Origin of the sequence: Bergeyella cardium (assembly GCF_003614945.1) — a bacterium.
Classification (GTDB): domain Bacteria; phylum Bacteroidota; class Bacteroidia; order Flavobacteriales; family Weeksellaceae; genus Bergeyella_A; species Bergeyella_A cardium.
This window is the reverse complement of the sequence record NZ_QYCZ01000001.1, coordinates 195087-252757: the sequence shown is the minus strand read 5'-3', so window position 1 is coordinate 252757 and position 57671 is coordinate 195087. Positions and strand designations below refer to the sequence as shown.

60 protein-coding genes, 1 tRNA gene and 1 pseudogene (2 of these 62 cut by a window edge) are annotated in these 57671 nt (G+C 40.0%); 24 read left to right on the top strand and 38 right to left on the bottom strand.

Features of this window, described 5'->3' with window-relative positions; genetic code table 11:
* The 3 genes in view from D8991_RS01240 to D8991_RS01230 are tightly spaced (at most 1 nt apart) and all read right to left on the bottom strand, a layout consistent with a single transcriptional unit that may run on beyond the window.
* A protein-coding gene (locus D8991_RS01240; protein WP_120488384.1) for an RES domain-containing protein crosses the window boundary here: on the bottom strand, positions 1–136 show its 5' portion. Its footprint begins 935 nt before the window's first position; only the first 136 of its 1071 coding nucleotides appear in the window; it begins with the start codon at positions 134–136; its stop codon lies beyond the left edge, outside the window.
* Between the two features lies 1 nt (position 137).
* Positions 138–1082: a sce7725 family protein gene (locus tag D8991_RS01235; protein ID WP_120488383.1), complete on the bottom strand. Its 945-nt coding sequence runs from the start codon at positions 1080–1082 to the stop codon at positions 138–140.
* Positions 1064–1867, bottom strand: a complete 804-nt coding sequence (locus tag D8991_RS01230) for a sce7726 family protein (RefSeq protein ID WP_160223987.1) — start codon at positions 1865–1867, stop codon at positions 1064–1066. The genes D8991_RS01235 and D8991_RS01230 overlap by 19 nt, the downstream gene beginning before the upstream one ends.
* A gap of 274 nt (positions 1868–2141) precedes the next feature.
* Here D8991_RS01230 and D8991_RS01225 point away from each other — a divergent pair, with 274 nt between their 5' ends.
* Genes D8991_RS01225 through D8991_RS01215 form a run of 3 tightly spaced genes read left to right on the top strand, consistent with a single transcriptional unit; the run spans position 2142 to position 5041 of the window.
* On the top strand, positions 2142–3386 hold the full coding sequence (locus D8991_RS01225) for an MFS transporter (RefSeq protein ID WP_120488381.1): 1245 nt from the start codon (positions 2142–2144) through the stop codon (positions 3384–3386).
* An 18-nt stretch (positions 3387–3404) separates the two neighbouring features.
* Positions 3405–3857, top strand: a complete 453-nt coding sequence (locus D8991_RS01220; protein ID WP_345798949.1) for a GyrI-like domain-containing protein — start codon at positions 3405–3407, stop codon at positions 3855–3857.
* An 11-nt stretch (positions 3858–3868) separates the two neighbouring features.
* Positions 3869–5041, top strand: coding sequence for an alpha-hydroxy acid oxidase (locus D8991_RS01215; protein WP_120488379.1), 1173 nt, complete (start codon positions 3869–3871; stop codon positions 5039–5041).
* A gap of 361 nt (positions 5042–5402) precedes the next feature.
* Here D8991_RS01215 and eno read toward each other — a convergent pair whose 3' ends face one another.
* The 6 genes from eno to D8991_RS01190 form a co-directional block, all read right to left on the bottom strand.
* Positions 5403–6695, bottom strand: a complete 1293-nt coding sequence (gene eno / locus D8991_RS01210) for a phosphopyruvate hydratase (protein ID WP_120488378.1) — start codon at positions 6693–6695, stop codon at positions 5403–5405.
* 197 nt (positions 6696–6892) lie between these two features.
* On the bottom strand, positions 6893–8662 hold the full coding sequence (locus D8991_RS01205; RefSeq protein ID WP_245957161.1) for an outer membrane beta-barrel protein: 1770 nt from the start codon (positions 8660–8662) through the stop codon (positions 6893–6895).
* Positions 8663–8732: 70 nt separating this feature from the next.
* A complete protein-coding gene (locus tag D8991_RS08980) occupies positions 8733–8972 on the bottom strand; it encodes a hypothetical protein (protein WP_245957160.1) in 240 nt (79 codons plus the stop codon).
* A gap of 214 nt (positions 8973–9186) precedes the next feature.
* Positions 9187–10170 carry a pyruvate dehydrogenase complex E1 component subunit beta gene (locus D8991_RS01200; protein ID WP_120488377.1) on the bottom strand — a complete coding sequence of 328 codons (984 nt, stop codon included), beginning with the start codon at positions 10168–10170 and terminating at the stop codon, positions 9187–9189.
* A gap of 73 nt (positions 10171–10243) precedes the next feature.
* Positions 10244–10660, bottom strand: a complete 417-nt coding sequence (locus tag D8991_RS01195) for a type II 3-dehydroquinate dehydratase (RefSeq protein ID WP_120488376.1) — start codon at positions 10658–10660, stop codon at positions 10244–10246.
* The gene (locus D8991_RS01190; protein WP_120488375.1) at positions 10660–11055 is read right to left on the bottom strand and encodes a hypothetical protein; all 396 of its coding nucleotides are present in this window, start codon (positions 11053–11055) and stop codon (positions 10660–10662) included. The genes D8991_RS01195 and D8991_RS01190 overlap by 1 nt, the downstream gene beginning before the upstream one ends.
* Positions 11056–11213: 158 nt before the next feature.
* On the opposite strand from D8991_RS01190, the gene D8991_RS01185 reads away from it, so the two are divergent.
* Entirely contained in the window at positions 11214–11642 is a 429-nt protein-coding gene (locus D8991_RS01185) for a DUF6646 family protein (protein ID WP_120488374.1), read from the top strand.
* A 24-nt stretch (positions 11643–11666) separates the two neighbouring features.
* The gene (locus D8991_RS01180; protein WP_120488373.1) at positions 11667–12140 is read left to right on the top strand and encodes a hypothetical protein; all 474 of its coding nucleotides are present in this window, start codon (positions 11667–11669) and stop codon (positions 12138–12140) included.
* Positions 12141–12200: 60 nt separating this feature from the next.
* Here the strand turns inward: D8991_RS01180 and yajC are convergent, their stop codons facing one another.
* The 3 genes from yajC to nusB are packed head-to-tail and all read right to left on the bottom strand — an operon-like array spanning position 12201 to position 13932.
* Positions 12201–12536 carry a preprotein translocase subunit YajC gene (gene yajC / locus D8991_RS01175; protein ID WP_374210832.1) on the bottom strand — a complete coding sequence of 112 codons (336 nt, stop codon included), beginning with the start codon at positions 12534–12536 and terminating at the stop codon, positions 12201–12203.
* Between the two features lie 7 nt (positions 12537–12543).
* Positions 12544–13011: a DUF1573 domain-containing protein gene (locus D8991_RS01170; RefSeq protein WP_120488371.1), complete on the bottom strand. Its 468-nt coding sequence runs from the start codon at positions 13009–13011 to the stop codon at positions 12544–12546.
* A gap of 12 nt (positions 13012–13023) precedes the next feature.
* Positions 13024–13932, bottom strand: a complete 909-nt coding sequence (gene nusB / locus D8991_RS01165) for a transcription antitermination factor NusB (protein ID WP_120488370.1) — start codon at positions 13930–13932, stop codon at positions 13024–13026.
* A gap of 332 nt (positions 13933–14264) precedes the next feature.
* Between nusB and D8991_RS01155 the strand changes: the two genes are divergently transcribed.
* The 3 genes from D8991_RS01155 to D8991_RS01145 all read left to right on the top strand — a co-directional run bounded on the left by D8991_RS01155 (position 14265) and on the right by D8991_RS01145 (position 16828).
* Positions 14265–15926 carry a tetratricopeptide repeat protein gene (locus D8991_RS01155; protein ID WP_120488368.1) on the top strand — a complete coding sequence of 554 codons (1662 nt, stop codon included), beginning with the start codon at positions 14265–14267 and terminating at the stop codon, positions 15924–15926.
* Between the two features lie 69 nt (positions 15927–15995).
* Positions 15996–16718, top strand: a complete 723-nt coding sequence (bshB1, locus tag D8991_RS01150; RefSeq protein WP_120488367.1) for a bacillithiol biosynthesis deacetylase BshB1 — start codon at positions 15996–15998, stop codon at positions 16716–16718.
* A gap of 36 nt (positions 16719–16754) precedes the next feature.
* A tRNA-His gene (locus tag D8991_RS01145) sits at positions 16755–16828 on the top strand.
* 115 nt (positions 16829–16943) lie between these two features.
* On the opposite strand, the gene D8991_RS01140 is transcribed toward D8991_RS01145, so the two are convergent.
* The 4 genes from D8991_RS01140 to D8991_RS01125 all read right to left on the bottom strand — a co-directional run bounded on the left by D8991_RS01140 (position 16944) and on the right by D8991_RS01125 (position 19995).
* Complete coding sequence (locus D8991_RS01140) at positions 16944–17270, bottom strand: DNA-directed RNA polymerase subunit omega (protein ID WP_120488366.1); 327 nt, start codon at positions 17268–17270, stop codon at positions 16944–16946.
* 51 nt (positions 17271–17321) lie between these two features.
* Complete coding sequence (locus tag D8991_RS01135) at positions 17322–18284, bottom strand: outer membrane protein assembly factor BamD (RefSeq protein WP_120488365.1); 963 nt, start codon at positions 18282–18284, stop codon at positions 17322–17324.
* A gap of 213 nt (positions 18285–18497) precedes the next feature.
* Complete coding sequence (locus D8991_RS01130) at positions 18498–19118, bottom strand: TetR/AcrR family transcriptional regulator (RefSeq protein ID WP_245957159.1); 621 nt, start codon at positions 19116–19118, stop codon at positions 18498–18500.
* Positions 19119–19146: 28 nt separating this feature from the next.
* On the bottom strand, positions 19147–19995 hold the full coding sequence (locus D8991_RS01125; RefSeq protein ID WP_120488363.1) for a hydroxymethylglutaryl-CoA lyase: 849 nt from the start codon (positions 19993–19995) through the stop codon (positions 19147–19149).
* Between the two features lie 124 nt (positions 19996–20119).
* On the opposite strand from D8991_RS01125, the gene pepT reads away from it, so the two are divergent.
* From pepT to D8991_RS01110, 3 genes are all read left to right on the top strand, one after another.
* Positions 20120–21379 carry a peptidase T gene (gene pepT, locus D8991_RS01120; protein ID WP_120488362.1) on the top strand — a complete coding sequence of 420 codons (1260 nt, stop codon included), beginning with the start codon at positions 20120–20122 and terminating at the stop codon, positions 21377–21379.
* A 66-nt stretch (positions 21380–21445) separates the two neighbouring features.
* Positions 21446–22201 (top strand): Rossmann-like and DUF2520 domain-containing protein, encoded by a 756-nt coding sequence (locus D8991_RS01115; protein WP_120488361.1) that lies wholly within the window; start codon positions 21446–21448, stop codon positions 22199–22201.
* A gap of 104 nt (positions 22202–22305) precedes the next feature.
* Positions 22306–23100 (top strand): DUF2797 domain-containing protein, encoded by a 795-nt coding sequence (locus D8991_RS01110; protein ID WP_120488360.1) that lies wholly within the window; start codon positions 22306–22308, stop codon positions 23098–23100.
* 34 nt (positions 23101–23134) lie between these two features.
* On the opposite strand, the gene D8991_RS01105 is transcribed toward D8991_RS01110, so the two are convergent.
* Together D8991_RS01105 and ctlX are read right to left on the bottom strand one after the other, a co-directional pair.
* Positions 23135–23854, bottom strand: coding sequence for a hypothetical protein (locus D8991_RS01105; RefSeq protein WP_120488359.1), 720 nt, complete (start codon positions 23852–23854; stop codon positions 23135–23137).
* Between the two features lie 2 nt (positions 23855–23856).
* A complete protein-coding gene (gene ctlX, locus D8991_RS01100) occupies positions 23857–24783 on the bottom strand; it encodes a citrulline utilization hydrolase CtlX (protein ID WP_120488358.1) in 927 nt (308 codons plus the stop codon).
* 201 nt (positions 24784–24984) lie between these two features.
* On the opposite strand from ctlX, the gene rplK reads away from it, so the two are divergent.
* The 5 genes from rplK (at position 24985) to D8991_RS01075 (ending at position 28460) form a co-directional block, all read left to right on the top strand.
* Positions 24985–25431 carry a 50S ribosomal protein L11 gene (rplK, locus tag D8991_RS01095; protein WP_120488357.1) on the top strand — a complete coding sequence of 149 codons (447 nt, stop codon included), beginning with the start codon at positions 24985–24987 and terminating at the stop codon, positions 25429–25431.
* 13 nt (positions 25432–25444) lie between these two features.
* Positions 25445–26137, top strand: a complete 693-nt coding sequence (rplA, locus tag D8991_RS01090; RefSeq protein WP_120488356.1) for a 50S ribosomal protein L1 — start codon at positions 25445–25447, stop codon at positions 26135–26137.
* Positions 26138–26150: 13 nt separating this feature from the next.
* On the top strand, positions 26151–26720 hold the full coding sequence (rplJ, locus tag D8991_RS01085) for a 50S ribosomal protein L10 (protein ID WP_120488355.1): 570 nt from the start codon (positions 26151–26153) through the stop codon (positions 26718–26720).
* A gap of 51 nt (positions 26721–26771) precedes the next feature.
* Positions 26772–27143, top strand: coding sequence for a 50S ribosomal protein L7/L12 (gene rplL / locus D8991_RS01080; protein ID WP_120488354.1), 372 nt, complete (start codon positions 26772–26774; stop codon positions 27141–27143).
* Between the two features lie 87 nt (positions 27144–27230).
* On the top strand, positions 27231–28460 hold the full coding sequence (locus tag D8991_RS01075) for an aspartate aminotransferase family protein (protein ID WP_120488353.1): 1230 nt from the start codon (positions 27231–27233) through the stop codon (positions 28458–28460).
* 127 nt (positions 28461–28587) lie between these two features.
* On the opposite strand, the gene D8991_RS01070 is transcribed toward D8991_RS01075, so the two are convergent.
* Positions 28588–29007 (bottom strand): RagB/SusD family nutrient uptake outer membrane protein, encoded by a 420-nt coding sequence (locus tag D8991_RS01070; RefSeq protein ID WP_245957211.1) that lies wholly within the window; start codon positions 29005–29007, stop codon positions 28588–28590.
* A gap of 40 nt (positions 29008–29047) precedes the next feature.
* Positions 29048–30934: pseudogene (locus D8991_RS01065) on the bottom strand (zinc-dependent metalloprotease); the annotation flags it as partial.
* A 114-nt stretch (positions 30935–31048) separates the two neighbouring features.
* Between D8991_RS01065 and D8991_RS01060 the strand changes: the two are divergent.
* Complete coding sequence (locus D8991_RS01060) at positions 31049–31528, top strand: DUF6452 family protein (RefSeq protein WP_120488350.1); 480 nt, start codon at positions 31049–31051, stop codon at positions 31526–31528.
* Positions 31521–32132 (top strand): DUF6048 family protein, encoded by a 612-nt coding sequence (locus D8991_RS01055; RefSeq protein WP_120488349.1) that lies wholly within the window; start codon positions 31521–31523, stop codon positions 32130–32132. Before D8991_RS01060 ends, D8991_RS01055 begins: the two co-directional genes overlap by 8 nt.
* 61 nt (positions 32133–32193) lie before the next feature.
* Here the strand turns inward: D8991_RS01055 and D8991_RS01050 are convergent, their stop codons facing one another.
* A complete protein-coding gene (locus D8991_RS01050; RefSeq protein WP_120488348.1) occupies positions 32194–32799 on the bottom strand; it encodes an aminotransferase class IV in 606 nt (201 codons plus the stop codon).
* On the bottom strand, positions 32783–33757 hold the full coding sequence (locus D8991_RS01045; RefSeq protein ID WP_120488347.1) for an aminodeoxychorismate synthase component I: 975 nt from the start codon (positions 33755–33757) through the stop codon (positions 32783–32785). The genes D8991_RS01050 and D8991_RS01045 overlap by 17 nt, the downstream gene beginning before the upstream one ends.
* A 77-nt stretch (positions 33758–33834) precedes the next feature.
* Between D8991_RS01045 and topA the strand changes: the two genes are divergently transcribed.
* Positions 33835–36351: a type I DNA topoisomerase gene (topA, locus tag D8991_RS01040; RefSeq protein ID WP_120488346.1), complete on the top strand. Its 2517-nt coding sequence runs from the start codon at positions 33835–33837 to the stop codon at positions 36349–36351.
* A 492-nt stretch (positions 36352–36843) separates the two neighbouring features.
* On the opposite strand, the gene D8991_RS01035 is transcribed toward topA, so the two are convergent.
* The gene (locus D8991_RS01035; protein ID WP_120489659.1) at positions 36844–37860 is read right to left on the bottom strand and encodes a quinone-dependent dihydroorotate dehydrogenase; all 1017 of its coding nucleotides are present in this window, start codon (positions 37858–37860) and stop codon (positions 36844–36846) included.
* Between the two features lie 79 nt (positions 37861–37939).
* On the opposite strand from D8991_RS01035, the gene D8991_RS01030 reads away from it, so the two are divergent.
* Complete coding sequence (locus D8991_RS01030) at positions 37940–39445, top strand: TlpA family protein disulfide reductase (RefSeq protein WP_120488345.1); 1506 nt, start codon at positions 37940–37942, stop codon at positions 39443–39445.
* 99 nt (positions 39446–39544) lie between these two features.
* On the opposite strand, the gene D8991_RS01025 is transcribed toward D8991_RS01030, so the two are convergent.
* From D8991_RS01025 to D8991_RS01015, 3 genes are read right to left on the bottom strand one after another with little or no spacing between them, the layout of a single operon-like run.
* Positions 39545–40246, bottom strand: a complete 702-nt coding sequence (locus tag D8991_RS01025) for a C40 family peptidase (protein ID WP_120488344.1) — start codon at positions 40244–40246, stop codon at positions 39545–39547.
* Positions 40247–40261: 15 nt separating this feature from the next.
* Positions 40262–40909 carry an O-methyltransferase gene (locus tag D8991_RS01020; protein WP_120488343.1) on the bottom strand — a complete coding sequence of 216 codons (648 nt, stop codon included), beginning with the start codon at positions 40907–40909 and terminating at the stop codon, positions 40262–40264.
* Between the two features lie 33 nt (positions 40910–40942).
* Positions 40943–41704 carry an alpha/beta fold hydrolase gene (locus D8991_RS01015; RefSeq protein WP_120488342.1) on the bottom strand — a complete coding sequence of 254 codons (762 nt, stop codon included), beginning with the start codon at positions 41702–41704 and terminating at the stop codon, positions 40943–40945.
* Between the two features lie 117 nt (positions 41705–41821).
* On the opposite strand from D8991_RS01015, the gene D8991_RS01010 reads away from it, so the two are divergent.
* Both D8991_RS01010 and D8991_RS01005 read left to right on the top strand, forming a co-directional pair.
* On the top strand, positions 41822–43189 hold the full coding sequence (locus tag D8991_RS01010) for an exopolysaccharide biosynthesis polyprenyl glycosylphosphotransferase (RefSeq protein WP_120488341.1): 1368 nt from the start codon (positions 41822–41824) through the stop codon (positions 43187–43189).
* A 54-nt stretch (positions 43190–43243) separates the two neighbouring features.
* Positions 43244–44317: a CapA family protein gene (locus tag D8991_RS01005; RefSeq protein ID WP_394364122.1), complete on the top strand. Its 1074-nt coding sequence runs from the start codon at positions 43244–43246 to the stop codon at positions 44315–44317.
* A gap of 23 nt (positions 44318–44340) precedes the next feature.
* Here D8991_RS01005 and D8991_RS01000 read toward each other — a convergent pair whose 3' ends face one another.
* Positions 44341–44928, bottom strand: a complete 588-nt coding sequence (locus D8991_RS01000) for a thymidine kinase (protein WP_120488339.1) — start codon at positions 44926–44928, stop codon at positions 44341–44343.
* 60 nt (positions 44929–44988) lie between these two features.
* Between D8991_RS01000 and D8991_RS00995 the strand changes: the two genes are divergently transcribed.
* Together D8991_RS00995 and D8991_RS00990 are read left to right on the top strand one after the other, a co-directional pair.
* Positions 44989–45918 (top strand): hypothetical protein, encoded by a 930-nt coding sequence (locus D8991_RS00995; protein ID WP_162926717.1) that lies wholly within the window; start codon positions 44989–44991, stop codon positions 45916–45918.
* Between the two features lie 21 nt (positions 45919–45939).
* Positions 45940–47337, top strand: a complete 1398-nt coding sequence (locus tag D8991_RS00990; RefSeq protein ID WP_120488337.1) for a UDP-N-acetylmuramate--L-alanine ligase — start codon at positions 45940–45942, stop codon at positions 47335–47337.
* A gap of 362 nt (positions 47338–47699) precedes the next feature.
* Here D8991_RS00990 and D8991_RS00985 read toward each other — a convergent pair whose 3' ends face one another.
* From D8991_RS00985 to D8991_RS00935, 11 genes are all read right to left on the bottom strand, one after another.
* Positions 47700–48974 (bottom strand): acetyl-CoA hydrolase/transferase family protein, encoded by a 1275-nt coding sequence (locus D8991_RS00985; protein WP_120488336.1) that lies wholly within the window; start codon positions 48972–48974, stop codon positions 47700–47702.
* Between the two features lie 68 nt (positions 48975–49042).
* Positions 49043–49591 (bottom strand): hypothetical protein, encoded by a 549-nt coding sequence (locus tag D8991_RS00980; RefSeq protein ID WP_120488335.1) that lies wholly within the window; start codon positions 49589–49591, stop codon positions 49043–49045.
* Between the two features lie 5 nt (positions 49592–49596).
* Positions 49597–50403, bottom strand: a complete 807-nt coding sequence (locus D8991_RS00975) for a lysophospholipid acyltransferase family protein (protein ID WP_120488334.1) — start codon at positions 50401–50403, stop codon at positions 49597–49599.
* A gap of 22 nt (positions 50404–50425) precedes the next feature.
* Entirely contained in the window at positions 50426–51043 is a 618-nt protein-coding gene (locus D8991_RS00970) for an NUDIX hydrolase (protein ID WP_120488333.1), read from the bottom strand.
* Between the two features lie 30 nt (positions 51044–51073).
* Positions 51074–51943, bottom strand: coding sequence for a PstS family phosphate ABC transporter substrate-binding protein (locus D8991_RS00965; RefSeq protein ID WP_120488332.1), 870 nt, complete (start codon positions 51941–51943; stop codon positions 51074–51076).
* On the bottom strand, positions 51918–52130 hold the full coding sequence (locus tag D8991_RS00960) for a DUF308 domain-containing protein (protein WP_309568998.1): 213 nt from the start codon (positions 52128–52130) through the stop codon (positions 51918–51920). Before D8991_RS00960 ends, D8991_RS00965 begins: the two co-directional genes overlap by 26 nt.
* A 64-nt stretch (positions 52131–52194) precedes the next feature.
* Positions 52195–53052, bottom strand: a complete 858-nt coding sequence (locus D8991_RS00955; RefSeq protein WP_120488330.1) for an energy transducer TonB — start codon at positions 53050–53052, stop codon at positions 52195–52197.
* Between the two features lie 18 nt (positions 53053–53070).
* Entirely contained in the window at positions 53071–53628 is a 558-nt protein-coding gene (locus D8991_RS00950) for a biopolymer transporter ExbD (RefSeq protein WP_120488329.1), read from the bottom strand.
* Positions 53629–53643: 15 nt separating this feature from the next.
* The gene (locus D8991_RS00945; RefSeq protein WP_120488328.1) at positions 53644–54240 is read right to left on the bottom strand and encodes an ExbD/TolR family protein; all 597 of its coding nucleotides are present in this window, start codon (positions 54238–54240) and stop codon (positions 53644–53646) included.
* 49 nt (positions 54241–54289) lie between these two features.
* Positions 54290–55153: a MotA/TolQ/ExbB proton channel family protein gene (locus tag D8991_RS00940; RefSeq protein ID WP_120488327.1), complete on the bottom strand. Its 864-nt coding sequence runs from the start codon at positions 55151–55153 to the stop codon at positions 54290–54292.
* Between the two features lie 257 nt (positions 55154–55410).
* On the bottom strand, positions 55411–57671 hold the 3' portion of the coding sequence (locus D8991_RS00935) for a leucine--tRNA ligase (protein ID WP_120488326.1). 790 nt of this gene lie beyond the right edge of the window; 2261 of the gene's 3051 nt are visible here — the last part of the coding sequence; its start codon lies off the right edge, out of view; its stop codon occupies positions 55411–55413.

Below are 57671 nucleotides of genomic sequence, written 5' to 3'. Positions count from 1 at the left end.
AATAAAAATCTAACTTGGAAGCCTTATAAATATTAATATTCTGTGCTCCACAAAAATCACAATTTCCTATATTATTTTTACCTCTAATAATAGTTTTTATATATTGGTTTTCAAAACAATTTATACAGCAATTCATATTAAATTAATTTTAAAACCAAATCAATATGATTCATTAGGGAGAGTTTCTTTAATGTTCCTAATCCAGGAAAATGCTTTGTTTCATAATATTCTTTAAATATTGGGATAGCAATAGATTCATATTTTGTTTTCTTACACCAATCAATTAACTTTTTTAATGCTTCAGCAAATTTACCAGCAATATCAGAGGGGTCATCATTAGAATCAGAAACAAAATGTTTTATTTTTATTTTCTTTTTATTTTTATCTTCATAAGATAAATGGATTGCTACAGCATAGGGGAGAAAACCTGCTTCAGAGTATTCTTCACCAATAGAAAGATAATCAGAGAAACCAATAAATCCATCTTCCTTATAATAGCGATACTCTTCAGAAAAGTCACTTTCATCTATCTGTAAATAATCAGAATTTCTAGGCTGAGCATTAAAATAATCATTAAGTTCTACCCTAGTATTTTCTTTAAAATTTTGGTGATATCTTTTACTTGTTGCTGATAAATTTATAACATTATATCTAACTTTAAAATGTTCTTCATACAGAGCAAGAATATCTGAAATCCCATCAAGAATTGCATTATGTATAATAGTTAATTCAGGAATATAATCTTTGTATTTTTGTAAAAGAGCTATCAGTTCATGATGCCCTTGTTTGTTTTTATTATTAAAAATTATTCCTATTTGATAATTTTTACCTCCACTCATAAACTCTTTAATAGTATTAAAAATAGTATCCGTATCTGTAAATTGTCCAACTTGTGGATTTACAACAACTGTAAAATTAATATTATTTTCAATCAGTTCTCTTAGAGTAACTCCTAATGTTGATGAATTTTTTACAGGTTCTATTATAGGTGATACTTTATTTGAATTAAGCACTTTTCCTGTTATCAAATTTCTAATCCCAATTAGTTCAAACTTTTTGCCTCTTATATATGGTAAGTACATACACTTTTATTTTTTAAAAAATCATACAATTTATAATATTCTTGTTCATTAAAATCCAAAGAGTTACAGATATACTTCAATTCTCTTGGTGTTTTTGAAGATCTAAGTAAGCTAGGTTTTGATAACTTTCTTTCTTTAAGTTTATTTAAAACTTGCTTTTGAAAATCTACTATGTTTATATCCGCTAATAAATTATAACAAGTTCTAAAAATCTGAGTATTTGGAACATCAGGTACAAATCCAAAGTTCTCAGTAACTAAATCAATATATTCTTGCTTTCTTAAAATTTTAAAAATAGTATCAAAATTAAAGTAGGAAGTATTACTCTCTGCTTCTTTAATTATTTGTATCTTATGTTTTGCATCAAGTATAATGATACCAATACTTGAATCTGCATATTCAATTTCTAATTTCTTAGCACTATTTTCATCAGTTACAACACTGACTTCATCTGCAAATTTTTGGTAATCATTTATTTGTTTTGATAGTTTAGAAAAATCATCTAGTTCCGTTTTGATTTCATAAACTCGTACTGACCCATTTAACAGAACTAAATCAGCCTTTGAAGAGCCAATTTTTAATTCATTAAGTACCGATGTTACTCTTAGGCCATACTCACTAATTAATTTTAAAAATAAGTTATTTTTATAGATATATTCACATCTATACCTCTCCTGAAGATTTTTATATAATGATTTAATTACATCTAAATTAGTATCATAATTTCCTGTATTAAGATATTTTTTTATTTGCTTTTGGAATAATATAAAATCATCCTGTCTCACTATTTTTTGAAATATAGGAGGCGAGAATATTTGAGATAAGATTCTTAGGCTTGACACTTTATACTAATTTTCACTTTACAAAATTACTAATTTATATAAAACTCTATCTCCACTAAATAGCAAAAGAAATAAAACTTCTCCAAATAACTGTTTTCTGCATACAAAAGTATATTTTATGATTAATTTCATAAATAGAATATATTTAGAATTTTTCATCTTTTGTATAGTGAATAATACCTACTTTTACCGCCCAAAAAAATAAAATAGAATTTTTATGACCGAGAATATAAAAGAACCTACAAGAGCACAGGGCGTAATAATGTTTATCATATTGCTATTGGCATACATCTCATTTGCCTCTAACTGGCTCATCGGTTCCAGCCTCTCTGGGCAGATTACCCACCACTTCTTCGCTGGTAAAGCCGTATCTTCCGTAGTAACCGAAGTGGTAAATTACTCAATAACCATTGCAAGAATCTTTGCTAATTTCTTTGCGGCATATATTCTCATCAAACTGAGTCCCAAAAAAGCATCTATACTGGCGCTTTTCTTTTTGAGCTTTTCTTTCCTTGCGATTTTCTCGCCAAACTACTGGATATACATCGCTGCAAGAATGATAATGGCGCTCGGAGGTTCTATGATAATGGTATATATGAATACGGTGATCGCAAAGTTTATCCCTGCTGATAAGAAAATCATCACCAGTGCTCTTACAACGGGCTCGTATAATATGGGGGCGGTAATTGTGGGTGGCTCACTCTACTTCCTTACCGATTACCTCACTCATAATGACCACTGGCAGTATATAATGCTCGGTTTTAGCCTTCTAAGCTTAATCAGTTTTGCCCTCTGGCTGGCATTCAGTAAGGACTTTGAGCCTAATGCCAGCAACAGCTCTTCCGAAGCGATTGCAAAAGAATATACCTACTCCGATGCGCTGAAAGATAAATTTGTTTATCTTTTCTCTCTCGGTTTTGGAGGATTCCTCTTCCTCTATGTCATCTCCCTTGCGTCTCTCCCTTCAAAATTAGAGGCATTGAATTTTAACCCTGACTTCTCCAAGTCCATAATGCTGTTTATCATCCCTTCATCTGGGATTATGGGTACGCTCTTCAGTATGTATATGGGTAAAAAGAACTTCCCGAGAAAGCCTTACCTCATCATCCACGGCATACTGATGATTAGCGCTATACTCTCTGGGATACTCGTTCTCCCAAGCTCTGTTTTGCTGTCTTATATCCTCTTTGGTTTTGCGGGTTTTGTAATGGCTTCCCAATATTCTGTATATCTCAATCTGCCGTATGAGCTCCCAGATATGAACCCACAAAAGATTACGATTATGTTCGGAGCTTTCTGGGCATTGGGCTATCTGGTATATACCCTCCTTAATTTTGTTTGGAGCTTAGTACTGGATCATTTCGGTTGGGATGCCTCTCTGGCATTCTACATTCTCTTTAGTTGCCTCTATATTATTTGTATATTAACATTCCCAGAGACAAAACCGAATAAGAAAAAATAGTACATTTGTTCTCTCAAAATATCACTCCAAATGAAAAAGAGCCTTAAAATTATAGGAATATCCATTACCACCACAAATGAAAATGGAAAATCTGCACAGGATTTGAGTGCTCTTTGGAACAAATTCTACACAGAAAAGATAGCCGAAAAAATACCCGGTACTCTAAATCATAAGATTTATGCTATCTACACCGATTACGAAAATGATTTCAGAGGAAAATATACCGCAATAATAGGAATGGAAGTAAGCTCTTTACATCATATCCCTGAGGGGCTTGTGGGAAGAGCTTTTCCAGAAGAATATTTCACTGAATTTATAGCCAAAGGAGAAATGCCTGCGGCTATTATTAATACCTGGGAGGAGATTTGGCAGAGAGACAAAGACCTCCACCGTGCTTATACTTACGATTTTGAGGTTTATACAGACAAGCCTTCGGAAGTGAGTATATTTATATCCGTAAAAGAAAATTAAATTATAATCAAATGAGAGATTTATCTAAAATGACAAACATTGAAGACTTGCGAGTAAAATGCTATAGCAATGTCCCAAAAATGTTCTATGAATATGTAGATACAGGTTCCTGGTCTCAATCTACTTATCGAGAAAATGTTACTGACTTTGATCCAATAAAATTCCGCCAAAAGATTTTAGTGGATATGGACAACCGTACCTTAGAGACAAAACTCCTCGGGCAAACGGTAAAATTCCCCGCAATGACTGCTCCCGTAGGTTTTATGGGAATGATGTGGGCTGATGGAGAAATCCATATGGCAAGAGCCGCTCAGAAATTCGGCATCCCTTTTACCCTCTCCACAATGTCTATATGCTCCATAGAAGACCTTGCAGAGGCAGGTATAGAGCCATTCTGGTTTCAGCTGTATGTAATGAGAGACCGAAAGTTTATGAAAGACCTCATCCGCCGAGCAAAAGAAGCAAAATGCTCCGCACTGATGGTTACCGTAGATTTGCAAGTACTGGGCAACAGACACAGAGATATTAAAAACGGACTCTCTGCACCTCCTAAATTTACCATCCCGAACCTCATCAACCTTTCTACAAAAATCCCTTGGGGACTTCGCTATCTTAAAAACAGAAGATGGACATTTAGAAACATCGCTGGGCACGCAGAGAATGTAAGCGACCTCTCCTCTCTCTCTTCTTGGACTAAGGAGCAGTTTGACCCATCCCTCAGCTGGGAAGACATCGCAGAGATAAAAGAGCTCTGGGGAGGACCACTTATCTTAAAAGGAATTATGCTCCCAGAAGATGCCGAACAAGCCGTGAAATACGGAGCAGACGCCATCATCGTGTCTAACCACGGTGGTCGCCAAATGGACGATACCGTTTCCACAATAAAAGCCCTCCCAGATATCGTGAGCGCTGTGGGTAGCCAAACAGAAGTATGGATAGACTCTGGCTTCTACTCTGGGCAAGATATGCTAAAAGCCTGGGCAATGGGTGCAAGAGGTATAATGCTCGGTAGAGCACCTGTATACGGCTTAGGTGCGTATGGCGAAGAGGGAGTAACTCGTGCCCTGCAAATCCTCTACGATGAAATGGATACCACTATGGCATTCGCAGGGCATAGAAACATCCAAGATGTAGATAGTAGCATATTAGTGCCTGGTACTTATCCTACCCCTATTTATAGATAGGCAGTAGGCTTTGTGCAGCAGGCAATAAGTTTTAGGCGTTAAGCAAAAAAGTTTCCATTATTGATTTAATGGAAACTTTTTTATTGCTTACTGAATAAATTTAATCTTGTATGGGGAGGAACTTAGGATATGAGACATTTAACAAAACAAGTTTCCAACATTTAAAATTCCCTAAAAAAACATTTCAAAAAAACATTCACAAACCACTGCTTATTAACTACAAAACAGAAAACGAACTATAAAAGCATTTGATAGAACATTTAACAAATCACAATTATTTTCCCTTATAAAACCCAACTAAAAAAGCCTCGCTCATACGCGAGGCTTTCTAATAATAATTTAAAAATTTAAAAAAATGAAACTATCTTTTCACTTTAAAGGCATCAAGACCTGGGAATACAGCGGTATCTCCGAGTGCTTCTTCTATTCTTAGGAGTTGGTTGTATTTCGCCATTCGGTCTGAACGAGAAGCCGAACCTGTTTTGATTTGTCCACAATTGCACGCCACAGCGAGGTCTGCTATGGTAGCATCTTCGGTTTCACCAGAGCGGTGAGACATTACTGAAGTATATCTATTGTTCTGCGCCATCTGAACCGCATCTAAGGTCTCGGTAAGCGAACCGATTTGGTTTACTTTTACAAGGATTGAATTGGCTACACCTTCTTTTATCCCTCTAGAAAGTCGCTCTACATTGGTTACAAAGAGGTCATCTCCTACGAGCTGTACTCTGCTACCGATTTTATCGGTGAGGAGCTTCCAGCCCTGCCAGTCATCCTCGTGCATACCGTCTTCTATTGAGATGATAGGGTATTTATTGGTAAGCTCAGCGAGGTAATCCACTTGCTCTTCACGGCTTCTATGGGCACCTTTATCGCCTTCAAACTTTCTATAATCGTAGATTCCGTCTTTGTAGAACTCGGAGGAAGCGCAATCAAGGGCAAACATAAAATCGTCCCCAGGTTTGTAGCCTGCCTTTTCCACTGCTTTTAGCAGGGTATCGAGGGCATCTTCTGTACCGTCAAAAGTTGGAGCAAAGCCTCCTTCATCTCCCACCGCAGTGGAGAGACCTCTAGATTTCAGGATAGATTTCAGGCTATGGAACACCTCAGTACCTTTTCTCAATGCGTGAGAGAAAGAATCTGCCTTCACTGGCATAATCATAAACTCCTGGAAAGCGATAGGTGCATCGGAGTGTGAGCCTCCATTAATCACATTCATCATCGGTACAGGGAGGGTTTTAGCATTTACCCCACCGATGTATTTATAGAGCGGGAGTTTTAGCTCTGCTGCTGCTGCTTTTGCTACTGCGAGAGAGACTCCGAGAATAGCATTTGCTCCGAGGTTTCCCTTGTTTGGAGTAGCATCTAATTCAATCATAATACTGTCGATAAGGTTCTGCTCAAAAACAGAAATCCCCACAATTTCTGGGGCTATTACCTCTCGTACATTTTCTACGGCTTTCAGTACGCCTTTGCCGAGGTACTCGTTACCGCCATCTCTTAGTTCTACAGCTTCGTGCTCGCCAGTAGACGCCCCTGATGGTACGGCAGCTCTACCCATTGCACCACTTTCGGTAAACACATCTACTTCCACAGTAGGGTTACCTCTGGAATCTAAAATCTGTCTTGCTTCAATAAATGAAATATAACTCATAGTATTTGATTTTTACTGCTCACAAATTTAAACATTTTAGAGGGCTTAGCCTTCTTTTTTGCTTAAAATTTTGAGACATTGTCTCTTTTATTAATTAAGATTACGCTCTTAAATTATCTACAAAAAAGCAATGCCTTAAATAAAGCACTGCTATTAGGGTCAGAGACCCCAGTAAAGGAAGAGGCAATGCCTCCCTCTTAGAAGTTTGCAGATTCTGGGGTTTCATTTTCCACTTTTTTATCAATATCTGTCTTTTTCCCTCGTGAGAAGTTATAGCTTATACCAAAGCTCAGCATATTTTTATTATTGAAAATACGGGTATGTCCCATATAATCTACAAGGCTACCTTCTTGGCTTTTGGTTTTATATTCAGAAGGGGTGCCGATGAAGAGAAGGGCAGCTTTGAACATCCAGTTTCTATGAGAATAGCCAAGAATAAGGTGGTTCTGGTTCTCATTGGTATTGAGAAATGCCCCTCCGATGGAGTAGACAGGGATATTAAACTCGTAATTTAAAAAGAAGTTCTTGTACTGAGAAGAAAGGGTGAAGGTGTTTCCTATAAACTCATTGGTCTTTTTATTACCATTTGCCAGCAGTATGCTCTCGGAGGTAGGCTTAAGAGCAGTTTTGATGGTAAGGAGCTTTGAGCCCAAAGGCTTGATAGCACCCGAAATCTCTCCACTCAAGATTTGATGATAATCAGCATTCTGATAGGTAAGCGCATAGCTATTAAAGCGAGCATCGTATATATACATCTGCTCAATTGCATTATTGATGAAAATATGAGAGAGTGAGGCATTCACATCAAGATACTTGGAATTATAGGAATAGGTAAGGCTGTTTCTCCAAGTGGTTTTGGATTTAAGGTAAGGATTCCCTGTTTTTATGATATTGGGAACTACATTGATAACATTAGAGCTGAGCTGCGCACTGGAAGGCGAACCAGGGAAGATGGAGGAATTAAACCTTAGGCTCTTATGAGCATTCAGTTTATAGTGGAGAACGAGCCTTGGGGTAAAAGTCCAGTCATTAAAAGTTTCTTTCTCACTTCGGTTGTGGATGTGCATAAGCCCCGCACCTAATCGGTAAGCGAATTTCTTCCCAAGCCAGCCACTGAGCTCCGTATGGAAATACTGACTGAAATAATTTACACTGTACTCACTATCCCCTGCAAGATTGCTTAGGTCATTAGAGATATGGTTATTAGCAACTTTATAGCCAGAGCTTAGCTTCATCTTCTGAAAGGAATGATGATGGACTACCTCCCCTACAAAAGCGGACTGATTCGTGGTAAGGTACATTCTGTTATTAAAAATATCTACCCCAGTAGAAGCTACCCACTCTCTCTGGTCCTGGTAGGTTTTATTATTATAGGTAGAGCCTACAAGGTTAAAGATAAGCTCATCTTTCTTGCTTAGCTTATTGCTATAATAGAGGTCTAAGGTAGGTTTTAGGTTATGCTGAGAGCTGTAATCATAGATTTTATCCTGCGTAGAAATACTCCCCTGCTCAAAAGTATTGTCACCATTCCCTTTGCTAAAAGCATCCATTCTATTAAAGATGAGTTTTGCCTGAAAAGTCTGCTTATCCGAAGGCACAAAGGTATATCTGAAAGCTGCATCTTGGTAGGTATATCCGAAGTGGTCTCTCAGTACTTTGGTAGATTTGTATCGGTCTCCGTGCAGCAGATATTCATAGGTATTATCATATCTTCGGTTGTTATAATCTCTAAGGGAAATAACATATTCCAGCCCAAAATCGTGCTTCCCACGCGTATGAGAAAAGTAGGCTGTTGCATTTAAGAAACCCGTACTGAATGCCCCAAATACATCTGCACCATAGCTGAGCCCCTGCTCGGGATTTCGGGTAATGACATTTACGAGGGTCTCCGCTCTGCCTTCCCATCGGGTAGGGACGATATCAAAATACTCTACCTTTACCACATTCTCTGGCTGTACGGACTGCAACTGTGCATCGCTCGCCTCTATCCCATTAATAAGAAAAAGTACGGTACCTCCTTTTATACTGGCAATCTTGTTAGACAGCGGGGTCGTGCTTCAGCTCTGGAAGCGTTACGAGTAAATCTTTGGAATGCCGAGCGCTTTTTATCGCGTCTTGGTCAAACGAATACACTGCTTTATCAGCATACTGTTTCTTTCTCTGTGCTTTTAGGAGAACTTCCTGTATCTCCTTAGATGGTAAGGACAGGCTATCCTTCTCCTGCCCATAAAATATTCCTGCGCTTAGCAATGATAAAATAACAATAGTTTTCTTCATATAAATAAGTTTATAAAATAAAATTGAATTAATAGTATTATTGGCTAATTGGTACATTAAACACCCCCATTGTTACAAAAAAACATCGTAGAATAAATATAAATTATCAGTTAAATAAAAAAGAGTGCTTGCTTCATTAAGCCAAGCTAAAAGCATAAAAAAGCCTCAACAAAAATTGCTGAGACTTTCCTTTGTTTAATATTTAAAATCCTTATTATGCCTTTACATAAAGTACCTTTTTTATGGCATCTTTCACGGTTTCCAATTTTGGGAACCACTCTGCGAACAATGCTGCAGAATAAGGCGCAGGCGCATCTGGCGTTGTAATTCTCTTAACAGGTGCATCAAGGTAGTCAAATGCCTTTTGCTGTACCATATAAGTAATCTCAGAAGCCACAGAACCGAAAGGCCAAGCCTCTTCCAATACAACCAATCTATTGGTTTTCTTCACAGAGTTGAGGATAGTATCATAATCCAATGGGCGTACAGTTCTAAGATCTACTACCTCTACAGAGATACCTTCTTTCGCTAAATCTTCCGCTGCTTGTAGTGCGAGTTTCATTATCTTACCAAAAGAAACGATGGTTACATCCGTACCCTCTCTCTTTACATCTGCTTTACCAAGTGGCAGGTAGTATTCCTCTTCTGGGATTTCCATTTTATCGCCATACATCTGCTCAGATTCCATAAAAATTACTGGGTCATTGTCCTGTATAGCAGATTTAAGCAAGCCTTTTGCATCGTACGGGTTAGAAGGTACTACAACCTTCAGACCTGGGCAGTTGGCATACCAGCTTTCAAGTGCTTGTGAGTGCGTAGCACCGAGCTGACCAGCAGATGCCGTAGGCCCTCTAAATACGATTGGACAATTCCACTGCCCACCGCTCATCTGGCGGATTTTCGCAGCATTATTAATAATCTGGTCTATCCCCACAAGAGAGAAGTTGAAAGTCATAAACTCTACAATAGGTCTGTTACCATTCATCGCTGCACCTACGGAGATACCCGCAAAACCGAGCTCAGCAATAGGAGAGTCTATTACTCTCTTAGGTCCAAACTCATCAAGCATACCTTTGGAAGCCTTATAAGCTCCGTTATACTCTGCTACTTCTTCTCCAATAAGGTAAATGGATTCATCTTTACGCATTTCCTCGCTCATTGCTTGAGCAATCACTTCACGGAAAGTATATTCTGCCATAATTTTCTTAAAATTTTAGGGACAAAAGTAATGATTTTATATTTAATGGTAAGTCTTAAGACGAAAAATAAATTTATCGCTCTGCTACCAAATACTCCACAGCCAGTGAATACCCCCTAAGACCAAATCCAGAGAGCAAAGCATCGGTATAAGCTGCGGTTACAGACTTCTGCCGAAACTCCTCTCGCTGATAGATATTACTGATATGCACTTCTACTTTGGGTTTAGAGATATTTTTAAGGCAATCGGCAATCGCATAAGAATAATGAGTAAAAGCTCCAGCATTAATCACCAAAGCATCAAAATCCTCAGATTGTAGTCGGTTGATTAGCTCCCCCTCTACATTAGACTGAAAATAGAGAATCTCGTGCTGTGGAAACTCGTCTTTCAGCTGTGCGAGGTAGTCCTCCATAGTCGTACTGCCATATATTTCGGGCTCTCTTTTACCCAAAAGATTAAGGTTTGCACCATTTGCGATGAGTATTTTCATTATTTAGATATTTCGTTATACAAATTTTCTATAAAACTATGAGCCGTTTCATTGCTCTTCTTAATCTGCTGAAGGGTCGTTGGTAAATACCAGCCTTTTCCCTTTACAGAGAGGTTTTCGCAATAGGCTAATACCTCTACCTCGCAGCAGTCCGTAAACCAAATCCATTCATTTTTTATGCTTTCAGGAGTAGTTTTAGGACTGCCTATTACCTCTACCAATGCGATCACTTTAGCTCCATGGCGCACGAGTACCCTATCTCCTTTTTGAATTTTATAAAATTCTGCAATGGGCTTTCCACTGCACCCAATAAGGTTTTGAGACAGTATATTCCTGATTTCCTCTACTCCCCAATTCATCTTATTGGGATGAAGCTGTATATGCCAGTAATTCATTTATTCGATAAAAAATTTATCATACTCAACTCGCAAATTTAGGAAAGATTATTTTTAGCATTAGATAATAAAGAATACTATTTTTAAACAAAAAAATTATTCAGATAAAATACTAAACTTATACAAATTCTGTTAATGGATTTATAAATTCAGATATAATGAAAAAGGTAATGATAAGCCTTGCTATGTTTTTTATGGCACAATTATTTCATAGCCAAGCATGGAATGGCGCAGGAGACCAAAAAGCACAAGCAGGTTTCAGTGCCTGGGGTAATGGAGTAGGAATTACGGGAACTTATGATTATGGCTTGTCCGACCTTATTTCCGTAGGTGGAGGTCTTAATCTCTACTTTGATAATAAGAAAGATAACGATTTTTTTATTTTCGGGAGAGTAAATTTCCACCTTCAAGATGCACTCCAACTTTCTGACCAATTAGATATTTATCCTGGTGCAGATATAGGTGTATTGGGTAATTCTTTCGGTTTAGGTGTACATTTAGGCGTGAGGTATTACTTCACTGAGAAATTTGGAGCCTTTGCCGAAATAGGAAATAACGGAAGCATAGGCGTTTCCATTAACTTATAGAAAATTTTTAAAAAATTATAAATTATGAAAAAAAACATTTTTGCAGTAGCTATCGCGCTATTCGGGATGCTAAGCATCTCTAATGTACAGGCACAGTCTTACAGAACTTCTTTGGGGCTTAATATAGACTTGGGAGATGGAGGTACATATGTAGGGCCACAAGTAAAACACTTCTTTAATAAAAACAGTGCTCTTGATGGTCAGCTCCTCTTCGGTAAGGGTATCTCTGCATCTATTGGAGTAAACTATACCTATAACGAGCCTATACCTGGTGCAAGAGGTCTGGCTTGGTATGTGGGTATCGGACCTAATATTTCTTTTCCAAAAGGTGGAGGCAATGCATTATTCGCTCTTAGACCGCAAGTGGGCTTAGAATTTAAAATCCCAAGTGCTCCTCTTGCAATGCACTTTGACTGGAAACCTTTGTGGAACCTTTCGCAAGAATCTAACTTCATTGCAGGAAGATTTAGCATAGGGTTTAAATATGCTTTTAAATAACTTTTTACTTTTAACATTAAATCAAAACACCGCTTTAAAATTTAAAGCGGTGTTTATTTTTTATTTTTTCTTTTCAGCTTTTGGATCTGCTTCTGGGAATCTCGCGAGTGTATATTCTCTGGATATGGCAGCCTTTTCAAATTTCAGCTTTCCAGAAAGGGTTTCTATCACTACACCATCTTCCTGTATCTGGGCTATTCTCCCGTGGAGCCCTGAGGTGGTAACCACTCTACTCCCTACTTTTAATGACTCTTGGAAGGTTTTCTCCTGCTTCTGCTTTTTCATCTGTGGGCGAATCATCACAAAATACATAAAAGCGATAAACGCTACAAAAAGGAAAATCATCTGTGCTCCGCCTCCCGCTGGCTGTGCTTGTAATATAGATAACATTTTTATTTAATATTTAAGGTTTAATTACATTCGCTGTAAAACTAATCATAATAGGCGAGCGCTCTACATTGGCAAAAATCTGCGCCTGTTTTTGCTGTGCTCCTTCAAAATTGGAGGAATTAAATTTTAGGGTAATCTGCCCTTTCTTTCCAGGGAGTATGGGCTCTTGGGTATAAGCTGGCGCTGTACAACCACAGCCTGGCACTACTTTAGAAATCACAAGTGGGTTATTTCCAATATTGGTAACCTCATAAGTATGCTCTACGCTCTCGCCTTTTTTCACATCACCGAAATCGTGGCTGTTTTCAGACAGCGCAAGAGAAGTAAGCTCGGAAGGTTGCTCCATATCATTAACCTCAGCTTCTTCCTGCACCATTTGCTCTATAAGTTCGGAGCTGTCCATTTCTACTTTTTCTTCCTTTTTGCAGGCGGAAGCACTGAGCAATCCTAAACAAAGTATCGTTAAAATTAATTTTTTCATTTTATATAATAATTAAACTATTCTATTGATATCTTTTATGTATTTATCCAATATTCCATTAATAAATATATTGGAACGGTCTGTGGAGAAGACTTTTGATATTTCAATATATTCGTTGATAATCACTCTACTCGGCGTAAGCGGGAAGGAATCTATCTCCGAAATCGCTACACTGAGTATCACTTTATCCATTGTGGAGATTCTTTCCAGCTCCCAGTTGAGGAGTCGTTCTTCTAATTTTTTCTCCGTATTTTCCAAGTTGTTGAGGGTATCTCTCAGCATTTTTGATGCAAATGAGCGGTCTTCGTCGTCTTTTACCATTTTGATCAGCGTATGAGAAGCCTCATCTTCTTTCATAAAGCCAAGGGTTTTCTGCACCATAGAGTTTGCGATATGTATATCATCTGCCCAAGAGAGCTCCCGGTCCTCTACATAAGTATGGAAATCGCTATTCTCTGCCACATATTTTAGGAAGAGCTTCCCGATAAATTTCTGGTCCTCTTCAAAAGAGTTTTCTGCAGACTTCATATAGTCGTTATATCGTTTGCCTGCCACTATCTTTTGGAAAGTTTTTACGAGGAGATCGTCGTGCAAATCCCATTTCAAATCCTGGTGAGAGCCTGTAAATACAAGGCGTTCGGTATTAGCTTCCAGCTGTTCCAGCACTCGGTTGTCTATAAATTTTCGGTTGGGGTTGAGCTCGGTTTCAGATTTCAGGAATTTATTCCTGCCGATCTCCAATTGCTGTTCTGCCAGTTGCTTTAAGCCCACCAAAAAATTCAGCTCATAAATGTAGAGATTAAAAATTTTTTCAATCTCTGTAAACATATTCTTTTCCAGTGTACTAAACTGTATTGGATTTTGGAAATAGGCATAGACTGCCATCACTACTTTTTCCCTAATTTGTCTTCTTCCTAACATTCAAAGAACTTTTTTAATGCCGGCAAAGATATCATTTTTTAATAAACTCCCTTACCGAGCTGTCAGTAACTTTTTTATTCGTATATGATTTTTTATTAATTACTCGATTTTTTATTTTGGCGACCAATTCACAACTATTAATTGCTCGCTTTTTTATTTTGGCGACCAATTCACAACTATTAATTGCTCGACTTTTTATTTTGGCGACCAATTCACAACTATTAATTGGCTCACTTTTTATTTTGGTGGCCAATTCACAATTATTAATGGTCATTTTTTATCTTGGAATGATATTTTCATATATTCGCGCTCGTTAAATAAAAAACTTCACAATGAAATTACCAAAGAAAATTGCCCTTACAGCAGCCGCAGGATTCTTATTCCACCTCGGTTTTGCTCAGAGCGTACAAGAAGGAATTCAAAATGTGGATAGCCACAAATTCGGGAAAGCAAGAGAAATTTATAATACAATGATTTCCTCTTCCCCAAAAGATGCAGATAACTATTTCTACCTTGGTAATACCTACATCACACAGTTTGAACCCAATTTTTCTAAAGCCGAAGAATACTTCAAAAAAGGTCTGGAAATCAACTCCAAAAACTATCTGAATAAAATCGGTCTTGCGAGCATCAAACTCGGGAAAGGAGATAAATCTGCCATTACAGAAATACAAAACATCGTAAAAGACTCTCGCGAAAAAGACACCGAAGTGCTCTACAGAGCTGCCGAAGCCCTTACAATGTATGAGAAAAACAATGCGCCTGACTTAGCGATAGACTACCTCAACAAGGCAATTGAGAAGGCTCAGAAAAACGGCATACCTGCTCACTTCTACTACACTCTCGGTGATGCTTACAGGCTTAAAAAAGATGCAGGAAAAGCAATGACTGCCTATGATAATGCTGCTTCAGTAGCTAGGAACAAAGCCTCTGTATTTACCCGTATGGCTTCCCTGTGGATGGCAGCTCAGCAGTGGCAACAAGCAAAGCAGAACATCGATAAAGCGATTTCTGCCGACCCGTCTTACGCTCCTGTATACAAAGTAAAAGCGGCTTATGACATCAGATACCAGCAGAACCAATTGGCGACTCAAGACCTCATCAACTATGCTAAATACGCAGATGAAGACCCTTATACCCAACTTGAAATCGCTAAACTTTTCTTTACTAATGAAGATTATACGAACTCCAAAGCTACACTCAATAAGGTGTTTGACAAAGTAGATGATGTAATCAAATTCAAACTCAAAGCCTACTTAGACTACGCAGATGGAGAGTATGCCTCTGCAAAGCAAAATATGGAGAACTTCATTTCCAAAGCAGAGAAAGAGAGAATACAACCCAGCGACCAAGGGCTTTTAGGGCTGATAGATGCAGGCTTGGCAAAAGACGAGAAAGACGAAGCTAAAAAACAGCAACTCTTAACCGAGTCAAAAGCAAAAATTGCCATTGCTAAAAATGCAAAAGACACCACCCTCAAATGGGATGAAGAGCTCATAAAACTCTCTGGCTCTTCTGCTGCTAATGAAGCTGCTGCCAACGCTGGACCTTCCTCACCAGAGATTGAGGACTTAAAGAAAAAAGTAGCTGCCAATCCTCAGGATACAGATGCGTTATTTAAACTTGCCAATGCTTACCAAAATGTAAAAAACTGGAATGGTGCCGCATTTACTTGGCAGAAGATGATTAATCTGCTCCCAGACTGGGCTCCTGCTTATTACAGCCAGGGCTATGCTTATCAGCAAGCGAAAAACAATGAAATGGCAAAACTCTCCTATGAGAATTATATCTCAAAAATAACTCCTGCGGAAGTAGCTGCCAACAAAGAGCCTCTTTCCTACGCTTATTTTGCAGTAGCATATATGGTAAAAGACTCCGATCAGCAAAAGGCAAAAGCCTATGTTGATAAATCTCTTGAGCTCAACCGTACTTATCAAGATGCTATAAACCTGAATCAACAATTGAATAGTTCGAATAAGCAATTAAATAAATAGATTAAACACTGTAAAAAACTTTCTCCCTGTGAGGAAGTTTTTTTATCCATTCATTAAAAAACAACCCTTATGAAAGTAGATATTTTAGCCATAGGTGCCCATCCAGACGATATAGAATTAGGCTGTGGAGGCACACTTGCAAAGCTCATCTCCGAAGGTAAAAAAGTTGCAATTATAGACCTTACTGAGGGAGAATTAGGAACTCGTGGTACCGCCGAGACCCGAAAAGAAGAAGCTGCTAATGCTGCGAAAATATTAGAGGTATCTGCAAGGGAAAACCTCAAGATGAAAGATGGCTTTCTTCAAAATTCTGAAGAATATCAGCTTCGCATCATTAAAATGATAAGGAAATACCAACCCGAAATTGTCTTTGCAAATGCGATAGACGATAGGCACCCAGACCACGCCAAAGCAGCAAAATTAGCTTCCGACGCCTGCTTCCTTTCAGGATTGATTAAAATTAAAACCTTAGACGACGGAGGAAACCTACAAACCTTCTGGCGACCAAAACAGGTTTTTCATTACATCCAATGGAAAAACATAACTCCTGACTTTGTAATAGACATCTCGGACTTCATAGATAAAAAAATAGAAGCCTGCCTTGCCTACAAAACGCAGTTCTACGACCCATCTTCAAACGAACCAATGACACCCATCGCTACAAAAGACTTTTTAGAAAGTCTTACTTACAGAGCTCAGGATTTAGGGCGACTATCGGGTGTAACTTATGCCGAAGGTTTTACCGTAGAAAAAACCTTAGCATTAAAAAATTTTGATGGAATAATTTTGTAGTTATACAAAAAATATTATATTTGCACTCGCAAAACGGTGATTGTAGCTCAGTTGGTTAGAGCGTCAGATTGTGGTCCTGAAGGTCGTCGGTTCGATCCCGATCAGTCACCCAAAAAAAGAAGCCCTAAATTTTAAGGCTTCTTTTTTTTATTGATAAATGATTTCCTCCACAAAAAAAGCTGAGATACATTATATCCCAGCTTTTTATCTTTTTATTCTATTCGCTTATGATTGCTTATCATCTCTCTTTCTGAAATAGATTTTATCATTAAGCCACTCTTCAATAGCAAAGGAAGTAGGCTTAGGGAGCTTCTCATAATGTCTTGAAATCTCAATCTGCTCTCTATTTTCAAAAACCTCTTCCAAAGAGCCATTATGGTCTGCAAATTCTTCGAGTTTCTTACGAAGGTCTTCTCTCATATTAGCATTAATCTGCTCTGCTCTTTTCCCCATAATCACGATAGCCTCGTAGATAGAGCCTACCTTTTCCTCAATTTTATTCTTGTCGTAAGTAATGGTTGTAATTTCTGCTTTATAATCTTTCGCACTCATTGTAAGTGTATTATTTAAGTTTTAAATAAAAAAGTTTTGCAAAGATAGATATTATCTTCTAATCTTGAAAGTTGTTGAGCTTTTAGTCTCCGTACTCACTTCTTCTTTAGTGCTTAGATTCTTCTGCTCTTTCTCGGCTTTTTTCTCTTCCTGCTTCTTCTGTTCGGCTTTTTGTTTTTCTAAAACCGTTGCTTTATGAGCTTCTACCTCTGCTTCGAGTTTTATAAACTTTTCTTTTTCTCTTTCTAACTTCTCTCTTAAAGCCACTGCCGTTTTTGAATATTCAGTATTTGGGAGTTCTTTTTCAATAAACTTGGTATAGGCCTCTGCATTATTTAATCTTTCTTTCTTTAAATCAAATTTAGAATTTACTGCCAGTTCATATTTAGACTTTAAGATATAGTCATAAATCTTAGGGCGGAGTTTCGTAGCGGGGAAATCCTCCAATATATTCTCAAAAGCGATATCAGAAGATTTATAAAGCCCCATTTTAAAATACTGCTTTGCATTTTCATAGGCTTTAAACTCCTGCTTATACATTAGCTCTTCTATTAGCTGATTGATATTTTTTGAGCGCTCAGAATTAGGATATTTATTAATAAAGTCTTGAAGCTCATTAATCGCCAAATCTGTATTCGTCTGGTCTAAATTATAATCCAAAGAGCCTTCATAATAGCAGAGTGCTGCCATATAAGAGGCTTCCTCACGCCTTGCATCATCTGGATAAGAGGCTGAAAAATTCTTAAACTGATGCCCTGCTAACCTGTAATTCTTTTGATAATAATTCGCATACGCAGAATTATACACCACATTAGGCGCATCATCTGTACCTGCTACTAAATTTGGCAATCTATCGTAGAGCGAGAGCGCCTTGCCCCATTTCTTCTTAGCAAAATACTCATTCGCCGTTTCAAGAATAAAATCCTTATCAGCGCTTTTCATTGCTTGGTTCATCCTGTTATTACAAGACGAAAGCCCTAAGGCTACGAGAAGTATTATACTGAACTTCTTCATATATCAGTAATACAAAATTGTTTTAATAAGATGCAAAAATATGATTTTTTTATTATATAGCCATAGGCTTTAGGGGGTAAGCAGTGGCTGGCTATTAGCTATTAGCAGTGTGCGATAGTTCGTAGTAAGTACCTGCCGCGCTGTGATTACATCTCTAGCTATAGACTGTTTATAACGCATACAACTTAAAGCCTACTGCCTAAGGCTTATTACCTACTGCTTATACCCCAACTGCAAGAAGATGGTTTGGTAGAGGCTCTGTCGTATTTTGATTTCTGCTTCGGAGAGGAAATTCTCTTCGGTGGCTTGTGGGATGTATTGCTCATAAAACCTTTTATTCCTAATGACAAAAAGCACACTGCCTATAAGTATCGTGAGGAGGTCTTCTGCATTTGGCGCGTAGAGGAAAACACCAGTGCTTATACCTTGCTTTATGATTTGGTTTAATTTCTCTACTACTATCGTATAAAAGTCCTGCAGCTCCTCATCCATCAGCTCTGTATTTCGGAATTCCTGCTTTACAAAACCGTGGAAGTATTTGTATTTAAACATCTGCCCGATAATAAACTTTATCACTTCCTTTACTTGCATTTGGGGCGTACCATCTTTAATGGTATGAGCAAATTCCGCAAAGGTTTCTTTAGCTCTCTGAACCCTATACTGGTAGAGGTAGGTGAGCATCTTCTCCTTAGAACCGAAGTAATAGGAAATCATTGCTACATTGATGTTCGCTTTCTGGCAAATGTTTCTAACGGTGGTTTCTTCAAAGCCTTTCTCGGCAATAAGCTCTTCGGCGGCTTCCAATATTTTTATTTGCTTATCTGTAAATGTCATCTGCATTGCTATTAAATCTCGGATATATTTAAAAGTGAAAAATATCTTTTGCTTTGTTATAAGCAGCTTCAAAGTTGAGGAGATTGAGCTTATGCTCTATCTTTTCGCGCATCAGGAAGTTAATCATTTGCTCTGTGGGCATATTGCCTACCAGCTGGTCTTTTGCCATTGGGCAACCTCCAAAGCCTTTAATCGCCGTATCAAAACTTCGGCAACCTTGGTTATAGGCTGCTTTGAGCTTAGTATAAGATTCTTCGTATTTGGTATGAAAATGCGCCCCAAAGACTATAGAAGGGAAAGCATTGATAATCCTTGAGAATACCAATCTAATACTCTCATTCGTTGCTACCCCTATGGTATCAGAGAGGAGGATTTCCTGAACTCCAATCTCGCTCAACCGCTCTACCCAAAAATAAATATCTTCTGACTTCCACAGCTCTCCATAGGGGTTTCCAAACGCCATAGAGAGATAAACCCTCAGCCCCTTCCCTGCCCTCTGAGTATCTTGGAGTATTTGTATAATCTGGCTAAATGCCTCCTCCTGCCTCTTGTTTGTATTTCTAAACTGGAAGGTTTCTGAAATGGAAAAAGGAAAACCCAAGACATCTACTTTTGAGTGTTCTAATGCCCGCTCTGCACCTTTAAGATTGGCAATGATAACCGATACTTTGGTCTTAGCTGCAGACTTATCTATATTCTCCAAAACGGTAGAGGTATCCGCCATTTGAGGGATAAGCTTCGGGGATACAAAGCTGCCGCAGTCCAATACATCAAAGCCTACCTGCATCAGTGCATTCAGGTAGTCTATTTTCTGCTGGGTGGGGATAAACTCTCTCCAGCCTTGCATAGCATCTCTCGGGCATTCCGTTAGTAGCATCTCCTCTAATTTTAGCCGTCTAAATATAAAACTTTTTTCCCAATACCCTAATAATGGCTTAAAAACATTAATTTTGTTACCTCAATTCAGTTATCAACGCTAAATAATTTCAATAATTAACAATATGCAGACAATAGAATTCAATCACGAATGGAAAACGAAGCTCCTAAACCGCTTCCTCACTTATGTAAAAGTATATTCTACCTCAGACCCAGAGAATGAAGCCTGCCCATCTACCCCTCAGCAGTGGGATATGGCTCACCTCCTCTACGAAGAACTGAAACAGCTCGGGCTATCCGATGTATCTATTGATGAGCACGGCTATGTCTTTGGCTTTGTACCTTCTAATTTAGATAATGATGATGAGCCTACGGTAGGTTTTATTGCACATTATGACAGCTCACCAGACTTCAATGGAAAAGGAGTAAACCCTCTCATCTGGAATGATTATAATGGACAAGACCTCCTCCTTAATAAAGAAACGGGCTTTACCCTCTCTCCTTCAAAGTTTGAAAGTCTTAAAGACTATGTAGGGCAAACGCTCATCACCACAGATGGCACTTCCCTGCTCTCCGCAGATGATAAAGCAGGGATAGCAGAGATTGTAACTGCAGCAGAGTATCTCCTTGCCCACCCCGAAATCAAGCACGGAAGAATTGCCGTAGGCTTTAATCCCGATGAGGAAATCGGCAGAGGAGCGCATCTTTTCAATGTTGAGAAATTCGGTGCCGAATGGGCGTATACTATGGATGGAGGCGAAGTAGGCGAGCTCGAGTATGAGAACTTTAATGCTGCAGGTGCTGTGGTAAAAATCAACGGGCTGAGCGTGCACCCAGGTTATGCTTTCGGTAAAATGCTAAATGCTTCCCTACTCGCAGCAGAATTTATCCAGCTTCTCCCAGCGAATGAAACTCCTGCCACCACAAAAGGCTACGAGGGCTTCTACCACCTTACGGGAATGACCTCTGAGACTTCGGTTGCCAAGCTTCAATACATCATCCGCGACCACGATGCAGAGAAGTTTGAACAGAGAAAACAATTCCTCACACAAAAAGTAGAAGAATTTAATAAGAAATACGGCGAAGGCACAGTAGAGCTCGAAATAAAAGACCAGTACCGAAATATGAAGCAGCAGTTTGAGGGCAAAATGCACATTATAGACATTGCCGAGCAAGCGATGAAAGATGCCAATATAGAGACTAAGATAAAAGCCATAAGAGGTGGAACCGATGGAGCTACACTCTCCTATATGGGGCTCCCTTGCCCAAATATCTTTGCTGGAGGGCTAAACTTCCACGGACCTTATGAATATGTTCCATTAGAAAGTATGGAGAAAGCGGTAAAAGTCATCGTAAATATTGCTAAAGCGGTTAAGAAAAGATAAGCCAACCTAAGAAAACTCCTCTCATAGAAGGGGAGTTTTTTCACATCATTTAAAATAAATACTCTTATGAAAATCGTTATTTTAGGCTCGGGCAATGTAGCCTATCACTTGGCAAAGGCACTAAAACAGTCCAGCGCTGATATCATCCAAATCTTTGGGAGAAATGCTGAGTGCTTGGCGCAAATCTCCTCCGAGCTCGGTATCCCAACCAGTACTACCACCCTTGCGGATGCAGATCTGTATATTATTTCGGTTTCCGACAGTTCAGTAACTGAGGTCTCAAAACTTCCCAAGAATCCCAATGCGCTTGTCGTCCATACTGCGGGCTCGCTCCCTCTTGAGAGCCTACAAGGCAATTACAGGAAAGGTGTATTCTACCCCCTCCAAACCTTCTCCAAAAGCCGAGCTTTAGACTATTCTCAGATTCCTTTTTTCATCGAAGCCGAGCATAAAAGCGATGAAGAAATACTCAAAAGCCTCGCCCTTAAAATCTCGGATAAAGCAGCTGTTGCCGATTACCAAAAGAGGAAATACATCCACCTTACGGCGGTTTTTGCCTGCAACTTTACCAATCATCTTTTTACCAAAGCCAAAGAGATTTCAGACAGCCAAAGCATACCCTTTTCATACTTCCTGCCGCTTATAGACGAGACGGTGCAGAAAATCCACATCTTAGAACCTAAACAAGCACAGACAGGCCCTGCGATTAGAAATGATATTCCTACCCTTAGCCTCCAAAAGCAGCTCCTCGCTTCCCTTCCCAGCCATCTCCTCCTCTACGAAACCCTCTCGCAATCTATTCTGGTAATGAACAATAAATAATTAATTTCTACTGGTTTTTCAATCCACAACATAGTACCTTAATAGATACTTGCAACTAAAAAATTTTCACCATTTCACTTATCTTTGCTTTTCAATAGAAGAAAATGAAACTATCGGGACAAGTCAAGAAAATGAGCACGGTACTCGCAGAGCCTGTGCAGTATTACCTCAACCTATCCGGAAATCTCCTCTGCATCAATCAGCTCCTCGAGAGAGAAATCCTAATAAAACATACAGGCTACCAATGCCTAAACTGTGGGGAGAGCAAAGAAATATTCAGTATGGGGTTCTGCAAGCAGTGCTTTTTCGAGAGCCCTTATGCAGGCGAGAGCATCATTCGCCCAGAGCTATCTACCGCACATTTGGGGATTGAGGACAGAGATTTAGCAGTAGAAAAAGAGATACAGCTGCAGCCACACATCGTATATCTCGCCCACACGGGGGGAGTAAAAGTAGGCGTAACCCGAGAAAGCCAAACCCCCACCCGATGGATAGACCAAGGCGCTACACTCGCCCTGCCCATAGCCCGCACAAACAACCGCTACGAAGCAGGAATAATAGAAGTAGAACTAAAAAAACACCTGAGCGACAAAACCAATTACCGAAAAATGCTCGCCGAGGGAAACAATGACGAAACCGACCTATACGCCGTGCGAGAGAAGATAAAAGACCTGCTCCCGAAGGATTCTCAAAAGTTCTATTTAGCCAATAACGAAGTGCTAAGCATTCATTTCCCGCATCAGCCTGTGGAGAAAGTTACGACCATCAGCCTCGAGAAACAAGGGGAGTTCGGTGGCATTTTAAAAGGAATAAAAGGCCAATATCTCATTTTTGAAGGTGGAGGAGTTATCAATATCCGCAATCACGAAGGTTTTGTTATAGAAATAGACATCCATTAAAAAAGACAATCGTAGCAATTGTCTTTTATTTTTTTTATTCTCTCACTTCCTTAAATAAGGTTTGGTACAAGCTATAGACGACAGCAGTGGAAAAGAAATAAGTGAGCAATATCCCCACACCGAATACCAGCGCACCAGAATACCTGAACACCAATGACAACAAGAGGCATACGATAATAGGGATGAAATATACCTTCATCACTTTAAGATTAATTCCTATAGTTCTAAACAAAGGCTGCTTCATAAAGAAGATAAGCGGCGCCGAAAACAGCGTAAGCAATACCCAAAGCACCGATAAAAACACAAACGGAGCACCATAAGAGAAGAGCATATACCAAAATAAATAATAGCCCACGAATATAAAGAAATTAGCCCCTGAATAGCCGATAAATAAATCCGAAATGGTGGGGCTCTCATTTAAATCTATCTTCCTATATATATGAAGGAGACCTATCTGTAGCGGAAAGAGGAAAGCCTTTACCCCCACTATAATAAGCGCAAGATGGAGGTAGCTCGAAGTTTGAGAGAGTTTTATTAAATCTTCCTGCAGCTGCTCCCTGTCATTAGTATAAGTATTAATAATCCTGATGTACTCATCGAGGACGCCATACTTCTCGGCAAAGAAAAGAATGACAATTAAAAGTATAGAAAAATAAATAACCGATGAAAGAAACTGATACAGCAAGGTTTTCCTCCAATAATAAAACGCCCTTGATAGGATATGGTCTATCCCTACCTGAATAGATTTAGACATCGTTATAATGATTTAGGTAAAAAGACTTCTGCGAGCATACACCTTGCACTCCCTCCGCCATTAGTTTCTATGGTATTAAGGTCGGAGTAGATAATCTCGTTATACTTTTCAATATTCTGAATTTGCTCTTGCGAGAGAGACCGATAAGCAGACTGGCTCATCACCAAAAACTTTTCTCCTGCAGTATTCTGCACTTGGAGCATATTCCCAGCAAACTGCTGCAATTGAGCTTCCGTTATCTCAATAATCTCTTTATGGGTGGAGAGAATGGTGTCTGCCACTTGCTTTCTTTCTGCTTCATCATCTATGCAGTCTAAGCAAATCACTACATATTTATCCGCCACGCACATCATTACATTGGTATGATAGATAGGGAGCCTCTCGTTATTTGCCGTTTGAAAAGAATGGAAAACTATGGGCTTATACCCGATACTCTCGCAGTATTTTCTGAATAAAGCCTCATCAAGCCTGAGGGAGACAGAACCGTAAGCGATTTTATAATCGTGGTCAAAAATCATACTTCCCGTGCCTTCCAGAAATATATTTTCTGCTTCGTAGGTAGACCAGTCTTCTATAGAATTAATCTGAAAGCCCTCATTTTTCAAGAGTTCAAAGATATCGTTTCGCCTCTCATCTCTCCTGTTTTGAGCATACATTGGGTAGAGGAATACTTTACCCTCTTTATTAAAGCTCACCCAATTATTCGGGAAGATGGAGTCTGGCGTATGAGGTTTTAGGGTATCCTTTATCACCACTACATTTACTCCCCTACTCCTGAGTTTGGAAACAAAATTTTGAAATTCAACCAATGCTTTTTCTTGGGTTTTATCATTTTCGGAATTTACCTGAAAGTAATTGTTTTTAGCGGTCTCAGCATTATAGCCAAATGCAATGGGCTCTACCATCAGTACAGTATCTGTTGTCTGCATAGTTTTTAAACGATTTTCGGCAAAAGTAGAAAAGAAAATCAAAATAATAAAACTAAAAATCAACAGGTTTACTTGTGTATTCAAAAATAATTTATACTTTTGCAGACCGAAAAGTAATTATACGATTTGTGAGTAGAGTATAATTATTTGAATAATAAATGCTTCCACATTCATTATTTAATTAATTTTTAAACAAAAGAAATGGCTAAGAAAGTCTTTAAAATGGTAAAACTTCAGGTGAAAGGAGGTGCTGCTAACCCTTCCCCACCAGTAGGTCCAGCTTTGGGTTCTGCGGGTGTGAACATTATGGAGTTTTGTAAGCAATTTAACGGAAGAACTCAAGATAAGCCGGGACAAGTACTACCAGTAGTAATTACTGTGTATGAAGACAAATCTTTTGAATTTGTTATCAAAACTCCTCCTGCAGCTATTCAGCTTATGGAAGCGGCTAAAGTCAAGAGTGGATCTGGTGAACCAAACAGAAACAAAGTAGGTTCTGTAACTTGGGAACAAGTACAAAAAATCGCTGAGGATAAAATGTCAGACCTTAACTGCTTTACCCTCGATTCTGCTTTGTCTATGGTAGCAGGAACAGCTCGTTCTATGGGATTAAAAGTAACAGGAACTAAACCAGAAACTAACGCTTAAAACTTATTGAGAAATGGCAAAATTGACTAAGAAACAAAAAGAAGCTTTAAGCAAAGTAGAAAAAGGAAGATTATACAATCTTCAAGAAGGTTCTGCTCTTGTAAAAGAAGTTAATATCGCAAAATTCGACGCTTCTGTAGATATCGCTGTAAGATTAGGGGTAGACCCAAGAAAAGCCAACCAAATGGTGAGAGGTGTAGTATCTCTACCTCACGGTACCGGTAAAGATGTAAAAGTACTCGCTCTTGTAACTCCTGATAAAGAAGCAGAAGCAAAAGAAGCAGGTGCTGATTATGTAGGTCTTGATGAATACCTTGATAAAATTAAAAACGGCTGGACAGATGTAGATGTTATCGTTACTATGCCAGCAGTAATGGGTAAACTTGGGCCACTCGGTAGAGTACTCGGACCAAGAGGCTTAATGCCAAACCCTAAATCAGGTACTGTAACTATGGAAGTTGGTAAAGCCGTAGCAGAAGTAAAATCTGGTAAAATTGACTTCAAAGTTGATAAATACGGTATCGTACACGCTGCTATCGGTAAAGTATCTTTTGAGGCAGACAAACTTAAAGAAAATGCTCAGGAGCTTATCCAAACGCTTATCAAGTTGAAACCAACTGCTGCAAAAGGAACTTATGTAAAAAGCATCTACCTATCTTCTACTATGAGTCCAGGTATTGCAATTGATACTAAATCTGTAAACTAAAATCTGAAAGACAATGACAAAAGAAGAAAAAGTAGTAGTAATACAGGAAATAAAAGATTTGTTACAAGATGCTAAAGTAGTATATGTAGCAGACCTTGAAGGATTGAACGCTTCTCAGACTTCAGACTTTAGAAGACAGGCTTTCAAAAACAACATCAAAGTAAAAGTAGTTAAAAATACGCTCCTTCAAAAAGCAATGGAGCAAATCGAAGGAGTAGACTACTCCGAAATGTTCCCTACTTTCAAAGGAAACTCCGCTTTAATGATTTCTGAAACAGCTAATGCGCCAGCAAAGCTCATCAAAGGATTCAGAAAAGCTGCTGAGAGACCGGCTTTGAAATCCGCATACTTGCAAGAGACATTCTACATTGGAGATGAAAACCTCGACGCTCTATCCAACATTAAATCTAAAGAAGAAATGCTTGGAGAAATCATCGGATTACTTCAATCTCCTATCAAGAGATTACTTTCCGCTTTGGAAAATAAAGCCGATGCTGCCGCTCCAGAAGCTAAAGCTGAAGAAGCTGCCCCAACAGAAGAAAGTGCTCCAGCAGAAGAAACTCCTGCAACCGATGCAGAATAATAGATACTCAAAAAATAATATAATCGTTCAACAACAAAAAACATTACAAAAATGTCAGATTTAAAAAATTTAGCGGAAACGCTTGTAAACCTATCAGTAAAAGAAGTAAATGAATTAGCTGCTATCCTTAAGGATGAGTACGGAATCGAACCAGCTGCTGCTGCTGTTGTAGTTGCAGGTGGTGCAGCAGGTGGAGACGCTGCTGAAGAAAAATCAGAATTCGATGTAATCCTTAAATCAGCAGGTGCTTCTAAATTAGCTATCGTTAAATTAGTTAAAGATTTAACAGGTGCTGGTCTTAAAGAAGCTAAAGACATCGTAGATGGCGCTCCTGCTCCAATCAAGCAAGGAGTTCCAAAAGATGAAGCAGAAGCTCTTAAAAAACAACTTGAAGAAGCTGGTGCTGAAGTAGAATTAAAATAATTCTCATTCATCATAACAAAAAACCGTTCGCAAGAGCGGTTTTTTTATTTATATTTTCTGAAATTTGCCCCCTAAAATTTATGAACGATGCTTAGCAAAGATTTTTTTACCTACCAGGCACAGACCACTCCTTTCGCTTCGGGCTTTGAAGTAGAGCGAGCAGAGGGCAGCTATATCTACGGTAAAGATGGACGGAAATATTTAGACTTCGTGGCGGGGGTTTCTGCCAATACACTCGGGCATTCTCACCCAAAAATCATCAATGCCATAAAGGAGCAGGCAGATAAATACCTCCACACAATGGTCTATGGCGAATATGCCCAAGAGAAACCCGTAGCACTCTGCAAGCTACTGGCAGAAGCTACACCAGAGCCTTTGGAAGTAACCTACCTCGTTAATTCTGGTGCAGAGGGTATAGACGGTGCCCTAAAACTCGCTAAGAGATACACAGGCAGAGAGGAGATTATCTCGATGAAGAATGCCTACCACGGAAATACTCACGGTGCCCTCTCCGTAGCGGGCAATGAAGTGCATAAGCGCGAGTTCAGACCTCTCCTTCCTATGGTTAATTTCATTGAATTTAATAATCCTGAAGACTTTGATAAAATCACTGAAAAAACCGCCTGCGTTATTGCTGAAACCATACAGGGAGCAGCAGGATTCCTGGTGCCCGCCCCCGATTATTTCAAAAAGCTAAAACAAAGATGCGAAGAGGTAGGCGCACTCCTCATCTTAGACGAAATACAGCCTGGCTTCGGGCGTACAGGCAAGCTCTTCGCCTTCGAGCATTATGGCATCGTACCTGATATCCTTGTGATAGGCAAAGGTATGGGCGGTGGCGTACCCGTAGGGGCTTTTATGGCTTCTCGGGAGATAATGCAGAGCCTCTCCCACTCTCCAAAGCTGGGGCATATCACCACTTTTGGAGGTAATCCGCTTATCGCTGCAGCTTGCTACGCCACACTTAAAGAGCTCTTAGAAAGCAACCTAATGAGCGAAATCGACAGAAAAGAAAAGCTCTTCCGCGAGCTCCTCGTACACCCTAAAATAAAGTCCATAAATGGAAAAGGACTAATGCTCGCCATAAATCTCGGTAGCCCAGAATATACCCTCTCCGTAGCCAAACGCTGTATGGAGCAAGGGCTTATCGTCTTCTGGCAGCTCTACCGAAACGAATTCCTCAGAATCTCCCCACCACTCAACATCACCGATGATGAAATAAAACACGGCTGTGAAATCATCCTCAACACCATAACCGATGAGGCAGCCGTAGCACGGCAGGCACCCACTGCGTGGGGAGCACATAGGACAAGCTAACCACGCACTGCTTACTGCCTACTGCCTAAAGCTAAAAGCCAGAAGCTGTCAGCTATTGTGAAATAGAAAACCAAAATCAGGAGTATAAACTCCTGATTTTGGTTTTCTAACAAAGCAATTGGTATACTTAAAGCGCTGGATTTTTTAGTCTCGCATCCTGTGGGAAAGGCAGGGTATAGCGAGGGTCTTTTGAATTGAGCTTATACTCTTTACCATCAAATGTATGGATAATCTCAGGTTGGGTAGTACGCCTTAAATCAAACCACCTAAGCCCCTCAAAAGAGGTTTCTCTTGCTCTTTCATTGAGGAGTTCGGTATAATAATTTGCTCCCGAGAGGGCATTTATCCTTGCGGTAAAGTTGGAAAGCCCAGTACTATTATATCGCTTCGTTGCCAAATCTAAAAGTGTAGCTTTTGAAGCTGCTTCATCTCCTAATTTCGCTTGTGCTTCTGCTTTTATTAATACGATTTCCCCTACTCGGAAAGAGCATTTCAAGCTGTTGTTGCTATTATACTTGGTCGTTTGCCAGTTTGCCCCATTTTTCACAAAATATTTAGCAAAACGGAGGTCATTTACTTGGTCAAATATCACCCTTTACGCTTGGAGTGAGATAAATGCCCCCAATATTGGCAAGGGTATGATTGTTATAAACATACCATTGGTTGATTACTTGATTATAAAAAGCCTTTGCTTGCTCATAATCTTCGCCTTTTTTGGTGCTCCATTCTATGATGTGAGGGATGGTCTTTTTAAGGTTGATAATGCCATATGCCCCTGCTTTCATTGCATTGTCTCCTAAATCTTCGGCTTGGGAGCGAGGGTCTATAGTTTCGGACTGCTGCTCGCCGTAGAAATAGAGAGGGTCTCCCTGATGTGCATCTAACCAAGAGCGGGTAATGGTGAGCTCCTCTTGTGGAGAGGCCTTCCCCGTCCATCTATACCCCCAGCCGATAGCAAATTTATCATACGCACCGATTTTAGGGGTGATTTGCTTTACACCATCTCCCTCCTGAGCTACATAATTAAACCGTGCATAATCCATAATAGAGGGTGCAGTACCTCCCATTCTCTCTGTAAACCCAGGTGAACGAAGAGCCTCCACGGAATAGGCAAAGGAAGCACCCATATTGTGCTTCAAGCCGAAAGTATGCCCTACCTCGTGAGAGGAAACAAAGCGAATAGCATTTGCCATTTTAGCATCTGGAAAAGTGTTATTCCTAACCTGAGGATCGATAATACCCGTCTGAACCCTCATCCAAGATTGGAGTAGAGTCATTACATTGTGCCACCAGATAATATCAGCTTCCAGTATTTCACCTGTACGAGGGTCTACCACAGAAGGTCCAAGGGCATTTGCCATAGAAGAAGCGGCATAAGTAATTACGGAATAGCGTACATCATCTACATCAAAGTCTTTATCATCCGGGTCTGGGAGCTTTGCAGAGATTACATTTTTAAACCCGGCTTCTTTAAAGGCCTCATTCCAATCCGAAACTCCGTCTATAATCGCCTGCTGCCACTGCTTAGGAGTAGCAGGGTCTATATAGTATAAAATAGGCTTCTTAGGCTCTACGAGCTCACCTGCGAGATATTTATTAATATCTTCATCTTTCGGTTCAAGACGCCATCGGGTAATGAGCTCTTTCTTCTCTACCTTTTGCTGCTTGTCTGAGAAATAAGTTTTAGGTGTAGTAAAATACCCAATTCGGTCATCTGAAAAGCGGGCAACCATAGGCTCTGGAAGTAAGACAATATTTGTAGTAGTCCCCACAGTGAGGTCTGCCTTCTCAGCGGTAGTCTTTCCCTCACTTACCTGAGTAGTAAGGTTGGCTTTAATAATAATATTCTGTGGAAAGCTCTTCACCTCACTGATAAAAGAATCTTTGGTACGCACGGAGCCCCCCATTCCTATATTATCAAAAAGGTTATTAAAACTTTTGGAAGTGCCATTAAAGACATCATTCACCTGAATCACTACTGTAGAATCTTTCCCAAAAGCCTTTATCTCAAAGCCTTCTATAATAGATTCGCTGTAATTATCTCTTACAGATTTAGCAATATTATCCTTTTCATTTACGCTGATTTCTGGGTCAAAAGTCTTTGCCCAAATCTTTTTATTCTTAGTGTCTTTATAAAGCCTAATGAGCTTATTTTCATAATTAATTCCCTTATTTACTCCTGCATTATTAATTTGTGCAGGTACAGACGAGATTTTATTCACAAGGAGCAAGTCCTTACTCAAAACTTCATTAGGAATTTCAAAATAGATTTTCTCCTTTACCTTATGAATGGTGAAGAGCCCTTTCTTAGTTTGAGCCCCTTTCAGCAGGTCGGAATAAGTAGATAGTGCATCTTTTTTATCAATGCTATCTTTTTTAGTAATTTTTAGTATTTCTACCTTTTTTGTTTTCTTTGCTTGCGAAAAACCGATACCCCATTGAAGAGCTAATAGTATAAAGGCAAGTTTTTTCATTATCTTTTAATTTAAGGAGTGCAAAAGTAAGTAATCTTCTGCAAAAAAATAAATGCCTCAGCCATAGTATGGCAAGCAATTATTTTAATCCACACTAATGTGTATTTTTGTCCTATGAAAAAGTATGTATTCGGTATAATCTTCGGGTTGATTCTCGCTTCCTGCGGAAGCGACGATGATATCTGCCTCAGTGGAGAAGGCACCCCCAGAATGAAAATAAAATTCCTCAACACAGAGAATAACGCCTATAAAATCCCTAAAATCTTCGTAGATGTAGATTATGGAAACGGGCTCAAAAATGTTATCAATACGAGTAATGTAGATTCTGTCCTCATCCCCCTCCGTGTAGACAGAAGTGAGAGCACCCTAATAAGGGTTCGTACAGATAAGGATACCATAGGGAGCGTACTCCAATTTTATTATGGCACAAGTACCCAATATGTATCACCAGCCTGTGGCATGAAACTCCTCTATAATAACCTCAGCGGTAAAATAGAGAGCGGAAACCTTATAAAATCAATACAAAATCAGCAAACAGAAATCAACGATGAGAACCTTACCCATTATCACTTTATTTTTGATGCTAATGACTAACTGCCTCCTTGCGCAGAGTATCAAGCCCGATTCATCAGCCAGTAAAAGAGCTTTTATCCTCGGCTTTGATGTGATGAATGCCAGCATATCTGTTTTCTCAGATAATAAATTATACCAAGGTTATATCTCTACCCAGCTAAAAAAACATACCGATATAGTTGCTGACCTCGGATATGCTCAAAATACCTACGAAAAGAATGGCTATGATGCCTCTACCAACGGTTTTTTCATAAAAGCAGGTGCCCAGTATATGCTGATTAAAGATTACGAAAATCCATTCAATGGCTTCTATATCGGTGGAAAAGCCTCTGCATCATTCTACCAACAGGAATACAGAAAAATCCCTATACAAGGGCTAAACAGTGGTGATTCCTTCGTCACCTACCCACAAAGTAGTCAGTCTTCCTACTGGCTGGAAGCTGTGGCAGGAGGCAGAGTACAGCTTTTCAATTCCAGATTTCTGATAGATGTACAAGTACAACCTCGATACCTCCTTTACTCTACAAAACAGGAAGGCATAAAGCCAATGATAATCTCAGGCTTCGGAAGAGCCTCCTCCAACTTCAATATGGGCTTCTCTTGGAGTATCGCCTACCAATTCTAAGCCACAGAGCGGGGAGTGGTTAGCTATAACCTTAATCCAATCGTACATCATCTGAGGCTTACTACCTAAAGCCTACTGTGCTCGTACTGTGAGTTTCTCCCATACTGATGGGTAGAAGGGCATTAATAAGTTTAAAAGCAGAGTAATCTTTAAAATTTTCTACGGTAATATCAGCTTCATAGATGAGCTTTTGCTGCAGGAGAAACCGCCTCTGTACTCCATTGAGGAGATATGTTTTAGGTGTAGCCCAACCTTTATCAGGATTAAAAAATATAAGATTGGAAAATGAAGTATCTGTAATCTTACCATTTTGGGTAATGATAATTTCATCGGCAGAGGATTCCTTTTTCAGTTGGGTAATAGCTGCTCTATTGGCATATTTAAAACGATAATCCAGCTCAGATGCCTCCACAAGCTCAAAAGTTTTAATTTCAGGGTAAGAATACTTAATAATTTCTGTTTTGAAATTTCCATCTAAATTATATAGGATTCGGAGCTTATATACCTCCCTGCTGGGAATTTTTATTGAAGAAGCAATCTCCATTAAATTGGGAATCCTCCCCTTGCCTTTCCAATGATGAAAAGTTTCATTTACCCTCTTTTGATGGTAATCCAAAAGACAAGGGCGGAAGTGCTCTATCTTAATACTCTCAATAAATAGGTACATAGATTTTATTTTTCATTTCCTCATATTCATCATCCAAACGACTTTTATGGGTAATGCCTCCACCACTATGGAAGTAGAGCTTATCTCCTTCTTTCTGTATCATTCGTATCATCACACAGCTGTCGAGGTTTTTACCATCAAACCAGCCACAGACCCCCGTATACCAACCTCGAGGATTCTTTTCTGCCTGTAAAGTAACTTCAAGGGTTTTAGGTTTGGGAGCACCTAAGATAGAGCCCGCAGGCAATAGCGTATTAATAATGCTTCCCACTTTATTTTGAAAGCGAGGTTTTAGCTCTCCCGAGATTTCAGAGCTCATTGCAAAGAGATTTTTCTGTCTTGTCCTGATGAAATCTATACGCTGAAAATCTTCCACTCTCACATGATCAGCAACCATACTAAGGTCATTTCTAAGTAAATCTACTACGGTATAGTGCTCTGCTTTTTCCTTTTCATCATTTCTAAGTTGTTCCTCTGCCTCAGGGATTGAAGCATCAATCGTCCCTTTCATCGGATAAGTAGAGATTTTTCCATCTGTAATTTTAATAAAAGTTTCAGGCGAGAAGAATACAAAGCGACTAGGGACACAAACCTTATACTGTGCCTTGGAGAGGTAGAAAATCTCCTCCAAACTCCTATTGGTTTCCACAAGACTCCGCTGTGTATAGTTGATAAGATATGAATTTCCAAGCCTTAGGTTTTTCTGAACAATATCAAATCCCTTTTTATAGATTTCTTTTACTTCTGGAAAGGTTTTCCATTCTATATTGGCTTGAAATTCCTTTGGTTTAAAGTTTTTAAATCCCTGAAATTCTATGAGGATATCAGACTTCTGTAAGTCTTCCACAGTATAGATTTCCAAATTCTCCAGAAGGAAATCTACCATAAAAAAGAACGGCTCTCCTCGAGTGGAAAAGCTGTCCATCTGCTCAAACTTCTGCTGAATACTCAATATCATTTTACAAAAATAAGATATTGTGGCATTAGTCTTTCTTATATTAGAAATAATTATACTTTTGCACAAAATTGAATTCAATGTCTAAAAACTTAGTTATTGTAGAGTCTCCAGCAAAGGCTAAAACCATTCAGAAGTATTTGGGAAAAGATTTCGAGGTAAAATCCAGTTTCGGGCATATACGCGATTTACCCAAAAAGGGAATGGGGATAGATTTGCAGACTTTTACACCTGACTACCAAGTTTCCTCCGATAAAAAGAAACTTGTAAGCGAGCTAAAAGAAGCCGTGAAAAAAGCCGACACTGTATGGCTGGCTTCCGATGAAGATCGCGAAGGGGAGGCTATCGCTTGGCACCTCGCTCAGGAACTAAACCTTAAAGACGAGAATACAAAACGAATCGTTTTCCACGAGATTACAAAAAACGCCATACTAAAAGCGGTAGAAAACCCGAGGAAGATAGACAAAAACCTGGTAAATGCACAGCAGGCAAGGAGAGTTTTAGACAGAATCGTGGGCTTTGAGATGTCTCCTATCCTGTGGAAAAAAGTAAAGACAGGGCTCTCCGCAGGCAGGGTACAGTCGGTAGCAGTAAGGCTTATCGTAGAAAGAGAACAAGAAATCCGAGATTTCAAACCTACTTCCAGCTATAAGGTAGAGGGTATGTTCCAAAATTCTGCTCAGCAGGAGATTCCTACCAAGCTGAAAAGAGATTTCACCGAAGAAGCCGAAGCCGAGAAATTCTTAGAACAGGCAAAAAACACAGACTTCAGCGTTTTAAATGTAGAAGTAAAACCTGGCACTCGCTCTGCATCTGCACCATTTACCACTTCTACGCTTCAGCAAGAGGCATCAAATAAGTTAGGCTATGGTGTAACCACCACAATGAGAGTTGCTCAAAGGCTATACGAAGAAGGTTACATCACTTATATGAGAACCGACTCTGTAAACCTCTCTCAAGAGGCGATTAATTCAGCGAAAAGCCATATCATACACGAGTTCGGAGAGGAATATTCCAAACCGAGAAATTATACCACAAAATCCTCTTCCGCACAGGAGGCGCACGAAGCAATTCGTCCAACCGATTTCTCAGTAAAAACCATTGGAGATGCTCAGCTCAATAAATTATATCAGCTAATTTATAAGAGAACGCTTGCTTCCCAGATGGCAAATGCCAAAATCGAAAAAACCATTATTGAAATCGGCAATTCTAGCCTCCCGACCCACTTTGAAGCACAAGGAGAGGTCATCATCTTCGATGGTTTCTTAAAGGTATATGAAACAACCAGAAATGAAGACGATGAAAACAATGAGCGTAGCCTGCCAAAAGTAGAGATCGGCGAAAAACTCTCATATAAAAAAATAATAGCCGTAGAAAGATTCACAAAACCTGCGCCTCGCTATACCGAAGCTGCCCTTGTAAGAAAACTCGAAGAGCTCGGCATCGGCCGCCCATCTACCTACGCTCCTACGATACAAACCATCCAAAACAGAGACTATGTAGATAAAAGAGAAATCCTCCCGCAAGAAAGGGAAATCCTGAAAATGACGCTGGGAAAAACCTCTGTTAAAAAAGAAATCCTCACTGAAAAATTCGGAGGAGATAAAAACAAATTCGTACCAACAGATATTGGCGAAGTGGTCAATGAGTTTCTTATCAACAACTTTGGGGAGATTTTAGACTATGGCTTTACCGCAAAAGTTGAAGCCGATTTCGACAAAATTGCCGAAGGAAATGAAGAATGGAAAGAAATGATGACCCATTTCTACACCCAGTTTCATCCAAAGATAGAAGATGTAGAAGAAAATGCCGACCGTGCCAATGGCGAGCGCCTTCTGGGTAAAGATCCCAAGACGGGTAAGAATGTTTATGCCCGAATCGGTCGCTTCGGAGCAATGATTCAAATCGGCGAGAGCAGTGATACAGAGAAACCTACTTATGCGTCGCTTCTCCACAACCAAAATATCGCTACGATCAGCTTAGAGGAGGCTCTCGAGCTCTTCAAGATACCGTTTAACCTTCAAGATTATGAAGGTAAATCCGTCTCGGTAGGCGTAGGGCGCTTTGGTCCTTATGTAAAGTTTGGCGAGTCCTTCATATCCCTTCCAAAGGGCGAAGATCCTTTCTCTGTGAATCAAGAAAGAGCCGAAGAAATCATCCGCGAAAAACAAAAGGCAAATGCTCCAATCGCCCTGTATAAAGGCGAACCCGTTACTAAGGGTGTGGGCAGATTTGGGGCGTTCATCAAGTACCAGTCGCTCTTCATCAATGTCCCTAAGAAGTACGATTTCGACAACCTTTCTCCTTCCGACATCAATGAGCTGATAGAAGCCAAACTCGAGAAAGAAGCCAACCGATACATTCAGCAATGGGAAAGCGAAAAGGTCTCCATAGAAAACGGTCGTTGGGGTGCTTTCATCAGATATAAAAAGGCAAACATCAAGATTCCTAAAAAGTCCAATGGCGAGAAATACACTGCGGAAGAACTTTCCACCATTTCCTTTGATGAGGTGAAAAAATGGATACAAGCGGAGGATAAAACCGCCTTTAAGGAAACTAAAAAAACCGCAAAGAAATCCACAAAAAAGAAAGATTAATTTTTTAGCATATATTTTATTCGCTTGCCCTCCTTATTTCAGGAGGGTTTTTCTTTCCTGCAAATACAATTCAATCCCCTTTATACCAAAAACCACTCCACCCCTTCCAAATGTTAAAATTTGATTGAGCAAAAAAATCAATAAATCATAAATAAAACCCTATTTCATTATTAAAACAACAACAAGCATTCTATTTACACCTTATTGCAATCAAAAAACATACGATTGTATTAAAAGGGATAGCGTCTGCATCTTTCCGACAAGCATCTGCATCATTCCGACAACCTATTGCGCTATCCCGACAAACCCCAGCATTGCTCCGACAACCATTTGCACTATTCCGACAAGCGTCTGTATCATTCCGACAAACATCCGCACAATCCCGACACCCACTTGCGCCATTCCAACACCCACTTGCCATCCATAAACAAAAAAAAATCCAAACCAATACATCATCGGTTCGGATTAATAATACCCTTGTTTTCTTAATAATTACACCTGCTCTCTTAAAAGCGCCTTGTTAATCTCCTTTATAAGCCCTGCGCCTTCATAAATAAACCCCGTATAAAGTTGGATAAGCGATGCCCCTGCCTCAAACTTCTCTATCGCATCTTGAGCAGAATGTATCCCTCCTACACCGATAATCGGAAACGCTCCGCCACTCTTCTGATGCATAAAACGAATCACTTCCGTTGATCTGGCAGCCAATGGCTTGCCAGATAAGCCTCCTGCCTCCACTCGGTTGGGCGATTGTAGCCCTTCGCGGGACAGCGTCGTATTCGTAGCAATCACCCCCGCTATTTGAGTATCCTTCACAATTTCAATAATATCCAAAAGTTGCTCATCGCTCAGGTCTGGAGCTATTTTTAGGAGGATTGGCTTAGCTTTAGGCATAGCTTCATTCAATTTTTGTAGCGTTGTCAGCAAGTATTTTAGCGGTTCCTTGTCTTGGAGAGCCCTCAGATTCGGCGTGTTGGGCGAGCTCACATTTACAACAAAGTAATCCACATACGGAAACAGCGCTTCAAAACAAATTTTATAATCCTCCACAGCATTTTCATTCAGTGTCAGTTTATTCTTCCCGATATTCCCGCCAATCAGCACATTTGTGTTCTTTTTTAGCCGCTTTACAGTCGCCCGAACCCCCTCATTATTAAATCCCATACGGTTTACAATCCCAGAATCCTCAATCAACCTAAACAAACGCTTCTTCTCATTCCCTGGTTGTGCCTTTGGCGTTACTGTTCCTATCTCGATAAAGCCAAAACCAAGCGCCCACAGCTCTTTATACAGCTTCGCATCCTTATCAAGACCGGCCGCCAGACCAATAGGGTTCCTAAACTTCAGCCCGAATACCTCGCGCTCAAGTTTTTTATCAAAAATCGGACGAAGAAATGCCCTAAACATAAACGGGCACTTGCCAAAAACTTTAAGTAATGAAAATGTGAGATTGTGAGCCCTCTCTGGGTCTAATTTAAAGAGAAAAGGTCTTATAAAACGCTTATACATATCAAAAAAATGTTTCCCAAAAGTACAAAAATTACTTATTTTTGCCCTCATTAAACCAAAAAATCTAAATTTATATACAATGAAATCCTATTTATCATTAATTGTAGCCTTTTTCCTACTCATTTCTTGTAATAAAAAAATAGAAGTAAAAGGAAATATAAAGAATGCTAACCCATTAGACAGAATTGAGGTCATCGAAGCCTCTGGCGTAGCCACTTTACCCCTCATCAACATCCCCGTAGATGAAAAGGGACACTTCAACGCCTCTTTTGACGCCCCGAAGAACGGAATGTACCTCTTTGCATACGCCGGTAAAGCCACAATGCTCTATCTGAAGAAAGGACAAAGCCTCGAGCTCTCTGGAGACGCCTCATCCTTCCCAGAAACAAACCAAATCAAGGGCGAAACAAAGGCCAACAATGATTTTCTTAAGAAATCCGATGAAAGTTTCCAGAATTACGCCAATAAAATTGATGTCCAGAAGCTCATAGAAACCGATGAACCCAAATTTATTAAGGATTTCAATAAAATTCTAACCGATCTCACCAAGCAAATCGATGATTTCGGCGCAAAATACAAGGCCGACAGCGAGGTTATCACCTACAAAAAGATGGATACCAACGCCAAACTCATCGGGCTAATCGATTTATACGAAAAATCTCACGCCCTCACCACAAAAAACAAAAGCTACAAGCCTTCGGCAAAGTTCACCGAGCTAAAAAAAGCCCTCATAAACGATGAGGAAAAGATGGTCAAAGAAATTCCTGCCTATCGCCAGTTCCTGCTCGGCACCCTCAATAATGATTTCCAAAAATTCGCCCAACCGAAAATGCTCAGCAGCCAACAAACACCCCTCACCTCCGAGCTTTTCACCGATTTTATGAAAGAGAAAAAAGAATTCTCCCAAACGGTCAAAGATTACCTCTTCTCGTTCATCATCGCCAATGATATTAACTACGAAAACATCAAAAAATACGACAAAATCACCAAGCTGATAGACGAAAACATAAAAGATAATACCATAAAAGACAATCTGAAAGAGCTCCAAAAGGTACTGATGGGCTTCAAAGAAGGCACAGCGCCAGACCTCGCCCTTCAAAACGAAGACGGTAGCAATACAAACCTCAAAGACCTCAAAGGAAAGCCTACCCTCGTCGTATTTTATGCCTCCTACAACCCAAATATAGCCTTCACCCTCGTTCCGCAGCTCAAAGAGCTCGACGATACCTACAAATCCAAGCTCAATTTCGCCTACATCAACCTCGATGATACCCAAGACCAGTTCAAAAAGACCAGCTCCTCCCTCCTGAAAGGGCTCTCAGGCGCACATTTCTACATTAAAGACGGCATAAACTCCCCCGAAGCTAAAAAATTCGGTCTCTACGCCTTCAAAATACCGAGCATTATCCTGATAGATAAAGATGGTAAGCTCTCAGGAAGGCCTTACTTCGGCATAGATGAGAATTTCACTAACCAATTAGAGAAACTCACTGGCATAAAAGCCCCTTCACAAGCTCCGCCAGCTGAAATCTCCCCTCTCCCAACCGAAAAAGCCCCTTCGCAACAGCCCGAGCAAGCAAAATAGACTTACAGTTATTTTAAATATTGAAAAAACCTGCCTTAGAAATCCCTAAAGCAGGTTTTTTTGTCCCAAATCACCTCCCATCTCACCCCCAAAGCTCCTCTACAATAGAATTGATTTGATAAATCTAAGCCTGTGCGTGTGTTTATTCAGCTCGCCATTAAAAATACCTATCGTATCAATATCATCAATCCGAACTTTCCCAAAAGAATGAATGATTTTCTGCCCTCCAAGCATTATTCCCGCGTGGATAATATCGCCATTCTCGTTTTCAAAGAAGGCTACTTCGCCGCCAACACATTCTTCAAGGAAATTGAGAGCCTCTCCACACTCTGACTGCCCCTCTGCAAACCTCGGAAGGGCAATTCCGTGTATTTTATATACCAATTGAGCAAGCGCAGGGGCATCAATCCCAAAAAAACTCCGCCCACCATAGAGGTAAGGAGCATTAAGGAAGCTCTTCGCTGTCTCTACTACGCTTTCTGGTGTGGCAGGCAGAGGCGGCACAGGGCTTCCCGCACCAATTTCTGCACCCATCGAGAGCAGATACCGCCCCTCCTTCGTCTGCACAAAAGAAAAGGGAGTTTGTATAACACTACGAACGCTATTTCCCTCCTTTTTAAGTGAGGAAGAAACTACCCAGCCTTCTGTAGCATCAAAATCCATCGAGATTCTAGCATAATCTTTCTCTGTTTCTAAAACCGTACAGCTTTCTCCATAAAGCATCTGCGAAATAAGCTCAGATGTTTCATTAGGATGCCTACGAATGCAGATTAGAGGAAGTTTGCAACTTATTTTTTCCATAAATGAGGGTAGTGTTTATTTCCTTCGCATCAGGTTAAGACCGTCGCGCAAAGGTAGGATTAGATTTTCAAAGTCCGGGTCTTGAGCCGCTAAGTCATTCAATGCCTTGATGCTTTGCGTAGCTCTCTGTGTTGGGTTTTCCTCAAGAACTTTACCATACCAAAGTACATTATCAAACATCAGAACTGCCCCAGCTTCCAATTTTGGCTTAATCAATCGGAAATAATCTGGATAATTCTCCTTATCAGCATCAATAAAGACCAAATCATATCGCTCTGAAGTGTTTTTTAGATGGTCTTTTGCATCTTGAAGCAGAAAATTAATCTGATGAGCATAAGCACTTTCCTCAAAATATTTCTTAGGAAGGTACGCGAGGTCTTCATTAGTATCAATCGTCGTAAGTGTACCGTCTTTCGCAAGCCCTTCGGCGAGGCAAAGGGTAGCATAGCCTGTAAAAGTGCCGATTTCAAGGATGTTTTTAGGCTGGATGAGTTGAGAGATAATGGAAAGTAGCCTCCCCTGCTGATAACCCGAAATCATATGAGGCTGAGTAGTCTTCTGATAAGTCTCCCTCCTCAATCGCCTAAGGATAGCAGGCTCTTGGGATGCGTGAGATTCCAAATACCTGTCCATCTCCGAATGCAATTCTTCAAAATAGCTCATAGTAATGATAGTTAAAATGATGATTAATGGGAGTTAGGGGTTTAAAAGTTCTTGATTGATAATTGCCGAGCATACTTCGGGCTTTTCCCAATGCCCACAATGCCCGCAATCGAGGGTATAGACCTTAATATTGCTTCGCTCTGGAAGTGAGGAGATGAATAATTCATTCTTCACTGCACCATCATACCTCCCAGTGATGATGAGCACCTTTGCCTCTAAATCTTTAAGCACAGAAAGACGGTTGGGGCGTTCTACCATACCGAGCTGAGCAACTTTTACACCCTCTACATCTGTTGAGTGTGCAATTTCCCTCGCAAGGTTGATTTTTGTTTCCAGCCTATCCTTCTCATTAGGGTTAAAGAGGTTGGGAATACTGTTATTGACGAACATTGAGAAATATTTGTCTATGATTTCAATGCTTCGGGTACGGATTTTTTTCTTCTCCTCATCATCTTCCAATGCTGTGGAGAAGAAAAGCGTAAGCGAACGCAGCATTTCCGGATATTTCTCTGCAAAAGCAAGAGAAACATAGCCCCCCATAGAATGCCCAAGGAGATGAACCGCTCTAAGATTAAGGGAATCGAGTGTAGCTTTTACCTCATCGGCCATCATTTCCATTGTTTGTGGAGAGGACTTTACCTCCGAAAGCCCGTGCCCAGGCAAATCTACCTTTATCAATTTGAAATCTTTAGAGAGAAAGCCTTCCATATCTGCCCAGATACTGCTGTTCTCCATAAAACCGTGCAGGAGCACCAAAACCTCCTTCCCTCTTCCTGAAATATTATAATGAAGCATTAGATACTGTTAAAAAAACTATGGTCGCAAAGGTAAGAAATAGATTTGTGAAGGGCTTTCTGAAGACTTAATTTATAAAAAAGTAGTATTTTCGTGAATACAAATTGAGAAAAAGGAATGCAAAGGCTGCGGTACTCTAAATATACAAAGGTTATTATCATAGGAATAGATGCTGTTATTATCGCCTGCACATTCCTGTTTTTTTATTGGTGGAAGAGAGGTATTAGCATCAGTGATATCTTCACCGAAAAGAATATTACTACTGTATGTTTGCTACTTATTTTCTGGTTTCTCATCAGTGGGCGTACCAAGCTCTACTCCATCTCCCGAAGCCTTACCTATACCAACTATTTGGAAAGGCTCGCTATACATATTTTGTTCTTCTCTGGAGGGGTAGTACTCCTTACCAATATATCCGACAGCAGTATCTTCAAAAGCGAGAGGCTCTACCTCTGTCTGAGCTTGCTGCTTATCTTTTTTGTACAGAAATCGGGCATTTTTCTCTTCCTGAAATATATTCGCTCCAAAGGTATCAACCATAGGAATGTAATGTTTATCATAGAGACACCCACTACCGAAATTTTAAGAGAAATTTTTATTAAAAGGAAGGACTACGGCTATCGAATTTTCAACTTCCCAAAGGGAGAAATAAAGATTCAAGACTTAAAAAACTTCTGGAAAACACACGGCATCCACAGTATCTATATACCGTCTCAGAAAGCACTGCCCACCGAACTGGAAAAACAAATTTTCATAGAAGCAGAAAAAGATAAAGTGGAAATCATCCTCCTGCCCAACATTATCCAAACCCGATTTTTCACCTACGAACTGAGATATATAGAGTCTCTCCCCGTATTATACCCAGCAAAATTTCCATTAAATTATTTTGCCAATTATACCATTAAACGCACATTTGATATCCTCTTCTCCCTCATTATCCTAATAGGAGTATGCTCGTGGCTCTTTCCCATCATCGCTCTGCTGATCAGGCTCAGCGGTAAGGGGAATATCATCTTCAAACAAAAAAGATATGGTTACCGAGAGGAGGTATTTAATTGCTATAAATTCCGAACGATGAAAGAGGATGAAAGCTCCACTTCTAAGATAACGGAGGAGAACGACAGCAGAATAACGCCTATCGGTAGATTTCTCAGGAAAACCAGCCTTGATGAGCTCCCTCAGTTCATCAATGTACTGCTTGGGGAGATGTCCGTTGTAGGTCCTCGCCCACATATGCTCGCCGTAGATGAGGAATTTAAACCCAAAATCGGAAGATACTCAATTCGTAGTTTGGTAAAACCAGGAATTACGGGGCTCGCACAGGTAAATGGGCTCCGAGGCGATAAAGGAGACCGAAATATTCAGATGAGAAAAAGGGTAATTGCCGATTCTTTCTATGTAAAAAATTGGAGTTTCAGCTTAGACCTTATCATCATTCTAAAAACCCTTATCCTGATGATTAAAGGAGATAAAAATGCCAGATAATATTAACTAAAAATTATAAAGATGAATAAACTATTGACTTTTTTAGCTGCATCAATGCTCGTTTTCTGCCAATCCAAAAAGGAAGAAAGCTCTGCTTCTACTCATAATGCTTCTCAAACCGAGAAAGCGGTGGCAGATTCTCCTCAAACTCCTCTCAAAGACACGATAAGCATCGTTGCTGTAGGGGATATAATGATTGGGAGTAAATATCCCTCCATCAGCTACCTGCCGAAAGATGATGCCGTAGGGAGTTTTAATGCTGTAAAAGACTATTTAAAAGGAGACATCGTCTTCGGAAATTTGGAAGGCACGCTTATAGACAATGGCTATACCCAAAAGTGTGGGAAAAACTCGTCCAACTGCTATGCTTTCCAAATGCCTGAGCGCTACGGCAAGATTATAAAAGATGCAGGTTTTATGCTGATGAGTATTGCTAATAACCACGCCGGAGATTTCGGAGAAGCAGGCAGAAAACGAACCGCAGAGGTGTTAGACGAAAACGGAATACTCTACGCAGGACAGATTGAGAAGCCCTACATCACCTTTGAGAAAGACGGCGTAAAGTACGGCTTCTGTGCCTTTGCTCCGAACCGAAATATGGTATCTATTTTAAACATCAAGGAAGCTCAGCAAATCGTCCGAGAGCTGAAATCTAAGTCCGACATCGTCATCGTATCCTTCCACGGGGGTGCCGAAGGCGCTACGCATACCCGTGTGCCCCGTAGAAATGAGATTTTCTTCGGAGAAAACCGAGGCAATGTCTATGAATTTGCCCACTCAGTCATTGATGCAGGGGCTGATATCGTGCTTGGGCACGGTCCACATATAACCCGCGCCGTAGAGCTGTATAAAAATAAATTTATCGCATACAGTCTTGGGAACTTCAATACCTATGGAAGATTTAATCTGAAAGGAGTTAATGGTATTGCACCGCTATTGGATATTAAGCTGAATGCCAAAGGCGATTTCCTCTATGCAAAGGTGGTTTCCATAAAACAGACCGATGAAGAGGGCGTACAATTAGACCCCAATGCAGGGGCTTTCCAGCAGATAAAATCGCTCACCCTTGCCGACTTCCCAGAAAATGTTCTCCATTTTGAAGAAAATCCTGATATTATTAGAAAATAAGGGGAGATTTTTGCTTTAATAGCTTAAAATTTACGGTTTAATACCTCATCTACAAAAACCCTACGGCTTACGGCTTCGTAGCTTTCGGTCTCGCCCAGCTCTACCAAATCTTTGCTTTGGCTGGTACGCATAGAGTAGTTGGCAAGGTTGCCCGTTCGCTTACAGATGGCGTGTACTTTGGTCACATATTCAGCAGTGGCCATCAGTGCGGGCATAGGTCCAAAGGGCCTACCGAGGAAGTCCATATCCAGTCCTGCAATCACGACACGCACGCCATTATTGGCAAGCTGATTGGCAATTTCTACGATACTGTCATCAAAAAACTGAGCTTCATCTATGGCGATTACATCACAGCCAGAGCCCAGCAGGAGGATTTCACTTGGGCTTTCTACCGCAGTACTTCGGATTTTGTTTTGGTTATGAGAAACCACATCTTCCTCAGAATATCGGGTGTCTATTTTGGGTTTAAAGATTTCCACGCTTTGCCCTGCCATTTCTGCCCTGCGGAGCCTACGGATGAGCTCCTCCGTTTTCCCAGAAAACATAGACCCACAGATGACTTCCATCCACCCACTTTGTTTGGCATGATTAATTGTATTTTCTAAAAACATTTTTTATTTTAGCCGTGATTTTTGAGCCTCAAAAATACTAAATTTAATTTTCAATTTTATATGCAAAAGATACAGGATTTACAGGACAAACTCTTCTTCGAATGTAAGAATATATTAGACAGTATCTCCAAAATTTCAACAAAAGAAGAGCTCCTGATAAAGCACGATTTATTTCTGGAACTCACCAATAGAATCACCGTATTAAAATTCATTGAGAAGAATGAAGCCGACCTCACTCCCAATGTAGAAAGCAATGAAATCCTAAACACCCACCTCCCTTCCCCTGAAGAATACCCCGAAGAACCAGACAACAAACCCGAACTGGAAGAAGAGGTTATTTTTAATAATGAACTCAACGAAATCAGCATTGAAGAGACACCCTCTATCGATATTCAATTCCTCAACCCTGAAGAAACTCAGAATGTAGAGGAAGAAGTATTAATTGAGACAGAAACTCCCCAAGAAATAGAGGAAGTAACCCCTCAGCTGGAGGATGAAAAGCCTATAGCTCATACAGCAGAAGAGACCTCAGAGCCTCAACACAAAAATGAAGAGACGCTCCAAAAAGAAATAGAGGAAGCAATAGAAAATATAGAAGAGTCGACTGAAGAAAACATAGAGGAAAATGAAAGCGAGTATCCTACCGAGAAGAAAATAAAACTCGCGAAAATAAAACCCCTAAGCCATATTGAGCCTCTCTTTAATGAAGAGACATTAGAAGAAATCACCGAGCAAAAAGCAGAACAGCATCAAAATAAAAAAGCAAGGAGAGAATTTGCCTTAGACCTAAATGACAGGATTGCCTTTTCTAAACACCTCTTCGATGGTAGCCAAGTAGAGCTGAATGAAGTGGTAAAAAAACTCAATTCCTTTGACGATATAGACAGTGCAAAAGAGTTTCTCAGCGATATGTACTACGAAAAAAACTGGGATAAAGTAGATGAAATAGCACAAAGACTTTGGTATCTTGTAGAAGATAAATTTATATAACCTTAGAACGAATAAATCGAGATGATAAAGGATATTTCCAACTTCCAGAATGTGTTTTTTATTGGGATTGCAGGTGTCGGTATGAGCGCCATAGCCCAGTACCTAAAAGGTATTGGTAAGGATGTTTCGGGGAGTGACCGATATTTCCACCCCGATGAGTTTAATCCTACCAAAAACCTACTGGAAGCCGAAGGTATCCAGTGCTTCCTGCAAGATGGCAGTGGCATCTCCGAGGATACGGACTTAGTCGTAGTTTCCACCGCGATAGAAGATACCGTCTTTGAAGTTCAGAAAGCAAAAGCACTCAGCATTCCTATTATCAAGCGGAGTGAGCTCCTCGCTATCATTGCACAAAGCAAGAAAACGATTGCCGTAGCAGGCACTTCGGGTAAGAGTACCACTTCTGCTATGCTCTATCAGATTTTGAACGATGCAGGTTTATCACCGAGTATTATCTCTGGTGCAGGGCTTACGAGTCTTATCAAGCAAGGAAAAATAGGCAATGCTGCCGTAGGAAAAGGCGAATGGCTCATTATAGAAGCCGATGAAAGCGATGGCTCCGTAGTGCAGTACAAACCAGAGATTGGGCTCCTCCTGAATATTGATAAAGACCACCAAGAGATTGATGAGCTCATCCAGCTTTTCACGATTTTTAAAGGGAATACCCATCATCGTTTTATTGTAAATCAGTCCAATTTATTAGCTAAGGACTTGTCTTCGGATAAATCCTCTGATTTCGGTTTTGAAACTCCAGAAGCGGGCTATTGCATCACCGATTTTCATCAAGAGGGTTTTCATCTCAGCTTTAGAATCCAAAACCAAGTCTTTGAAATGAATGCTATCGGTAGGCACTCGGCGGAAAATGCTGCTGCAGCCATAGCCGTTGCCCACAGCGTAGGTGTGAGTTTGGAGGTCTGTGCCCAAAGCCTTGCCCAGTACGAGGGTATCTACCGCAGACATCAGATTCTGGGGCAGAAGAATGGCGTTTGGGTAATTGATGACTATGCCCATAATCCTGCAAAATGCGCTTCCAGCATTAAGGCTTGCCAGCTCGTTGCTGGTGAGGGCAGGCTTATCACTTGGTTTCAGCCACACGGCTACAAACCTACCCGATTCCTAAAACAGGATTTTATAGATGAAATATCCGCAGCCCTCCGCCCACAAGATGAAATCCTGATGAGTGAAATATTCTACGCTGGCGGCACTGCCGTAAAAGATATTTCTGCCAATGACCTCATCTTAGGCATTAAAGAAAAAGGAAAAAAAGCATGCTTTATAGAGCACAGAGCAGAGATTATCCCTTACCTTTCCCAGCACCTACACAGTGGCGACATCCTCCTCCTAATGGGTGCCAGAGACCCGAGCTTAGAAGATTTTGCAAAAGAGGTTTTTAATGGGCTTCTGGCTAATAGCTTTTAGCTTTTGGCTAAAAAAATGCGTGTTTTCAACCGCTCAAATCATCAAGTTTTTCATCAATTTTTTGCGAAATTAATAATAAAACAAGCTGAAACAGCGTAATAATTTATATTTTTAATCTTGCCCATATTGCGTGTGTAATTCACAGACCTGCGAACATCTTGATTCACCTCGCTAACATCATCGGAGGTCTCCGACAATGTTGATTCACCTTGTAATGAATTTTCAAATTTCTATACCTTATATATATAAGGTGTAAAATAATTGCCCCTCGTGCTAACGAGTGCATCACCTGCAAGGTGTACCGAAAAAAAAGCCCTCATAGAGGGCTTTTATCAAGAAGTAAAGGTGCTACCAATGATAGCTTAAAGTGTTCTGTATCGTTTGAAGGCTTGCTCGGTAAGGTATTCCCTGTCGTCTGGGTGAGCGATGTCTATAAGCGCCTTTGCCCTTTGCCTGAAATTCTTACCATAGAGGTAGGCTACGCCATACTCAGTAACTACATAGTGGATATGCCCTCGGGTGGTAACTACCCCTGCACCTTCTTTGAGGGTTGGGACAATTCTTGGGAGGCCTTTTTTGGTTCGGGAGGTGATTGCCATAATCGGCTTACCGCCCTCGCTCAGTGCTGCACCGCGCATAAAATCTACCTGACCCCCGATACCGCTGTACTGATAAGTCCCAATAGAATCTGCACATACCTGCCCCGTAATATCTATCTCTATCGCAGAATTAATGGCGTGGAGCTTCTTATTTTTCATAATTTGGATAGGGTCATTGGTATGCCTTACATCCATAAATACTACGGCTGGGTTATCATCCACATAATCGTAGAGCTCCCTCTCGCCAAAGCAGAATGAGGTTACCGTACGGTTATTATGAAGCCCCTTATACTTATTATTTACGATATCGTTTTTAATGAGATCTATCGCCCCATTGCTGAGCATCTCTGTATGTATCCCGAGGTCTTTATGGTTGTTTAAATAGAGCAAAGTAGCGTCTGGAATAGTACCGATACCCATTTGTAGGGTAGCCCTGTCGTCTATAAGCCCCGCAATATTTTGCCCAATTTTCATTTCTATATCGGTGATTTTTGAGCGATAGTCTATGGTGAGAAGCTCGGATTCGTGGAGGACAGCCTTAGTAAATTTTGTATAATGAATCAAGCCCTGACCGTGGGTCTTCGGCATTTTAGGATTGACCACTGCGATAATCTTTTTGGCAAGATCTACTGCACTTCTGGTAACATCTACCGAAGTTCCCAAAGTACAATAGCCGTGCTTATCTGGCGGGGAAACGGTAACTACCGCCACATCCAGAGGCATTACATTCTGGAAAATAAGCGGTATCTCGCTAAGGAATGCGGGGATAAAATTGCCCTTACCTTGATTAACGCCCTCGCGAAGGGGTGAGGAAACAAAAAAAGAATTCATTATAAAACTATCCCCATACTGAGGCTTAGCAATCTCTATGTCCCCTTGCAAGGTAATGGAGACTACTTCTACATCTTTCAAACGCGGTGCCTGTCTTGCCATTTCATCTATGATAACGGTAGGCGTACAAGCTGATCCGTGGAGGAATACCCTCTCTCCGCTCCTAATTTCGGAGACAGCTTCTTCAATGGTTGAATAATTTATCATAATGCGTAAAAAATTATTGGGATAAATATACAAATTTATCCCAATAAGCCAAATCCTTATATATTAACTCACTCCCATACCGAAACGGCATCATAAAATTCATCTTCCATAATACCCAATTGCTGGCAGAAATACTTTGCACCATCTATGTCTTTTAAAATCTCTTTATCTGATAATGCGATTTTAACCTTACCAAAGTCGGTATTCAATACGGAGGAAGAATCTGAAATTTGAGCATCTGGAGCTTTGTAGCCCATCTTCCTGAAATAATTGAGGGACTGATATACGGCGTGCTCCAAAGGCATTACAAAGTCTGGATAGACCAATATTCCCCCTTGGGTGATACCGGCAAGCATATCCGAATAGTTCTCTGTCTGCGATTGGCTCCCTATAAAGATAATCGTAGGTGGGAAATGCTGAGGAGCATTAGCATCATCGGTTTCCAAGATGAAAAAATCTTTTCCATTGAGGATAGCCTCTCCCGAACTCACATAATCATATTCTTTTTCGTGATAGTCCAAAACATAGCGTATAAGCTGTGAGATTTTGGGATGCAAGCCGAAAAGTATCACTCGGGTTTTGCCTTCCGAAAGCGCTGAGAGTTGTTTATAATCCACTTTTATTAAGGTTGTATTTGAGTTTCCTGTTGTTTTTTTAGTTCTTGCTCCTTATCGTACTGGTGCAGTAGATTGAAGTCTTCGGTTTGCTCTATGGCAATCATTATTTTATCTAAAATATCCTGCGTAGATTCGTTTTCATAGTCTAGTTCTAAAGGTTTTTTAAACTCCATTGTCGGTTTTACGCCTGTAACTTTCAGTTTGAGGCCTTTTTTATCAAACGCCCTTCTGAAGCCATTAATTTTAATCGGCACTACGATGGGTTTCTGGCTTTTTACGAGCTTGGCTGTTCCCTTTCTGCCCTGTGCAAAAGCAGAAGTAGTCCCCTGTGGGAAGGTAATCACCCAGCCATTATCAAGGGCTTTCATAATATTCTCCACCTCGCTCATATCTACCATACGATTTACATTTTTACCTTCGGAGCGCCAGGTTCTCTTTACGGTAACGGCTCCTGCGACCTTAAAAATCCGCGCCAGCAGGCCGTTATTCATCGTTTCCTTTGCTGCTACATAATAAAAATCAACCTTTGGATTAAGAAGGTAGATTGGGTTTTTTATGGTATTGAGATAGCCATTATTCACTGCACAAAACGCGTGATACATAGCTGCCACATCGGCAAAATAGGTTTGATGATTAGAAACGAAGAGTACATTGGTATCGGGTAAATCCACCAAATTTTCGCTTCCTGATATTTTCAGTTTATTAAAACCATTGAACCTACGATAGGAAATAAGCCCAAAGATGAAAATGATTAACCTTTTCAAGAAATAAGGCGTACCAAATGCATCAAAAAAGATATTTTTCTTAGCCATTAGAATAATTAGAGTGCCAAATTTACAAATTTTTAAGCAAGTGCCTAAGCTCGGAGAGTATCATAGAAGTCGCTCCCCAGATGATATGATTTTTAAATCGAATAGCGGGTACTTCGGTATTTCCCTCAGAAGGAAGCTCCATTAATGTTGGAGGTTCTGGCTGTATGAGTAGCTCAGAAACGGGAAATTCTATCAGCTCTACGGCTTCGGATTTTTGGAGTTTGAAAATAGGGTTTCGCTTGGTATAAGAAATAAAAGTATGCACATAGAAGTTGCTCGGCTGCACATAAATAGGCGAAAGACGCCTAATAATACGGATGTAGTGCCTGTCTATCCCCATCTCCTCATTTGTCTCTCGGATGGCGGTCTCCTCAAAGCTAAGGTCTCCCTCCTCATACTGCCCACCAGGGAGAGATACCTGCCCGCTATGGGTATCGTGTATATTCTTTGATCGGAGCATTAGTGGGAAGTACCACTCACCATCCTTTAAATAAAATAAGATATTGACGGCTGCCTGCTTCGGATTTCTTTGCAGAATCTCATCATAGGTATAGACGGGTCGGTACGGTGGCGAATACAACCGATGCGCCTCCTCTCCCAAAAGTTCCTGCTCTTTTATTTTCTTTACTAAATCTATCATTTGTGGTTTTTAAGCGAGGAAAAGCCTCTGCTAATTCATTCTCACCTCTCTCTTATAGAGGTTGTAGGGCTGAAGCCCCTCTTTCTCTACTACCAACTGTCCCTTTTGAGTACAAGAAAAACGAACAATACCTTTTGCTATACCAAAGCCTCCTTCATTATAGAGGAAATAGATAAGCCTTGTAAAAGGGTACTTCATCTCGGTAAGGTTTTTCCCCTCTGGGAAGATACGCTGCCCCTCAGACTGCACGGGTAAGATTTTCACTGAGTTTCTGAGCTCTTGCATTTGCTTATTATATTGCCTGCTGATGGTATTCAGGCTTATAACTCCAATCTTATCGGGGTGCTTTTCCAAAGTTTGGATTACATTTTCATTACCATTCATCACATAATACTTCAATTCGGAAGGTCTATGCCCAATTTTGTCCGAAATAAAATTCAGATTGCTGGAATTATTCCCATCAAATACAAAATTCTTCTTATCTGAAAGCAGTTCTGCCTTTATTTCCTCTAATGAAATACTCTCTCGGTCAGAATTTTTATGGGTAATGAAAAGCACTGCATCGGCAGCGAAATAATCAGGTTGAAACTTCGTCTCCATAATCTGTTCATACTCCGATTTTTCTTTCTCAGTCAATGGTTTTGAAATAGCGATGAGCTTGGCTTCATTTTTCATTAGCCTTGAAAGAGCTAAGTCTTCTTTCATTACCTCTACACTTACTTCTGTTTGTGGGTAGCGTATCATATAGGCATCTGCCAATGCTTCTACCACACTTTTAAAGGAGTCATCTGTAAGTATGGTAATTTTCCCTTTATTGAAATCTATCATTTTCTCTTCTTTTTTTGAACAGGAAATGATGAGGAGGAAGATGAGACTAAAAACGGGAAGAATTTTTTTCATTTTTGTTTTTCCTAATTTTATAAATAGCTCTGAGTATTCTGAAAATACCATAGGCGATAAGCAATGCCCCCAAAGCATAGGCTGTGGTGGTTTCCAAACGATTGATAAAAAATTTGTATGTGATAACGACGACTCCCATTACGATATAGAAAAAGCCCGTTACCAATGATAACCAGTTAAACATCATAGCCACAAAAATAATAAAAAAAGAGAAGCCCTAAGACTTCTCTCTCTATAAATAATTATAAAAATTATTCAAACTGCATTGTAATTGGGAATCTGTATCGCGATCTTACCGCTTGCCCATTTACTTTACCTGGATTCCACTTCTGCTTAATGGACTTAATGGTTCTTTCTGCTTCTTTATTAAATGCCGTATTTGAACCCGTAGCCTTTACGCTGGAAATAGTTCCATCTCTTTCTACCACGAAGGTGATTTCTGTTTTTACGGTACCCTCACCTTCCATAGATTCATTATTAAAATTCTCTTGGAACTTTCTACGGAAGCCATTGAGCCCTCCACCTGTAAATTCCGCCTCCTGATCTACGGTTTGATAAACTTCAGTAGTAGAAACTTGTGGTTTTACTTCCACTGTAGTGCCTTTTCCTGTACCGGATGGCGGTGGTGGCGGTGGTGTATAGCTTGATGGCGCTTTTACCCCCTCTTGATTCACCGCTCCAGTAGTGGTTTGGGTCTGCACACTGATTGGTGGCGGTGGAGTTTCTACGTTAGGAGCTTTTGTAGGTTCTGGAACCAAGTTCTGAATAATCTCCTGCTGAGGTGGTTCCTCCTGCTGAGGTGGTGGTGGCGGCGGAGTATCCTCTGGTTCTTCTATAATTTCCTCCTCTTCTGGCAGGTCATCTTCTATATTGATTAATACAGAATCTACCTCCTTTGCTGCTGGAGCTGTAAGTCTCTCAATCGTTACATAGATAAGAGGAGTAAGCGCCAATACGAGGAAAAGAACCGTACCGATAATAAATGACTTGGTCAATATCTTAGCATAATTAAATCTAAGGTCGTATGCACCATAGTCTTTATTTCTGTTTTCAAATACAATTTCATCTAAAGACAGATTTTGTTCATTGTATTGTATATCATTAGCCATAATCGTCTATAATTAAGATTAGTTTGCAGATGCAGGATTTCCTGCTTTTTTATCATAAATTGGCTTTTCCCAAGTCTTGATTTCGGTTACACCGTATCTTTCATTACCTGTAATCGCCATTTCATCTAAAAGATCTACAAAGTTTTTATATACCGCATCATCTGTAGGCTTAATGATAACTGTAAATATACTTTTATCTTTAGCCTTAGCCTTAGCTTGCTCAATTACTTTTCTTACCCCCTCACGGTCAAAGTTGGTCTCCATAAGGTTTTGCTCATTTAGACTTTCTTTGTCTTGCTGGTGGTAGAAAATTCTATCGTCTTTACCCAAAATCAGAGATATGGAATTTGATAAATCAATTTCTTTCTTTTCCAATTGTTGAGTTTCATCTTTTGGTTTTGCAGGTAATCCTAAGTCCATTACATTAGGTTTGCTAAATGTAGTGGTAAACATAAAGAATGTAATCAATAGGAAACCCAAGTCTACCATCGGGGTCATATCTACCCTCGTGCTCTGCTTCTTGGAGCGGACTTTACCGCCCTTTCCGCTATCTTCTTTTACTTGTACTTCTGCCATTTCTCAATTCTTTATTTAGTTAGATTCCTGAGTTGTAATCAACCAAAACTGGAGGAAGTTAATCTCTCTCAAGCCTTCAAAGAGGTCTTTTACCTTAGGGTATTTGGTATTTACATCGCCTTTTACTGCCATTTTATAGCTGCCATTTACATTAAGGCTTTGCTGTACCCAGTCGATTAATTCTCTCTTTGTACTATCGAGCGGAATTCCGTCCGCTTTCACATTTTTCTGCTCATCTTCTGAAAGCTCTAAAAAGCCTTTTAGTTTAGACATTGGTACTCCAATAGCTGTAACCTTAGTGAATGCTACTTTATTTTCATCTGTAAAATTCACTTTATATTTCTCTCCCATAGCTTCCAGGAGTTTTATCCTTTCTGAACCATTTTCCACAGGCTGGAAGTAGAATTTCCCTTCTGGGGTTATATTAATGGTCATCAAACTCGCATCTGGGAGTAGCTTTTCTGAAATAGAAGATGGCGGTTTTATCTGCTCCACATCAGGTTTTTTAAACTGTGTGGTGAGGATAAAGAAGGTCAGTAACAGGAAGGCAACATCACACATCGCCGTCATATCTGTTACTACACCGTGTCTTTTTGGTTTTATTCTCGCCATTATTCTTTTGGATTTTTATTTAACTTATAAACTTCAAGTAGGCAGATTCTTAGTTGAATTCTGCAAAAGATTGCTGGATAGACATTGATATTTCATCAATTTTATAAGTCATTCCATCAATTTTAGAAGTAAAGAAGTTATAAAGGATAATCGCAATCGCAGAAGTACCAATACCTAATGCAGTATTAATCAATGCTTCTGAGATACCGATAGAAAGAGCTGCTGCATCTGGCGTACCACCACCTGAACCTAATGCGTGAAACGCCTTAATCATACCGATTACGGTACCGAGTAGCGCCACAAGCGTAGCCACTGTACCAAGAGTGGAAAGAATCATCATATTCTTTTCAAGCATTGGCATTTCAAGGGTTGTAGCTTCCTCAATAGACTTATTAAGTGCAGCCATTTTTTGTTCTTTATTTAGGGTTGTGTCTTTAGCTAATGCCTTATAAGTTGTAAGCCCTTCTCTCACCACATTTCCCACAGTGCCTTGCTGTCTGTCGCATTCTTCAAGAGCTTCATCAACTTTGTTTTGATTAAGTAAAGACCTTACTTTTATTACGAAAGCATCAAGATTACCTTTACCTTGTGCTCTATTTAAAACGAAAAATCTTTCGAAAGAGAATACAATTACGGTAATCATAAAGAGAATAAGGATGTGTACAACAGGCCCCCCCATATAGATAATCCCCATAAAGCCTTCAGGTGTTAATTCCTTAGATTCCACATCAGCCAAAGCTACAGAAGCACCTGTAAGTCTTGGATCAGCTTTAAAGTTTCCTGGATTACCTAATACGAAAACATAAATAGATAATGCAATTACATAAAGTATTGGTAAAATAATCGCGGGGTTAAGACCTCCTTTTTTCTTTTGAGCCACTTCTACAAGCTCGTTTGAAACATTCATTTCCATAGTTAAACTAAAATTATAATTATTATTTTTATCTTTTTTTGAGGGCGTAAAGTAAAGTAAAAAAAAACTTATACTCCAAATATTTAAAGCAATATTCAGATAATTTTACCTAACAAATACTTAAAAACCCATTATTATATCTACAATTTAATCCTCTTTTTTTTCTAACTTTTGTCAATTAGACAATAATCAGTATAAAATTAAAAATATTACGGCTTATTTTTATTGATTAAGCAATCACCAAAACCCCTGCATTCTTATACCACAATATTGATAATCTTCTTAGGAACTACGATGATTTTCTTGGGTTGATTACCGTTTAACTGCTGAATAACCCGATCGTCTTTCACTACCAATGCCTCTATTTCTTCTTTGGAAAGTGCAGCAGAGAAAGGCAGTTTAAACCTCATCTTACCATTAAAACTCACTGGATATTCTATCTCATCTTCCACAAGATAGCTTTCGTTAAGCACAGGGAAAGGCACAAAATCCACGCTTTCGCTATGCCCCAAAAGGCTCCAAAGCTCCTCGCAAAGATGCGGTGCATACGGCGATATAAGTACAGCCAAGGGCTCTAATATCTCTCGTTTGTTGCATTTCATCTTTTGAAGTTCGTTAACCGCAATCATAAACTGCGATACTGAGGTATTAAAGGAGAAATGCTCTATATCATACACCACTTTCTTGATGAGCGTGTGGAGGACTTTCAGTTCGGGTTTGGTAGGTGCTTCGTCGGAAACAGAGAACGCATCCCCATCAAAATAGAGGTTATAGAACTTTTTAAGGAAGCCATATACCCCGCTTAGCCCCTGAGTATTCCAAGGTTTTGACTGCTCGAGTGGCCCGAGGAACATCTCATACAGCCGCAAGCAGTCGGCTCCATATTCTTCGCAAATATCATCGGGATTTACTACATTATACTTGGATTTAGACATCTTTTCTACCTCTCTCTCGGTAATGTATTTACCGTCTTCCAAGATAAATTCGGCATCCTTAAACTCTGGTCGCCAAGCCTTGAACTTATCCAAATCCAGCTCGTCCGAAGTTCCTTTTAATAAAGAAATATCGATGTGAATAGGAGTGACATCTTTGTAAACCCATTCTACCTCAAAAGAATCACATATATTTTTTATGTTTGTATTTTTTATAAAATTTTGTCTAATTTCGTCATTCAAAATATCTGGGTCAAAAGTACCTTTTTTCTGTAAAATATATCCTTCATCCACGATATCTTTTAATAGCCCATAAGAAATATATCTGTTTTTTAATTCATATTGTTTATGATTATCAAAATACCCAATATATTTTAATTCACCATCAAAATTCTTATACAATTTTATGACATAATGAAAGTCTATCCGATACACAAAAGCACTCATTCCCAAAACCATCCCTTGGTTTATCATCTTTTGGAAAGGTTCTTCGTGGCTGATGAATCCTCTGTCTTTCAGGAACATAGTCCAAAAACGAGAATAAAGAAGATGCCCCGTAGCGTGCTCGCTTCCGCCAATGTAGAGATCTACCTGCCCCCAATAATCAGAAATCGCCTTATTACAAAACGAATCCTCGTTATGAGCGTCCATATATCGGAGGAAGTACCAAGAGCTCCCTGCCCAGCCTGGCATCGTGGAGAGTTCTAATGGGAAAACCCTATCCCCTGCCTTTGATGGGTCTTGTGGAGCGGGAACTACACATTGATTAATCTCATCCCAATACCACGCTTTTGCATTGCCGAGTGGCGGGTCTCCATCTTCTGTTGGAAGGTATTTCTCCACCTCTGGAAGCTCGAGAGGGAGGGCTGAAACAGGCAGAGTATAAGGCACACCATCTTCGTAATAGACAGGCACGGGCTCTCCCCAATACCTTTGGCGGGAGAATATCGCATCTCTTTGTCGGTAATTGGTTTGTCGTTTCCCTGCATTATGGCTCTCCAAATACTTAAGCACGGTATCGGTAGCTTTATTAAAATCGGTTTCTCCATTGAGGAAGTCGGAGTTCTGATAAATCATCCCCTCCTTATTCGTATAAGCCCCGTCAGAAAGGTCTTTATCAAATATATTTTTAATACTGATATTAAAGTGTTGAGCAAAGGCATAGTCTCTATCATCACCGCAAGGGACAGCCATTACGGCACCTGTACCATAGCCCGCAAGCACATAATCTCCCAGCCAAATAGGAATAGGCTCTTGGGTAATCGGATGCTCGGCATACGCCCCAGTAAAGACCCCGGAGATGTTCTTCACATCTGCCATTCTTTCGCGCTCGGAGCGTTTGGAGGTGGCTTCAATATATTCCTCCACCGCCTGCTTCTGCTCGGGAGAGGTAATGAATTTTACAAGCTGGTGCTCGGGAGCGAGGGTAATGAATGACACCCCGAAAATCGTATCTGGTCGAGTGGTGAAGACCTCTATATACTCCTCCGTACCTTGCACCTTGAATCTCACTGATGCTCCTTCGGATTTCCCGATCCAGTTCCTTTGGCTTTCTTTCACGGCTTCTGACCAGTCCAAGCCCTCAA

Coding starts and splice junctions, on each gene's coding strand:
- D8991_RS01235 (WP_120488383.1), bottom strand. CDS start 1,082: ATGTACTTACCATATATAAGAGGCAAAAAGTTTGAACTAATTGGGATT.
- D8991_RS01225 (WP_120488381.1), top strand. CDS start 2,142: ATGACCGAGAATATAAAAGAACCTACAAGAGCACAGGGCGTAATAATG.
- D8991_RS01215 (WP_120488379.1), top strand. CDS start 3,869: ATGAGAGATTTATCTAAAATGACAAACATTGAAGACTTGCGAGTAAAA.
- eno (WP_120488378.1), bottom strand. CDS start 6,695: ATGAGTTATATTTCATTTATTGAAGCAAGACAGATTTTAGATTCCAGA.
- D8991_RS08980 (WP_245957160.1), bottom strand. CDS start 8,972: ATGAAGAAAACTATTGTTATTTTATCATTGCTAAGCGCAGGAATATTT.
- D8991_RS01200 (WP_120488377.1), bottom strand. CDS start 10,170: ATGGCAGAATATACTTTCCGTGAAGTGATTGCTCAAGCAATGAGCGAG.
- D8991_RS01195 (WP_120488376.1), bottom strand. CDS start 10,660: ATGAAAATACTCATCGCAAATGGTGCAAACCTTAATCTTTTGGGTAAA.
- D8991_RS01190 (WP_120488375.1), bottom strand. CDS start 11,055: ATGAATTACTGGCATATACAGCTTCATCCCAATAAGATGAATTGGGGA.
- D8991_RS01185 (WP_120488374.1), top strand. CDS start 11,214: ATGAAAAAGGTAATGATAAGCCTTGCTATGTTTTTTATGGCACAATTA.
- D8991_RS01180 (WP_120488373.1), top strand. CDS start 11,667: ATGAAAAAAAACATTTTTGCAGTAGCTATCGCGCTATTCGGGATGCTA.
- D8991_RS01170 (WP_120488371.1), bottom strand. CDS start 13,011: ATGAAAAAATTAATTTTAACGATACTTTGTTTAGGATTGCTCAGTGCT.
- nusB (WP_120488370.1), bottom strand. CDS start 13,932: ATGTTAGGAAGAAGACAAATTAGGGAAAAAGTAGTGATGGCAGTCTAT.
- D8991_RS01155 (WP_120488368.1), top strand. CDS start 14,265: ATGAAATTACCAAAGAAAATTGCCCTTACAGCAGCCGCAGGATTCTTA.
- bshB1 (WP_120488367.1), top strand. CDS start 15,996: ATGAAAGTAGATATTTTAGCCATAGGTGCCCATCCAGACGATATAGAA.
- D8991_RS01140 (WP_120488366.1), bottom strand. CDS start 17,270: ATGAGTGCGAAAGATTATAAAGCAGAAATTACAACCATTACTTACGAC.
- D8991_RS01135 (WP_120488365.1), bottom strand. CDS start 18,284: ATGAAGAAGTTCAGTATAATACTTCTCGTAGCCTTAGGGCTTTCGTCT.
- D8991_RS01130 (WP_245957159.1), bottom strand. CDS start 19,118: ATGACATTTACAGATAAGCAAATAAAAATATTGGAAGCCGCCGAAGAG.
- D8991_RS01125 (WP_120488363.1), bottom strand. CDS start 19,995: ATGCTACTAACGGAATGCCCGAGAGATGCTATGCAAGGCTGGAGAGAG.
- pepT (WP_120488362.1), top strand. CDS start 20,120: ATGCAGACAATAGAATTCAATCACGAATGGAAAACGAAGCTCCTAAAC.
- D8991_RS01115 (WP_120488361.1), top strand. CDS start 21,446: ATGAAAATCGTTATTTTAGGCTCGGGCAATGTAGCCTATCACTTGGCA.
- D8991_RS01110 (WP_120488360.1), top strand. CDS start 22,306: ATGAAACTATCGGGACAAGTCAAGAAAATGAGCACGGTACTCGCAGAG.
- D8991_RS01105 (WP_120488359.1), bottom strand. CDS start 23,854: ATGTCTAAATCTATTCAGGTAGGGATAGACCATATCCTATCAAGGGCG.
- ctlX (WP_120488358.1), bottom strand. CDS start 24,783: ATGCAGACAACAGATACTGTACTGATGGTAGAGCCCATTGCATTTGGC.
- rplK (WP_120488357.1), top strand. CDS start 24,985: ATGGCTAAGAAAGTCTTTAAAATGGTAAAACTTCAGGTGAAAGGAGGT.
- rplA (WP_120488356.1), top strand. CDS start 25,445: ATGGCAAAATTGACTAAGAAACAAAAAGAAGCTTTAAGCAAAGTAGAA.
- rplJ (WP_120488355.1), top strand. CDS start 26,151: ATGACAAAAGAAGAAAAAGTAGTAGTAATACAGGAAATAAAAGATTTG.
- rplL (WP_120488354.1), top strand. CDS start 26,772: ATGTCAGATTTAAAAAATTTAGCGGAAACGCTTGTAAACCTATCAGTA.
- D8991_RS01075 (WP_120488353.1), top strand. CDS start 27,231: ATGCTTAGCAAAGATTTTTTTACCTACCAGGCACAGACCACTCCTTTC.
- D8991_RS01060 (WP_120488350.1), top strand. CDS start 31,049: ATGAAAAAGTATGTATTCGGTATAATCTTCGGGTTGATTCTCGCTTCC.
- D8991_RS01055 (WP_120488349.1), top strand. CDS start 31,521: ATGACTAACTGCCTCCTTGCGCAGAGTATCAAGCCCGATTCATCAGCC.
- D8991_RS01050 (WP_120488348.1), bottom strand. CDS start 32,799: ATGTACCTATTTATTGAGAGTATTAAGATAGAGCACTTCCGCCCTTGT.
- D8991_RS01045 (WP_120488347.1), bottom strand. CDS start 33,757: ATGATATTGAGTATTCAGCAGAAGTTTGAGCAGATGGACAGCTTTTCC.
- topA (WP_120488346.1), top strand. CDS start 33,835: ATGTCTAAAAACTTAGTTATTGTAGAGTCTCCAGCAAAGGCTAAAACC.
- D8991_RS01035 (WP_120489659.1), bottom strand. CDS start 37,860: ATGTATAAGCGTTTTATAAGACCTTTTCTCTTTAAATTAGACCCAGAG.
- D8991_RS01030 (WP_120488345.1), top strand. CDS start 37,940: ATGAAATCCTATTTATCATTAATTGTAGCCTTTTTCCTACTCATTTCT.
- D8991_RS01025 (WP_120488344.1), bottom strand. CDS start 40,246: ATGGAAAAAATAAGTTGCAAACTTCCTCTAATCTGCATTCGTAGGCAT.
- D8991_RS01020 (WP_120488343.1), bottom strand. CDS start 40,909: ATGAGCTATTTTGAAGAATTGCATTCGGAGATGGACAGGTATTTGGAA.
- D8991_RS01015 (WP_120488342.1), bottom strand. CDS start 41,704: ATGCTTCATTATAATATTTCAGGAAGAGGGAAGGAGGTTTTGGTGCTC.
- D8991_RS01010 (WP_120488341.1), top strand. CDS start 41,822: ATGCAAAGGCTGCGGTACTCTAAATATACAAAGGTTATTATCATAGGA.
- D8991_RS01005 (WP_394364122.1), top strand. CDS start 43,244: ATGCTCGTTTTCTGCCAATCCAAAAAGGAAGAAAGCTCTGCTTCTACT.
- D8991_RS01000 (WP_120488339.1), bottom strand. CDS start 44,928: ATGTTTTTAGAAAATACAATTAATCATGCCAAACAAAGTGGGTGGATG.
- D8991_RS00995 (WP_162926717.1), top strand. CDS start 44,989: ATGCAAAAGATACAGGATTTACAGGACAAACTCTTCTTCGAATGTAAG.
- D8991_RS00990 (WP_120488337.1), top strand. CDS start 45,940: ATGATAAAGGATATTTCCAACTTCCAGAATGTGTTTTTTATTGGGATT.
- D8991_RS00985 (WP_120488336.1), bottom strand. CDS start 48,974: ATGATAAATTATTCAACCATTGAAGAAGCTGTCTCCGAAATTAGGAGC.
- D8991_RS00975 (WP_120488334.1), bottom strand. CDS start 50,403: ATGGCTAAGAAAAATATCTTTTTTGATGCATTTGGTACGCCTTATTTC.
- D8991_RS00970 (WP_120488333.1), bottom strand. CDS start 51,043: ATGATAGATTTAGTAAAGAAAATAAAAGAGCAGGAACTTTTGGGAGAG.
- D8991_RS00965 (WP_120488332.1), bottom strand. CDS start 51,943: ATGAAAAAAATTCTTCCCGTTTTTAGTCTCATCTTCCTCCTCATCATT.
- D8991_RS00960 (WP_309568998.1), bottom strand. CDS start 52,130: ATGATGTTTAACTGGTTATCATTGGTAACGGGCTTTTTCTATATCGTA.
- D8991_RS00955 (WP_120488330.1), bottom strand. CDS start 53,052: ATGGCTAATGATATACAATACAATGAACAAAATCTGTCTTTAGATGAA.
- D8991_RS00950 (WP_120488329.1), bottom strand. CDS start 53,628: ATGGCAGAAGTACAAGTAAAAGAAGATAGCGGAAAGGGCGGTAAAGTC.
- D8991_RS00945 (WP_120488328.1), bottom strand. CDS start 54,240: ATGGCGAGAATAAAACCAAAAAGACACGGTGTAGTAACAGATATGACG.
- D8991_RS00940 (WP_120488327.1), bottom strand. CDS start 55,153: ATGGAAATGAATGTTTCAAACGAGCTTGTAGAAGTGGCTCAAAAGAAA.